Annotated in this window: 52 protein-coding genes (1 of these 52 running past the window's edge); 34 read left to right on the top strand and 18 right to left on the bottom strand. The window is 54.8% G+C overall.

Annotated elements, in window-relative coordinates:
• From ACLHIL_RS03085 to ACLHIL_RS03070, 4 genes are all read left to right on the top strand, one after another.
• Positions 1-215 carry the 3' portion of a helix-turn-helix domain-containing protein gene (locus ACLHIL_RS03085; RefSeq protein WP_411296483.1) on the top strand. Its footprint begins 1 nt before the window's first position, so the window shows 215 of its 216 coding nt (coding positions 2-216); its start codon straddles the left edge of the window (only 2 of its three bases are visible, at positions 1-2); its stop codon occupies positions 213-215.
• Between the two features lie 114 nt (positions 216-329).
• Positions 330-428, top strand: a complete 99-nt coding sequence (locus ACLHIL_RS03080) for a 30S ribosomal protein bS22 (protein ID WP_005504750.1) — start codon at positions 330-332, stop codon at positions 426-428.
• Between the two features lie 523 nt (positions 429-951).
• Complete coding sequence (locus ACLHIL_RS03075; RefSeq protein WP_411296482.1) at positions 952-1,401, top strand: MarR family winged helix-turn-helix transcriptional regulator; 450 nt, start codon at positions 952-954, stop codon at positions 1,399-1,401.
• A gap of 3 nt (positions 1,402-1,404) precedes the next feature.
• Positions 1,405-2,067: a histidine phosphatase family protein gene (locus ACLHIL_RS03070; RefSeq protein WP_411296481.1), complete on the top strand. Its 663-nt coding sequence runs from the start codon at positions 1,405-1,407 to the stop codon at positions 2,065-2,067.
• Positions 2,068-2,296: 229 nt separating this feature from the next.
• On the opposite strand, the gene ACLHIL_RS03065 is transcribed toward ACLHIL_RS03070, so the two are convergent.
• From ACLHIL_RS03065 to ACLHIL_RS03040, 6 genes are all read right to left on the bottom strand, one after another.
• Positions 2,297-2,599 carry a hypothetical protein gene (locus tag ACLHIL_RS03065; RefSeq protein ID WP_411296480.1) on the bottom strand — a complete coding sequence of 101 codons (303 nt, stop codon included), beginning with the start codon at positions 2,597-2,599 and terminating at the stop codon, positions 2,297-2,299.
• A 43-nt stretch (positions 2,600-2,642) separates the two neighbouring features.
• Positions 2,643-2,957: an ArsR/SmtB family transcription factor gene (locus ACLHIL_RS03060; RefSeq protein WP_411296479.1), complete on the bottom strand. Its 315-nt coding sequence runs from the start codon at positions 2,955-2,957 to the stop codon at positions 2,643-2,645.
• Between the two features lie 667 nt (positions 2,958-3,624).
• Positions 3,625-4,065, bottom strand: a complete 441-nt coding sequence (locus ACLHIL_RS03055; protein WP_411296478.1) for a PLD nuclease N-terminal domain-containing protein — start codon at positions 4,063-4,065, stop codon at positions 3,625-3,627.
• A gap of 51 nt (positions 4,066-4,116) precedes the next feature.
• Positions 4,117-4,989, bottom strand: a complete 873-nt coding sequence (locus tag ACLHIL_RS03050) for a 1,4-dihydroxy-2-naphthoate polyprenyltransferase (RefSeq protein ID WP_411296477.1) — start codon at positions 4,987-4,989, stop codon at positions 4,117-4,119.
• Between the two features lie 98 nt (positions 4,990-5,087).
• Positions 5,088-6,317 carry an AMP-binding protein gene (locus ACLHIL_RS03045; protein ID WP_411296476.1) on the bottom strand — a complete coding sequence of 410 codons (1,230 nt, stop codon included), beginning with the start codon at positions 6,315-6,317 and terminating at the stop codon, positions 5,088-5,090.
• Positions 6,310-7,416: a 1,4-dihydroxy-2-naphthoyl-CoA synthase gene (locus ACLHIL_RS03040; RefSeq protein ID WP_411296475.1), complete on the bottom strand. Its 1,107-nt coding sequence runs from the start codon at positions 7,414-7,416 to the stop codon at positions 6,310-6,312. Before ACLHIL_RS03040 ends, ACLHIL_RS03045 begins: the two co-directional genes overlap by 8 nt.
• 228 nt (positions 7,417-7,644) lie before the next feature.
• Between ACLHIL_RS03040 and ACLHIL_RS03035 the strand changes: the two genes are divergently transcribed.
• Entirely contained in the window at positions 7,645-9,753 is a 2,109-nt protein-coding gene (locus tag ACLHIL_RS03035; protein ID WP_411296474.1) for a trypsin-like peptidase domain-containing protein, read from the top strand.
• Here the strand turns inward: ACLHIL_RS03035 and ACLHIL_RS03030 are convergent.
• Positions 9,750-9,965: a hypothetical protein gene (locus tag ACLHIL_RS03030; protein WP_411296473.1), complete on the bottom strand. Its 216-nt coding sequence runs from the start codon at positions 9,963-9,965 to the stop codon at positions 9,750-9,752. The two genes, ACLHIL_RS03035 and ACLHIL_RS03030, sit on opposite strands and share 4 nt — an antisense overlap.
• 570 nt (positions 9,966-10,535) lie before the next feature.
• Positions 10,536-11,051, bottom strand: coding sequence for a hypothetical protein (locus ACLHIL_RS03025; protein ID WP_411296472.1), 516 nt, complete (start codon positions 11,049-11,051; stop codon positions 10,536-10,538).
• 39 nt (positions 11,052-11,090) lie between these two features.
• Here ACLHIL_RS03025 and ACLHIL_RS03020 point away from each other — a divergent pair, with 39 nt between their 5' ends.
• From ACLHIL_RS03020 to secA, 18 genes are all read left to right on the top strand, one after another.
• Positions 11,091-11,801, top strand: coding sequence for a class I SAM-dependent methyltransferase (locus ACLHIL_RS03020; protein WP_411296471.1), 711 nt, complete (start codon positions 11,091-11,093; stop codon positions 11,799-11,801).
• 267 nt (positions 11,802-12,068) lie between these two features.
• A complete protein-coding gene (locus tag ACLHIL_RS03015; protein ID WP_411296470.1) occupies positions 12,069-13,373 on the top strand; it encodes a geranylgeranyl reductase family protein in 1,305 nt (434 codons plus the stop codon).
• A gap of 110 nt (positions 13,374-13,483) precedes the next feature.
• A complete protein-coding gene (locus tag ACLHIL_RS03010; protein ID WP_411296469.1) occupies positions 13,484-13,843 on the top strand; it encodes an NADH-quinone oxidoreductase subunit A in 360 nt (119 codons plus the stop codon).
• A 5-nt stretch (positions 13,844-13,848) separates the two neighbouring features.
• Complete coding sequence (locus tag ACLHIL_RS03005; RefSeq protein WP_411296468.1) at positions 13,849-14,403, top strand: NADH-quinone oxidoreductase subunit B; 555 nt, start codon at positions 13,849-13,851, stop codon at positions 14,401-14,403.
• A complete protein-coding gene (locus tag ACLHIL_RS03000) occupies positions 14,400-15,107 on the top strand; it encodes an NADH-quinone oxidoreductase subunit C (protein WP_411296467.1) in 708 nt (235 codons plus the stop codon). The genes ACLHIL_RS03005 and ACLHIL_RS03000 overlap by 4 nt, the downstream gene beginning before the upstream one ends.
• Positions 15,107-16,453: an NADH-quinone oxidoreductase subunit D gene (locus ACLHIL_RS02995; protein WP_411296466.1), complete on the top strand. Its 1,347-nt coding sequence runs from the start codon at positions 15,107-15,109 to the stop codon at positions 16,451-16,453. Before ACLHIL_RS03000 ends, ACLHIL_RS02995 begins: the two co-directional genes overlap by 1 nt.
• The gene (gene nuoE, locus ACLHIL_RS02990; protein ID WP_411296465.1) at positions 16,453-17,136 is read left to right on the top strand and encodes an NADH-quinone oxidoreductase subunit NuoE; all 684 of its coding nucleotides are present in this window, start codon (positions 16,453-16,455) and stop codon (positions 17,134-17,136) included. The genes ACLHIL_RS02995 and nuoE overlap by 1 nt, the downstream gene beginning before the upstream one ends.
• Positions 17,133-18,473, top strand: coding sequence for an NADH-quinone oxidoreductase subunit NuoF (gene nuoF, locus ACLHIL_RS02985; RefSeq protein ID WP_411296464.1), 1,341 nt, complete (start codon positions 17,133-17,135; stop codon positions 18,471-18,473). The genes nuoE and nuoF overlap by 4 nt, the downstream gene beginning before the upstream one ends.
• On the top strand, positions 18,470-21,052 hold the full coding sequence (locus ACLHIL_RS02980) for an NADH-quinone oxidoreductase subunit G (RefSeq protein WP_411296463.1): 2,583 nt from the start codon (positions 18,470-18,472) through the stop codon (positions 21,050-21,052). Before nuoF ends, ACLHIL_RS02980 begins: the two co-directional genes overlap by 4 nt.
• Positions 21,049-22,383 carry an NADH-quinone oxidoreductase subunit NuoH gene (gene nuoH, locus ACLHIL_RS02975; RefSeq protein ID WP_411296462.1) on the top strand — a complete coding sequence of 445 codons (1,335 nt, stop codon included), beginning with the start codon at positions 21,049-21,051 and terminating at the stop codon, positions 22,381-22,383. Before ACLHIL_RS02980 ends, nuoH begins: the two co-directional genes overlap by 4 nt.
• Positions 22,376-23,065: an NADH-quinone oxidoreductase subunit NuoI gene (gene nuoI / locus ACLHIL_RS02970; RefSeq protein ID WP_411296461.1), complete on the top strand. Its 690-nt coding sequence runs from the start codon at positions 22,376-22,378 to the stop codon at positions 23,063-23,065. The genes nuoH and nuoI overlap by 8 nt, the downstream gene beginning before the upstream one ends.
• On the top strand, positions 23,062-24,096 hold the full coding sequence (locus ACLHIL_RS02965; RefSeq protein WP_411296460.1) for an NADH-quinone oxidoreductase subunit J: 1,035 nt from the start codon (positions 23,062-23,064) through the stop codon (positions 24,094-24,096). The genes nuoI and ACLHIL_RS02965 overlap by 4 nt, the downstream gene beginning before the upstream one ends.
• The gene (gene nuoK, locus ACLHIL_RS02960; protein ID WP_411296459.1) at positions 24,097-24,396 is read left to right on the top strand and encodes an NADH-quinone oxidoreductase subunit NuoK; all 300 of its coding nucleotides are present in this window, start codon (positions 24,097-24,099) and stop codon (positions 24,394-24,396) included.
• Between the two features lie 18 nt (positions 24,397-24,414).
• On the top strand, positions 24,415-26,364 hold the full coding sequence (gene nuoL, locus ACLHIL_RS02955) for an NADH-quinone oxidoreductase subunit L (protein WP_411296458.1): 1,950 nt from the start codon (positions 24,415-24,417) through the stop codon (positions 26,362-26,364).
• 17 nt (positions 26,365-26,381) lie between these two features.
• Positions 26,382-27,914, top strand: a complete 1,533-nt coding sequence (locus ACLHIL_RS02950) for an NADH-quinone oxidoreductase subunit M (protein ID WP_411296457.1) — start codon at positions 26,382-26,384, stop codon at positions 27,912-27,914.
• On the top strand, positions 27,911-29,503 hold the full coding sequence (gene nuoN / locus ACLHIL_RS02945; protein WP_411296456.1) for an NADH-quinone oxidoreductase subunit NuoN: 1,593 nt from the start codon (positions 27,911-27,913) through the stop codon (positions 29,501-29,503). Before ACLHIL_RS02950 ends, nuoN begins: the two co-directional genes overlap by 4 nt.
• Complete coding sequence (locus ACLHIL_RS02940) at positions 29,500-30,510, top strand: polyprenyl synthetase family protein (RefSeq protein WP_411296455.1); 1,011 nt, start codon at positions 29,500-29,502, stop codon at positions 30,508-30,510. Before nuoN ends, ACLHIL_RS02940 begins: the two co-directional genes overlap by 4 nt.
• Before the next feature lie 151 nt (positions 30,511-30,661).
• Entirely contained in the window at positions 30,662-33,487 is a 2,826-nt protein-coding gene (gene secA, locus ACLHIL_RS02935; RefSeq protein WP_411296454.1) for a preprotein translocase subunit SecA, read from the top strand.
• Between the two features lie 141 nt (positions 33,488-33,628).
• On the opposite strand, the gene ACLHIL_RS02930 is transcribed toward secA, so the two are convergent.
• On the bottom strand, positions 33,629-34,819 hold the full coding sequence (locus ACLHIL_RS02930; protein WP_411296453.1) for an Rv3235 family protein: 1,191 nt from the start codon (positions 34,817-34,819) through the stop codon (positions 33,629-33,631).
• Positions 34,820-35,190: 371 nt separating this feature from the next.
• On the opposite strand from ACLHIL_RS02930, the gene ACLHIL_RS02925 reads away from it, so the two are divergent.
• A complete protein-coding gene (locus tag ACLHIL_RS02925; RefSeq protein WP_411296452.1) occupies positions 35,191-35,658 on the top strand; it encodes a DUF6912 family protein in 468 nt (155 codons plus the stop codon).
• 41 nt (positions 35,659-35,699) lie between these two features.
• On the opposite strand, the gene ACLHIL_RS02920 is transcribed toward ACLHIL_RS02925, so the two are convergent.
• From ACLHIL_RS02920 to ACLHIL_RS02880, 9 genes are all read right to left on the bottom strand, one after another.
• On the bottom strand, positions 35,700-38,846 hold the full coding sequence (locus ACLHIL_RS02920) for an AAA family ATPase (protein ID WP_411296451.1): 3,147 nt from the start codon (positions 38,844-38,846) through the stop codon (positions 35,700-35,702).
• On the bottom strand, positions 38,828-40,018 hold the full coding sequence (locus ACLHIL_RS02915) for an exonuclease SbcCD subunit D (protein WP_411296450.1): 1,191 nt from the start codon (positions 40,016-40,018) through the stop codon (positions 38,828-38,830). The genes ACLHIL_RS02920 and ACLHIL_RS02915 overlap by 19 nt, the downstream gene beginning before the upstream one ends.
• A 431-nt stretch (positions 40,019-40,449) precedes the next feature.
• Complete coding sequence (locus ACLHIL_RS02910; RefSeq protein ID WP_411296449.1) at positions 40,450-41,268, bottom strand: inositol monophosphatase family protein; 819 nt, start codon at positions 41,266-41,268, stop codon at positions 40,450-40,452.
• A gap of 485 nt (positions 41,269-41,753) precedes the next feature.
• A complete protein-coding gene (locus ACLHIL_RS02905; RefSeq protein WP_411296448.1) occupies positions 41,754-41,909 on the bottom strand; it encodes a hypothetical protein in 156 nt (51 codons plus the stop codon).
• A 56-nt stretch (positions 41,910-41,965) separates the two neighbouring features.
• Positions 41,966-43,024, bottom strand: a complete 1,059-nt coding sequence (gene rsgA / locus ACLHIL_RS02900) for a ribosome small subunit-dependent GTPase A (protein WP_411296447.1) — start codon at positions 43,022-43,024, stop codon at positions 41,966-41,968.
• The gene (gene aroA, locus ACLHIL_RS02895) at positions 43,017-44,360 is read right to left on the bottom strand and encodes a 3-phosphoshikimate 1-carboxyvinyltransferase (protein WP_411296446.1); all 1,344 of its coding nucleotides are present in this window, start codon (positions 44,358-44,360) and stop codon (positions 43,017-43,019) included. Before aroA ends, rsgA begins: the two co-directional genes overlap by 8 nt.
• Positions 44,361-44,393: 33 nt before the next feature.
• Positions 44,394-44,897, bottom strand: a complete 504-nt coding sequence (locus tag ACLHIL_RS02890) for a DoxX family protein (RefSeq protein ID WP_411296445.1) — start codon at positions 44,895-44,897, stop codon at positions 44,394-44,396.
• 47 nt (positions 44,898-44,944) lie between these two features.
• Positions 44,945-45,739: an alpha/beta fold hydrolase gene (locus tag ACLHIL_RS02885; RefSeq protein ID WP_411296444.1), complete on the bottom strand. Its 795-nt coding sequence runs from the start codon at positions 45,737-45,739 to the stop codon at positions 44,945-44,947.
• Between the two features lie 23 nt (positions 45,740-45,762).
• Positions 45,763-46,563, bottom strand: coding sequence for a FadR/GntR family transcriptional regulator (locus ACLHIL_RS02880; RefSeq protein WP_411296443.1), 801 nt, complete (start codon positions 46,561-46,563; stop codon positions 45,763-45,765).
• 58 nt (positions 46,564-46,621) lie between these two features.
• Here ACLHIL_RS02880 and ACLHIL_RS02875 point away from each other — a divergent pair, with 58 nt between their 5' ends.
• From ACLHIL_RS02875 to ACLHIL_RS02830, 10 genes are all read left to right on the top strand, one after another.
• Complete coding sequence (locus tag ACLHIL_RS02875) at positions 46,622-48,196, top strand: ABC transporter substrate-binding protein (RefSeq protein WP_411296442.1); 1,575 nt, start codon at positions 46,622-46,624, stop codon at positions 48,194-48,196.
• Positions 48,197-48,377: 181 nt separating this feature from the next.
• Positions 48,378-49,331: an ABC transporter permease gene (locus ACLHIL_RS02870; protein WP_411296441.1), complete on the top strand. Its 954-nt coding sequence runs from the start codon at positions 48,378-48,380 to the stop codon at positions 49,329-49,331.
• 8 nt (positions 49,332-49,339) lie between these two features.
• Positions 49,340-51,427, top strand: a complete 2,088-nt coding sequence (locus ACLHIL_RS02865) for a dipeptide/oligopeptide/nickel ABC transporter permease/ATP-binding protein (protein ID WP_411296584.1) — start codon at positions 49,340-49,342, stop codon at positions 51,425-51,427.
• Complete coding sequence (locus ACLHIL_RS02860) at positions 51,424-52,278, top strand: ABC transporter ATP-binding protein (protein WP_411296440.1); 855 nt, start codon at positions 51,424-51,426, stop codon at positions 52,276-52,278. The genes ACLHIL_RS02865 and ACLHIL_RS02860 overlap by 4 nt, the downstream gene beginning before the upstream one ends.
• Positions 52,279-52,282: 4 nt before the next feature.
• Positions 52,283-53,197, top strand: coding sequence for a dihydrodipicolinate synthase family protein (locus ACLHIL_RS02855; protein WP_411296439.1), 915 nt, complete (start codon positions 52,283-52,285; stop codon positions 53,195-53,197).
• Positions 53,198-53,269: 72 nt separating this feature from the next.
• On the top strand, positions 53,270-54,286 hold the full coding sequence (locus tag ACLHIL_RS02850; protein ID WP_411296438.1) for an ROK family protein: 1,017 nt from the start codon (positions 53,270-53,272) through the stop codon (positions 54,284-54,286).
• 89 nt (positions 54,287-54,375) lie between these two features.
• The gene (locus ACLHIL_RS02845) at positions 54,376-55,080 is read left to right on the top strand and encodes an N-acetylmannosamine-6-phosphate 2-epimerase (protein WP_411296437.1); all 705 of its coding nucleotides are present in this window, start codon (positions 54,376-54,378) and stop codon (positions 55,078-55,080) included.
• 89 nt (positions 55,081-55,169) lie between these two features.
• Positions 55,170-55,946, top strand: coding sequence for a glucosamine-6-phosphate deaminase (locus ACLHIL_RS02840; RefSeq protein ID WP_411296436.1), 777 nt, complete (start codon positions 55,170-55,172; stop codon positions 55,944-55,946).
• Positions 55,943-57,112, top strand: coding sequence for an N-acetylglucosamine-6-phosphate deacetylase (locus tag ACLHIL_RS02835; protein WP_411296435.1), 1,170 nt, complete (start codon positions 55,943-55,945; stop codon positions 57,110-57,112). Before ACLHIL_RS02840 ends, ACLHIL_RS02835 begins: the two co-directional genes overlap by 4 nt.
• Before the next feature lie 110 nt (positions 57,113-57,222).
• Positions 57,223-57,297 carry a 50S ribosomal protein bL37 gene (locus tag ACLHIL_RS02830; protein ID WP_411296583.1) on the top strand — a complete coding sequence of 25 codons (75 nt, stop codon included), beginning with the start codon at positions 57,223-57,225 and terminating at the stop codon, positions 57,295-57,297.
• The last annotated feature ends 374 nt before the right edge of the window (positions 57,298-57,671 follow it).

Below are 57,671 nucleotides of genomic sequence, written 5' to 3'. Positions count from 1 at the left end.
TGGCGCAGCTTCCCCCATCAGCACCGCGATTTTTCACTGTCGCTGAGGTTGCTGAATTAACGCGCGTTTCGCGCATGACGGTTTACCGGATGGTCCATTCGGGCGAGCTGCCAGCAGTGCGTATTAGTAATTCCTATCGCGTTCCACGATCGGCTGTAGAACAGCTTCTCGCGCAGGCCGATATGGATATCCAGTTGGGGATCGCAGAAGCGTAGTATTCCTAACGTTTCACCAATTGGCTTGTTGATTCACTGCTTAGGTGCGGTAGGATCTTTCTCGTTCAATCGCGTGATAACACGACGAACATCACAAGCATCGGAGGCCACCTTATGGGTTCGGTAATCAAGAAGCGCCGCAAGCGTATGTCGAAGAAGAAGCATCGTAAGCTGCTTCGTAAGACGCGTCACCAGCGCCGCAATAAGAAGTAATTGCGGTAGGCGTGTAAGAACCGGTTTCCTTTGGGAAGCCGGTTCATTGTTTTACTGCGCGTTAATGCGGCTATGGGTTTGTGTGTTCATAGAGTGAGGCAGACTTCAGGCCGGTAATGGAGGCTGCGTAGAGCTGTGGCGGTATGCGTCTCGTTGTGAGATGTCCACCGACGTGGAGAGCTGCATATTCTGTGGGTGAATCTACGATAAGTGGTGAGATGAGATTACTGAGATGTGTGGATAATTTGACGAAGAATCTTTGAATGGAGACTGACGAGTAAGCTATCGCAAAGGCGTGCGTAGCTATGGCTTGTTGCGTTCTCAAATTCTCGATCGCTTGAGGTGCGCGTGTCACGTCTGCCGTCCCCTGACTGGGGACATTTCTCCCTATATGTGTCGCAAAAGTTGTCGGAAAAGCGCGGTAACATCGGGAAACACCGTAGCGCAGGGGAACACAGCCTCTCGCGTTTTTTGTCAGACGTCTTATACTGGAGAGTATCTCAGAGGGGAAGGATGAGAGAAAGTGGTTAATTGGCTCAGCGACGAAGAGCAGCTATCGTGGCGGCGGTTTCTCCGCGGATACGCTCTCGTGCTTGAAGGCGTGAACCAGGATCTCCTAAATCAGTCTGATTTGTCGATCAACGAATACGAAGTACTTGTGCGTCTATCGGAATCTCCTGATTTTCAATTGCGGATGTCCTGCTTGGCACGAGATTTAGTCCATTCGCGCTCGCGGTTAACGCACGCGATCAAGCGTATGGAAGATCGGGGCTTAGTGCGCAGGCATCCGTGTAGCGAGGATCGTCGGGGAATCGTATGTCAGCTCACTCAGGAGGGGTACCGTACGTTAGTGCGCGCTGCTCCGGGGCATGTGGAATCTGTTCGTCAGCATCTCCTCGATCATCTCACTAGCGAGGAGTTTGCAACGTTGGGAGAGATCTTCGGCAAGCTGATTGAAAAAGAAGAAAAGTAGTTCATGGAGATAACGACAATACATCTCGTCCGGCATGGAGAGGTCCATAACCCGGAGGCGGTGCTTTATGGGCGGCGCCCTGGCTACCATCTGTCCGAGCTTGGGCGGCGTATGGCTGACGGTTTAGGGCAGGCCTTTGCCTCGCATGATATTCGTTTAGTCCTCGCCTCGCCGCTAGAGCGCGCAGTGGAAACGGCAACGCCAACGGCCCAGGCGTTTGGGCTCCCCGTCGGGCAAGATGTGCGCCTGATTGAGGCGGATAATAAATTCGAGGGAGTTCCCGTCAATAAAAACCGCTGGGTGTTGGCTCATCCGCGATATTGGTCGTGGTATCTCAATCCGCTGACTCCATCATGGGGGGAACCGTACGTTGAGGTTGTGGCGCGGATGTCTGCGGCGATTGCCGAAGCGCTTGAACAGGCTCGCGGTGGTGAAGCGGTGTTAGTCTCGCATCAGTTACCGATTTGGACTATGCGACGTTTTATTGAGCGTAAGCCTTTTGCTCACGACCCGCGTAAACGAGAGTGCTCTTTGGCGTCGGTTACGTCGTTGACCTTCGCAGATAAGCAACTGTTGGCTTTGGATTATTGGGAGCCCGTAGGGGAACTGCTGACGCAGGCGGCAGATATGGTTCCGGGAACCTCGCAGGCAGCGGCACACGCCTGAAGCGGGCGATGGTGTTGGCGTGCTGGTATTGGTGTAGGGCTACTCGGAAGAGCTACGTAGAGGTTTTGTGATCTGAGAGCAGGAGAAGTGTAGTGGTCTTGCCTCGGCTAGCTGACGCATTGGAGAGATAGTCTTTCGATAGTCATGTGGCTGGGGTGGGATCGGGTCAATCCGATCCCACCCCAGCCACATGTATGTTTTCTGCGTATATACCTACTGCGGTTTACTCTCAGTGCTCGTCGTAGTGGTCGCCGTGTTCGTGGTGCAGATGACCATCGTGGAGGTAGTCAATGTGCCCATCGTGTTCCACGGCTTCATGCCCGCACTGTGGTGCGTGGGTGTGACCGCCGTGATCTTCGCTTTCGCGGTGCTCTGAGGTGGTGTGCTCATCGTAGTGGTCGCCATGTTCGTGGTGTAGATGACCATCGTGTAAATAATCGACGTGATCGGCGCGTTCAATTGCGGGATGGCCGCAATCCTTAGCGTGATGATGGTCGCCGTGATCTTCTGCGACAGTATGCTTATCGGTCATGATTACTCCTTGTGGTTAGACATTGATTATGTGGAGGGTGCGGTTAATCGTCGGTGTTAGCTGAGTGGGCGTGCGGCTCTTCGGCAACGTGCTTGAGAGCATCGCCGACGATATGTGCGACGTGTTGATCGCGTAGTCGGTAGATTATTTCGCGCCCGTGCCGCTCAAAATCAACTAATTGTGCAGCTCGTAAGACGCGCAGGTGTTGCGAAACGGCGGGCTGGCTCAAGGCTAGTTGATCTACCAGATCGCCGACTCGCGCAGGGGAGTGAGCGAGTGTTTCGAGGATGGCTAAGCGGTGTGCATTGCCGAGCACGGAGAAAATCTCCGCGGCTTGTTCCCAACGATTTATGCTCATATAAATATATAAGCATAAATGAATGTATTGGTCAAGTGTATATGAGATGAAAACGATTGGATGTTTAAAGATTTGCGGGCAGAAATACGAAGAAAGGCGAACGAGGATCGAAAATAAGGAACCTGAAATGAAGAGCTAGCGGCCAGTAAATAAAAGGGTTGTCACATATCTGCCTCGTAACCGGCAGTGCTAATAGGTGTCGCGAGAGCACGTCAGGCAAACCTGAGCTACAAGCCAAATAAGGTGATTTACTCCGTGAGTGCCACCGAGTATCTGCCGATACCCTCCGGCAAGTAGTACGGCTAGCAGGCTCATATAGCTGCTCAGAACGCAATAGCGTAAATAGTAGAACGACGTATCAAAACTCGGTGCTAGTTGCGTGCCCGCGAAAGGAGATAGCGGCTGGTTAGCGCCCATACGGCAATCTACCCCAATACGTTCCCGCCAACGACGGTTACCTGGTTAGCAGTTGCTACCCATTCAACACTGGTTTCCCGTTCAACAGAACTACCTGCACAATAGTGGTTTTTGTGCCACTCGACAGTAGTTGCATATCGGGAATGCTGGCTACGGCTGCCCGCTAGCGGCACATACTGACCCGCCGCCACACCGAGTCGCAGTCAACTTTAGAGGGTATCTAAGGATTCCTCGTACGGATCAATGAGCTCTACCTGCGATATAACCCTGGAGAATCGTCATCCTCGTCGGTACGCCGCGGCGGTTGAGACGGTCTAGGCGCAGAGGAATCTGGGGGAGAAGCAGGTGCCTCGTCGGCGTTCTCCGATTCTTCCTCGCGTAGCCGCTGCTCGTATGCCTTACGGCGATTGCGGGCTTCAAGACGGGCAAGAAACTCCGGATCGTCATCTGGAGCGACAGGACCACTCGGAGCAGCAGGCCGCCCAAATCCGACAGAGCGATAACCCGAGTTGAACACATTTTGGTACTTAAAGTACAGCCAGATCAGCGCACCTATCCCGGGGACGAGAATAATCAGAAGAAGCCAGGCAAGTTTAGAGATACGGGCCGGCATTACTGGTGTGCGCACGCAATCCATAACGGCATAGATAACCAGCGCTATCAGAAAAATAATCGGTAGTATTCGTCCCACGTCTCTAGCCTAATTGACAACTGTGTTTTTCTTAAGTTAAGTCTCATACAGCTACACTAGGAGCGCAACAGCCAGGGTGAGGGCATAGCCTAATTCGATGAGCCCGGTATCGCGCAGCACGACGATGAGATCACGCCCACGGGCGCCAGCTAATACATAGCGCCGAGCAAGTACCCCGCTCCACGCCATAACGATTATGACTACCCATCCCACTGGATAGCGCACAGCAATACCGCAGCCACAGATCAGCGCCACAAGCATGAGACCGCACCAGCTATAGCGCGCCCACTGATCCCCGAGGCGAACAGCTAAAGTTCGTTTTCCAGCCTGAATATCGGTGGGAATATCGCGAATATTGTTAATCATAAGCAGGGCACAGGCAATTAACCCCACTCCGGTTGCCCCGACCCATGCAGTCCACGGCGCATGAGAGCTTTGCGTGTAGGTTGTTCCGACGGTGGCGACATAGCCGAAGAACACCATCACGAAGAGTTCTCCTAAACCAATATAGCCATACGGATGTGTGCCTCCAGTGTAGAACCAGGCAGCAGCAACAGCTCCCGCCCCAAGGGCAAGTAGCCAATATTGCCCGGACCACATCACCAAGAGCAGGCCACATATACAGGCAGCAGCAAAATGGGCAAAAGCGAGTAGCTTTACGGTGCGGGGCGGTACTTTCCCGCCGCCGGTTAGACGGGGTGGGCCAGAGCGAAATTCATCTGTCCCGCGAATCCCGTCAGAATAATCATTGGCAAAGTTGACCCCGATTTGAAAGAAGATTGCGACGAGGGCTGCGAGGATAGCTCTGCCTGCATGAAAACCACCGATGCTACCGGCTGCGCCCGTGCCTAAAATAACCGGCGCAACAGAAGCGGGCAGTGTCCGAATACGGGCACCTTCGCACCAGTCGGTCAAGGTTGCCATAGTGTTCCTTTCTTTGCCTACGTAGCCGTGCTCGCACCCGTCAGAGAGACGCAAAGCATTTATCGTTCTAGCGGGCGCTAAAAATGCTTTCTCGATTGTTAGATATGAGCGGCGAGATACTCCTGTGCGAGCTGCTGCACGTGACGCCGATTGATTTTACCGGAATCCGTCATCGGCCAATGCGTGGCAAGACTGTGCAATGTGAGCACATAGCGTGGTGACCAGCCGATACCCAACTCCGATTTAACCCAGGAGCGAATGACGGTAATATCGCAGGACTGGGCCGGGCGGTCAGTATCGTCAATAACCGCCACAACAGCTTCTCCCCATGTTTCGTCCGGTACCCCGACCACAATGCTCGTCCATCCAGTGCGGGTGATAGCGGATTCGATGAGCTGTGGATGGACGGTTAATCCCCCAGTGGTAATGGCATCGTCAGCCCGCCCTAAAATGCGCAGGTACTCGCCGTCAAATACGCCGACGTCATTAGTGATATGTACCCGCGGGCTCCTATCCGCCAGCACATGCGGATCGTGCCCACCACAATATCCCAATGCGACGCTAGATGAGGCCAGGTGAACCCGTCCGTCTGCTTCGTCGATATGGATTGCTGTATCGCCAATCGGCAGACCGTCATATACGCAACCGCCGCACGTCTCCGTCATGCCATACGAGGTGTGAATCTGCAGCCCGCGCTGTTTCGCAGCCTCCAGCAGAGTTTCCTGGGTAAATGCGCCACCGACAAGAAAACAAGCAGAACTTAGCATGGCACATAGCTGCGGATCGGCGAGGATTCGAGCTAGCTGGGTGGGAACAACGGAGAGATAGAACTTCGTTAAATCCGCTATCTGATTGGCTACCGCCTCGGGGTTAGCCAAAGACAATGCGCGAGCATATAACGGGCTTTTGCCGGATGAGTTATCAAGGGTTTGCAGTTCGCCGCTCAGATCTACAAGCACGGTGCGCACAATGGTTTGGAATCCGGCGATGTGATGATAGGGCAGCTCGCAGGCCCATACCTGTGGTCCATCTAGCGCCTGATGTGTGGCGTGCGCGGAGGCGATTAACGAATCCCAACTCAGTGCCACAATTTTTCCGGTTCCACTGGTCGAACCAGAGGTGCGCATAAGGACTCCCGTATGCGGTGGATAGCCTAAGGCACGCACTTCCTCGCGAACAGCATCCGGGGTGTTATTCGGGGCGATCAGGCACAACGGGGCCGGTTCTGCACCGGCCAGATACTGGGTTAACGCCCGACGTACGGCAGCCTCAACCCGAGTACATGCAGCTATCCCGCTTCCGCCGGAGATGATCTCAAGTTCAGGCATAGTAGGGGAAATCCTCCCAATGAGGAGCGCGCTTTTCCAAGAATGCATCCCGCCCCTCTTGAGCTTCGGCGGTCATGTAGGCCAGTCGGGTTGCTTCACCAGCAAATACCTGCTGACCAGCTAGCCCGTCATCGGCGAGATTGAAGGCGAATTTCAACATGCGCAGGGCTTGTGGTGATTTCGTGGCCAGAATACGGGCATATTCACAGGCCGCCTCTTCGAGCTGGGCGTGTGCGACGGCTTCATTGATGACGCCCCAACGTTCTGCCTGCTCAGCAGAGTATTCGCGAGCCAGGAAAAAGATCTCGCGCGCACGTTTATCGCCTACTTGTCGGGCGAGCAGAGCCGAACCGTAGCCCGCATCAAAGGAGCCAACATTGGCGTCAACCTGCATAAAGCGTGCATGCTCCCGCGAAGCGACGGACAAATCGCAGACGACATTCAGGGAATGACCGCCACCTGTGGCCCAACCGGAGACGGCGGCAATGAAAATCATCCCGCTGGTGCGCATGAGCCGTTGAACTTCGAGAATATGGAGTCGGCCTGCGCCACCGGCACCAGCGCGCAAAGCGGCATGCGCTGCCGATACATTCTCCGGTAGGCAAGCAGCAAGAGGGCTAGTGCTATTAGACGATCTATTAGGTGATGTTTCGGCCTCAGGATGGGGAGCGGCTACGCCTGCCTCTGTATGTGCTGATTGTGGCGATAGCGTGCTCGCGTTGTCGTAGCAGTATCCGTCTTTTCCTCGGATTCGCTGATCTCCTCCGGAACAAAACGCCCATCCGCCGTCGCGCGGTGAGGGACCATTTCCGGTGAGGATGACGGCACCAATTTCTCCACTCAATCGCGCATGATCGATAGCTCGATATAGCGCGTCAACTGTTTCAGGTCGGAAAGCATTGCGCACTTCCGGGCGATTAAACGCGATGCGCACTAACGGCAGGTCGCGCTCGTGGACGCAGCGATCGCCGTCATATAGCCGTTCTACTCCGCGGTGGTAGGTAATATCCCCGTCGGGAAAACCAGGAATTGACCGCCATTTGCGCGGGTCGAAGATGTCGGATACTGGTTCAGGTAGAGGATGGACATGATCGTTCATAGCGTCATTGTGCCAGGACGGCACGGGTTTTGCTGTGGGACGAACATTTTCAGGCAACATTCAGGTGAAGCTCACGAAATGGGAAGATAATGGTGTGACGCTAATTTCTGTAGCCAGTACCGCTCGGGATACGTCCCGAAATGTGGTGAAGATGACCGCGACACTGCGCTAGGAGGAAAATCTTAGTGTGTGTGAGTGCGCGCAGCGGCCTGAGAAAGGACACAGGTAATGAACGACGAGGAGTGGCAGCCAGTGACCGGTAATGGTGCGGAGTATCAGCCAGGCGCAGATCCGCAAACAGGGCAAGCTCAAATGGGGCAAACTCAGTTTGGGTTTGGACCGACGCAGGACGCAGAACACGGCGCCCATCAAGGCGCTGAACCGGCAGAGATACCTTCGGCACATGTTTCGGATTCGGCGGGCACCTCCTCCCACGGTGGCGATACTGCCTCTGCACTTATGCCGACGCACCCTGGGCAAGCAGCGGTAACGCTCGATCCGGCATCTTGGGATCAGGGCAATGAAAGCCAACTGCAGAATGGATGTTCAGATGGCGACGCCGTGGCTCAGCCTGATTTTTCTGCGCCGCCTGTTGCTCCAGACGTGGCGGCGGTGCCGCAAGCACATTCACATTCGCCGCTGTTTTCTGATGGAGAATCTGCGCCGTCATCGCATGTGGATGGGCAGAGTGCGGCATCTCGTCAGGTAACGGCGGAATACTCAGTGGGTCATTCTTCTAGCTGGGGCTCAGAGCAGGTGGCGGGCGGTACGTCGGCGATTAATCAGGGTAGCGAGAGCGTACAACACAATGCTGCGTTTACTGCCTCCTCGGAATTTTCCTCCTGGGATTCTTTACCGACGCAGGAGGTGCCGTTCTTGGGTTCTCATACGGCGAGGTCGGCGTCTGCTGCCCCCGTATGTGATACCTCGGTGGCGAGCACGTCAGAGCAAAAGAACGGAGCGCCCGAGCAGCCGTTCGCTTCGCAACAGCCGGTCATCTCGCAACCGTCGGTCGCGTCAGGAGAATTCGATCAGCCTGGGCAGTTCGCCGGATCCGCGTCAACTATGCCTGATCCGAATCCGATTCACACGCCTCACGATGAGCAGATGAGCTATCCGCCAGCAGCAACGATGCCGCTGCCCCAGTACTCGAATGAACGCCCTGAGCAACAAATGCCGTGGAGTGGTTGGGAAGAAAAACAGGCCGGTAAAGCCTCGCGGTCTAAGCGCCGTCCTGGTTGGGCGGCACTGATTGCGGTCGGTCTGGTTGCTTCATTAGTCGGAGCAATGATTGGGGTCGGAGTGATGTCGTGGCGGTGGGGGCAGGCCCGCCCAGCTTCCATGCCGCAGCCGACAGCTACCGGAACGACTCAACTCGTCAGCTCGGTTGGTTCTACCCCAGATTGGCATGCCGTCTCAGAAGCAGTTAGCGGTGCGGTGGTTTCCATTGATGTCGAAACAGGATCTGAAGCGGCAGCAGGATCTGGCTTTATTATTGACGCCGATGGGCATGTACTCACCAACGATCACGTCGTTGATGGGGCACAGAAGATTGCGGTCAAACTTTCCGATGGTCGGATCTATGAGGCAAGCGTGGTTGGCACAGATGAATCAACAGATTTAGCGGTGCTGGCGCTCAAGTCCCCTCCGAAAGATCTGAGCGTCGCCCAGTTAGGATCCTCTGCAGATCTTAAGGTTGGTCAAGCGGTTGCCGCTATCGGTAATCCGTTGGGATTGTCAACGACGATGACGACAGGCATTATCTCGGCGCTTGATCGTCCAGTCCAGACTTTTAAGACGGGTCAGAATTTGCGGGATGCGACGCGGGTGGTCACGAATGCGATTCAGATTGACGCTGCGGTTAATCCGGGTAATTCTGGCGGACCGGTATTTGATTCCAGTGGGCGCGTGATTGGGATTGCTTCCTCGATTGCGTCACTATCTGAAACGCGGGAATCACAAAGCGGATCAATCGGTTTAGGTTTTGCCATTCCTATTGATTTGGCGCAGCGAATTGCAAAAGAACTTATTGAACATGGGGTCGCACAACACGCCTATATCGGTGTGCAAATTAAAGACGGAATTGGCACTGCACAGGGAACGTCCTGGACTGGGGCAGAGATCCAGAAGGTGGAAGCGGGAACGCCGGCAGAAAAAGCGGGCCTGCGTGCAGGTGATGTGGTTTTGAAGGTAAATGGCCACGATGTTTCGTCAGCGATTTCTCTGACGGGTTATGCTCGGCAGTTTGCAGCCGGGGATATCCTCACTTTGCTCGTCGAGCGTAACGGCGAACTCCTCAACGTCGATGTCACGCTCGCAACGCGCGCAGATTCCTAAATCATCGTCGTGGATGTTTCCAATAAAGGAAACAGCGATGAAGTGGTAGCTGTGCCGTTATCCGCCGGAGGTTGGCGTTCATATCTGACCTTGGGCAACACATAATTCACCGGACTGACGTGTGTCGGGTCGATTCCATAGGGAGTAGGCTCGACACACGTCATATTGTGCGGAGATTGTTGTGCTGAAAACGTCGTAAAACGATAATCCATCAAGTCAGTATCAGTGAGTTAACGGCTCATAAGCTCTAGCTGGAACACGTCAGGTGACGTGTAACGCGAGAGGAGCTTCTGCTTTTATACGCCATGAAAAGGGCAGACGAAAACGGTAGGGAATAACGGAATACTGTACGGGCTAAGAATGGCAAGGGATCTAAGATTGGCCCAGGCTGGGAGCTGCAAGCTATGTGAAGGCATGCGCGGATTGGCAAGGAATCCAGGATCGCCACTAATGCGGGAAGTCGGTATATGACACGACCAGTCGGCATGTAACACGGTCGAAGCGTGGTACATGCAAAGGGTAAGCGGTGCGCCTCTACGCCGTCAGCAGTGTGTGGACGGCAAAAGCGAAGAAAGAATCCGGCAAATTAATAACGGAGAATACCGCTATCTTCCCCAAAAGTACTGTTTGCGGCGCTAAAGGTAGTTAACACGCGCGCGGTATGACTAGCAAAGATGAACACAATAAAACGACGGGGATGTTTGTTGGGATGTGTATTAGGGCAGGCGGTATTCGACCTCCCAAAAATCTCGAAAAACAGGGCGTTACCTTATCGCTGCGGATTACGCTGGTGGGCGGACGGCATGATCGAGCACCTGACGCGCGAGTGGATCGAGGGTATCGAATACGTCCTGCCCGATCGGGCCAATTAACGTCAGCCACGCAGCGTCATCGTCGTAGCCGACAACAACCTGTGGAATGACGAGTGATCCGCTGTGGATACCGCGATTAACAGTAAATATATGCTCGCTATAGTGATCGGCAAAGACTGCGGGTTCGTCTGGCTCAGGGAAAGTAGTGGCACACAGGGCAATCAGGCCGGTGCCGGCACGGGTATAGGTATTGCGAATTTCCGCAGTGTCGTAGAGCTGTTGCCACCAGGAGCGGAAATCGTGGTACTGCTTTGAGCTGCCAGGGGGAGCATCGCTGCTTATGCTTGCCGCATGCCCACAGCATATTAGGGCCGGTGCGGGCGCACCTGAGAAGCTGACCACGCCAGGAAGCGAAACGAAAGTAGCAATGTTCGGGCGATGTGGCAGCGGTGTCGTCTGCGCGCGCAGTTGTGGAATCGTCAACACGAATAATGATGTTACGCGGCTATCTGGTTAAATGCAGGTATGAAACGTGCGACCTTGGCAAAGAATCCGGATGACGTCTCGTCGATGTTCGACGAGGTATCGAGCAAATATGACATCACCAATGCGGCACTGACGGGCGGCATGGTCTACGTTTGGCGTCATGCTACTCGGGATGCGATTAATCCACAGCCGGGGATGCGAATTTTGGATATTGCGGCTGGAACGGGAACGTCAGCAGCCTCGTATGCTGCTTGTGGTGCACAGGTTGTAGCGAGTGATTTTTCGGAAGGCATGATGCGCGAAGGACGTCGGCGCTATCCCGATATGGAGTTTGTGCGGGCAGATGCGATGGATCTACCTTTCGCGGATAATAGCTTTGACGTAACCACGATTTCCTACGGCTTGCGCAATATTCATGATCCGTTGGTGGCCTTAGCGCAGATGTTACGGGTAACTAAACCGGGTGGGCGGGTTGTTATTACTGAATTTTCCCGTCCGACGTGCCCCGTCTTTCGGGGATTGTATGAATTCTATCTGGGGGCGATTATGCCGCGGATTGCTTCAGTCGTCTCCTCCGATCAGGCGGCGTACCACTATCTTGTTGAATCGATCATGGATTGGCCGGCGCAGCAGGAACTAGGGCAGATGATTGCCAGTGTGGGCTGGCAGGATGTGGAGTATTGCAACCTGACAAATGGGATTGTTGCTATTCATCGGGCCCGTAAACCCTTAGCTGAGAAAGCGGCGTGATCCTCGGATTTGGCAGCGCGGTATTCTTTTGGGTAGCCGACGCGAGTATGCCCCTGACGGTAGTGGAACGCTGAGCTAGCTTGAGATTTTTGGATAGAACCGCATGGAGCGTGGCTGAGCGCTATAGCTATTTTCTTCTGCCGAGATACTATTTTGGCAACTGAACTGTGCTGTTAATATCGGGCAAAAATTTTCCTAATGTTTCCTGGAGTGCGTAGACTTATTCACGGTATAGCGGGGAATAATTTTGCGTGAAAGGCGGCGAGTATGGCACAAGATGCTGACGTTATCGTCGTCGGCGCAGGCCCCGCAGGAAGTGCCACCGCCTACTATTTAGCCTTGCATGGGTTGCACGTCATTCTTTTGGAAAAAGCGACGTTTCCGCGGGATAAAACCTGTGGTGACGGTCTGACTCCGCGCGCTGTGGGTGAGCTGATTCGCATGGGAATTTCCCTGCGCGAGGAAGATGGCTGGGTGCGTAACTACGGAGTGCGTGCCTACGGCGGCGGGCACTGTATTGAAGTTCCGTGGCCAGAATTGTGCTCAATGCCTTCCTGGGGAACGGCACGCCGACGAATCGATCTGGACCATATGCTTGCTCAGCATGCGGTGGCGGCTGGAGCGCACCTGCGAGAAGGTGTGCATGTTTGTGCTCCGCTCTACGATGAGCGTTCTGGTCGGGTCATTGGGGTCGAAGCGCAGGAGCGCAATTCCTTAGCTGAGGTGCCCGTAGCGGGATCTCGTCAGGATGTTCCTCGTAGCCAATATCGCGCTCGTTTTGTTGTTGACGCTGGCGGTGTAGCTGCTCGGTTAGCGACGTCATGTGGGCGCACCAAGAAAATGAATCGTCCGATGGGCGTCGCAGTACGCACGTATTTTGAGTCGCCGCTCGCCCAAACGGACATGATGGAGTCCCAGCTAGAGTTGTGGGCAGGAGAGCCGGGGCGTTCCGAACAGTTACCGGGATATGCCTGGATGTTTGCGGTTGGCGATGGTCTGGTCAATGTCGGTTTGGGTTCGCTGTCGGCGACGGCGAAAGCCTCCGGGATTAACCATAAAAACGTTTTGCAACAGTGGCTGGCCCATACGCCGGAAGAATGGGGTCTTACTGCGGAAAATCAGCGTGGGCCGATTCAGGGGGCGGCTTTGCCGATGGCCTTTAATCGCACCCCGCATTACGCCAATGGGTTAGCGCTGGTCGGTGATGCTGGCGGCATGGTTTCCCCGTTCAATGGCGAGGGGATTGCCTACGCGCTTGTTAGCGGTCGGTTGCTTGCTGATTCGATTGTGCAGGCGATGTCGCGTCCGTCGGTGCGCGAACAAGATCGGGCTATGGAGCAATATCCCATGCTGATGCGCGATGAACTAGGCGGATACTACACATTGGGGCGCATTTTTGCGAAACTTATCGAAAATCCCGCTGTTATGCATATATGTGTTAAATACGGTTTGCCGCGTCCCGCGCTCATGAAACTTGTCATGAAATTGCTTTCTGATTCGTATGATCGTCATGGTGGTGATTGGATGGATAGGTTCATTACCACGCTAACGAAGGTGGTGCCGCGAGCATGACGAACTGGCTAGAGAATACGTGCCCGCGCCTTTCGGGCTGTAGGGTGGAAGGTGAACTGCGCATTGGCGCGAGAATGCCTTCGATGAAGAACGGACATGTGGAGGACTAAATGTATTCGTATGTTCCCTTGTTAGTGATGATCATTGCCGCTGGCGTGGTCGCGGTCGCTGGTCTGTTAATGAGTGCCATCCTGGGCCCCAAGCGGTACAACCGCATTAAGGTTGCCAACTATGAATGTGGCCTAGAAGCAACTCCGAGTGCTGGTCACGACGGGCGATTCCCAGTGAAGTATTTTTTGACGGCAATGACCTTCATTATCTTTGATATCGAAGTGGTTTTCCTGTACCCGTGGGCGGTTAATGCCAATCGCCTGGGGTTGTTTGGCGTCGTTGCGATTGCGACCTTTGTATTCCTTATCACCGTCCCATTCATGTATGAGTGGCGTCGTGGCGGATTGGAATGGGAGTGAAATAAATGGGAATTGAAGAGAAAGCCGGAGGAAAGCTCCTCACTGGAATTGAGGCGGTGGCTGGCTGGTCGCAGGCTCGCTCTCCATGGCCAGTAACGATGGGCTTGGCGTGTTGCGCTATCGAGATGATGGCCTTCGGTGCGGTGCGTTTCGACGCCGCTCGTATCGGCATGGAAGTGTTCCGCGCTTCGCCTCGTCACGCCGATCTCATGATTATTTCAGGGCGAGTTAGCCAAAAGATGGCCCCGGTAGTTCGCAATGTCTACGATCAGCTCATGGAGCCCAAATGGGTTATCTCCATGGGCGCATGCGCATCTTCTGGCGGCATGTTCAATAATTACGCGATTTTGCAGGGCATCGATCACCTCGTGCCGGTTGATGTGTACTTGCCAGGTTGCCCGCCGCGTCCAGAAATGCTGATAAACGCTATTTTTGAACTGCGTAAGAATCATATGGAAGGTCGCCCGATCGGCGAGCACCGAAAGGAAATCGCTCGCCGCGCCGAGCAGGCGGCATTGGCTGCGGTTCCGCTTGAAGAACAGAAGGGATTGCTGGCGTGAGTGAAAAAACTGACGGGACGATAGTGCCCGACGGCGCGTTCGGTGCTTCCGTTGTCGCGCAACGCTCGGGGATGTGGGGCGTGACGGATACCGGCGATACCACGGGATTCACCGGCCATAAAGAGACTTTTGTGGTGGCACGTCCGGCTCACCGGCCGTTTGGCGGATGGTTCGACGAAGTTGTCGATATTATCGTCGAATTGGCACAGGCAGATGGGTACCGCGAATACGAGGTTATCGAAAAAGTATCAATTGACAACGGTCAGTTGGTTATCTTTGTGCCGCGTGAGCGCCTGCTTGATGTTGCTCGGTATGTGCGCGACGATCAAGATTTGCGTTTTGAGATGTGCTTGGGCGTGTCAGCCGTCCACTATCCCATGGATAACGGGCGCGAGCTACATGCGTATTTCCCGCTTTTCTCCATTACCCATAACCGCGTGATCGCCTTGGAAGTGACGTGCCCGGAAGATGATCCGCATATGCCGTCGCTGTGCTCGGTTTATCCAGGCGATGACTGGTCAGAGCGTGAAGCATTTGATCTTATGGGCATCATTTTTGACGGGCACCCGGGCTTAACCCGCTCGGCGATGCCTGATGATTGGGTGGGGCACCCCCAGCGCAAGGATTACCCATTGGGCGGTATTCCAGTGGAGTACAAGGGTGCCATCGTGCCACCGCCGGATGCACGGAGGGAGTACAACTAATGACGACTATTCCACGCGCTACCGCAAGCGCGACAGATGAATCCACCGCCGGAGCGAAGGTATATGAGGCAGTCGGTGGCGATTGGGGCGATATTGCTAAGGACGCCGAAGAACTGGGCGAGGAGCATATCGTTATCAACCTTGGTCCAGTCCATCCCTCTACCCACGGTGTGCTGCGTGTTCAGGTAGAACTTGACGGTGAACGGGTAAATGAAGTGCGGGCGGCAACCGGCTTCTTACACACCGGCATTGAGAAAAACATGGAGTTCCGTACCTGGACCCAGGGCGTTGCGTTCTGTACTCGAATGGATTACGTCGCTCCGATTTTCCAGGAAGTAGCCTATTGCCAGGCGATAGAGAAACTGTTAGGGATTGAGGATCGCATCCCGCAGCGAGCACAGGCAATTCGCGTGCTCCTCATGGAGTTGACCCGTATCTCGTCCCATATCGTTGGTATTGGCTCAGGCGGTAACGAACTTGGCGCCACCACCATGCTGACCTTAACCTTCCGACTGCGCGAAGATATTTTGCGTATCCTTGAGGATATTACAGGTCTGCGAATGAACCACGAGTTCATCCGCCCAGGTGGTGTTCTTGATGATATTCCGGCGGGAGGCACCGATTATATTCGTGAGCTACTGCCCGGAGTACGCAATACGATTTCGGAAATGCAAGACCTGACGATGGATAACCCCATCTTCAAGAAGCGTCATGTCGATGTGGCGGTTTCGCCATTATCCTCGCTCATGGCCTTGTCGATGACGGGTCCGTCTATCCGCGCTGCTGGTCTGCCGTGGGATTTGCGTAAGACTCAACCGAATTCCGGCTATGAGAAGTACGAATTTGACGTGCCGGTTGCGGATAAATGCGATGCGTACAACCGCATTAAGATCAAGTTCGAAGAGTGCTACCAGTCTCTGCGTATTATCTACCAGGTTCTTGATGAGCTGGATCGGACGGCTGGGCAGCCAGTGATGATCGAGGATAAGAAGATCGCATGGCCGGCGCAGCTATCCATCTCGACCGATGGGCAGGGAAATAGCCCGGAGCACGTTCGCCAGATCATGACCGAATCGATGGAATCCCTGATTCATCACTTCAAGCTGGTCACGGAGGGGTTCCGCGTTCCGGCGGGTCAGGTGTACCACATGGTTGAGCACCCCAAGGGGATCTTTGGCGTTCACCTCGTCTCTGACGGCGGTACGCGCCCATATCGGGCACACTTCCGAGATCCTGGTTTTAATAACTTGCAGTCTCTGGCGCTGATGAGTGAGGGTGGCCTCTTGGCGGATCTCATCATTGCGCTTGCCGCTGTTGATCCGGTGATGGGAGGAGTGGACCGATAATGACACCGAACTACACGCCAGAAGTCGAACAGCGTTTGCGTGCTGACGCTGAGCAGATTATTGCGCGCTACCCGAACTCACGCTCTGCCATCATGCCGATGTTGCATCTGATCCAGTCAGAAGATGGTTTTTGTTCACCGCGGGGAATTACCCTGGTGGCAGATATTCTCGGTTTGACTCGGGCGCAAGTCTCAGCGGTAGCAACGTTCTATTCGCAATATCGTCGTCATCCCAATGGCGAATACAACGTGGGGGTATGCACTAACGCGCTATGTGCCGTGATGGGCGGCGATATTATCTGGGAGGAACTGAGCCAGTACGTCGGTGTTGGTCATGATGAAACGACGGAAGATGGCAAGATTACCCTGGAACGGCTCGAATGTAATGCCGGTTGTGATTACGCTCCGGTGATTATGGTCAACTGGGAATTCTTCGATAACCAGACGCCGCAGTCAGCGAAAGCAATTGTTGACGATATTCGAGCCGGGCGAGATATTCACCCTACGCGAGGTCCAGAAAAGGTCCACACGTTCAAGGAAATTTCTCGTGTGCTGGCCGGATTTGAAGACGGGCATGTGAATGAAGGTCCCGGAGCTGGTGAAGCTTCACTGCGTGGCCTGCGATTAGCTCGGCAAAATGGGTGGACATCCCCGCGACCTGTCGGTGAGGAGGGAACAAAGTGACCGCATATTCCGAACCTGGCACGCTTTCGCCAGTACTGAGTGACATCTGGGATAAAGAGCGCTCATGGACGATTGATACCTACCGTGCCAATGGCGGTTATGCCGCTATTGAACGCGCATGGGAACTCGCTCAAGACGCTGGAGCCCTAACCAATCTCATCAAAGACTCCGGTCTGCGTGGGCGCGGTGGCGCTGGCTTCCCGACGGGTCTTAAATGGTCCTTTTTGCCTGCCCCCGACGGCGGCCCGCGTTACCTCGTCGTCAATGCTGATGAATCAGAACCGGGAACCTGTAAGGATATTCCGGTTCTCATGGCGAATCCGCACCTGCTATTGGAAGGCATGATGATTTGTATGCTCGCTATCGGCGGGCATCACGGCTTCGTCTACCTGCGTGGCGAGGTTGTGCATGTATATCGTCGTCTCCTTAATGCAGTTCGCGAAGCTCGGGAAGCAGGTCTGCTGGGAACTGGCCGCGGGCCGAATGGGGATTACGATCTCGACATCACCGTTCACGCTGGAGCAGGCGCCTACATCTGTGGTGAAGAAACAGCACTGCTCGATTCCTTGGAAGGCTACCGCGGTCAACCGCGCTTGAAGCCGCCATTCCCGGCAGTTGCGGGTCTTTATGCGCGACCGACTGTTGTCAACAATGTTGAATCCATCTGCTCTGTGCCCGGCATCGTTAACAACGGTGTCGAGTGGTTCCAAGCAATGGGTGCGAATACGAAGAATTCGCGTGGGCACGGCATTTTCTCGCTCTCGGGGCACGTGAAGTACCCGGGGCAGTATGAGGCCCCATTCGGTATTACTATGCGGGAACTGCTAGAGATGGCGGGCGGTATCCGTGAAGGTCACCAGCTCAAGTTCTTCGCTATCGGCGGTTCATCTGCTCCGCTGTGGACGCCCGATCACCTGGATATTCCGCTCGGTTACGAGGAAGTCGTCGAAGGCAAATCCATGTTGGCGACCCGCGCTATTCAGATCTTCGATGAGACAGTATCAGTTGTGCGGGTGGTATCTCGGTGGACGGATTTCTACCAGCATGAATCCTGCGGTAAATGTACGCCATGCCGAGAAGGCACGTTCTGGATGCGCCAATTAATGCAGCGATTCGAGCAAGGCTGTGCGCGTGAGGGCGAGATCGAACTGCTATACGAGATTGCCGGAAATATCCTTGGACGCTCCTTCTGCGCCCTGGGTGATGCGGCAGCTACGCCAGTTCGCTCAGCTATTGAGCTGTTCCGCTCGGAGTTCGAAGCCGGATATACCACGCCAGCCGCCGAGCTATTCCCGATTGAAAAGTCGGTTCTTTTCAGCGAAGTAGGTGTTCAATGACAACGCAAGAAACAGCACCTGTCAATATGGTGACGCTGAAGGTAGACGGCAAAGAAGTCTCCGTTCCGCAGGGAACGTTGATTATCCGTGCTGCCGAGCAAGTCGGCGTTCATATCCCGCGCTTTTGTGACCACCCGCTATTGAAGCCAGCGGCAGCGTGCCGTCAGTGCCTCGTGGAAGTGGCCTCACCGAATCGCGATGGCGTCGTTCAAAAAATGCCGAAGCCGCAGCCAGCTTGTGCGGTGACGGTTTCGCCAGGCATGGAAGTTTATACGGCGAGTACCTCCGAGGTAGCGAAGAAGGCCCAGCATGGGGTGATGGAGTTCCTCCTGATTAATCACCCGATGGACTGCCCAGTGTGCGACAAAGGCGGGGAGTGCCCACTACAGAACCAGGCGATGACCGACGGGCGTACACAGTCTCGTTTTATTGATGTCAAGCGCACCTATCCAAAGCCAATCTCGGTGTCACCGCAGATTTTGTTGGATCGCGACCGCTGTATTCTGTGCCAGCGCTGTACGCGTTTTTCCACACAGATTGCTGGAGATCCTTTCATTCAGCTACAAGGCCGAGGGGGAGGCACGCCTGGTCGTGGTGTTCACGGGCTGCACGGATCGCAAATTGGAAACTTCGATGCGTCGGTTCTTGATTTTGCGCAATCAGATGGTAGCCACGTGGAGATCATCGACAACGACTATTCTGGGCCTGACGGATGCGCAGGTCGGGTGGAAGGTTTCGCAGCTGGGCCAGTTGAGCCAGCCGAAATGGATGTGACGGGTAAGCCTTTTGCGTCCTACTTCTCCGGCAACGTTATTCAGATCTGCCCGGTTGGTGCGCTTACCTCTAGCTCTTACCGTTTCCGGGCGCGGCCGTTCGATCTCGTTTCGGTGCCGTCCGTTACGGAGCACGATGCCTCTGGTTCAGCGATCCGCGTGGATTACCGCCGTGGTACGCTCGTGCGCCGACTCGCTCAAGAGGATATGGACGTCAACGAATCCTGGATCACGGATAAGGATCGTTTCGCTTTCCATTGGCAGCAGGGGGCTGATCGCCTGACGTATCCGCGTATCGCTGCTAATCCGGGGCCGACCTCATGGTTTGAGGCCATTGAAGCAGCAGGTAAAGGGTTGAAGTCTGCAAAGAGAGTGGGCGTGCTGGTTGGCGGTCGGCTAACTATTGAAGATGCCTACGCATACGGCAAATTTGCGCGTACCGTTCTCAAGACAAACGATATTGATTTCCGCACGCGCCGAGGCACCGATGAAGAGGATGCTTTCTTGGCTGCGCGCGTGGCCGGAAGCGGCTTGGGCGTGACCTACGCTGATATTGAGCACGCTGGTCATGTCTTGACAGTGAGCTTGGAAGCCGAGGATGAAATTGGCTCGGTGTTCCTGCGTCTGCGCAAAGCCGCCTTGGCAGGCACGACGAAAGTATCTGTCATCTCTGCGTATCCGACCTTAGGCACAGTTAAAATGAATGCGCGCTTTGTGCCAGCGACGCCTGGTACGGAAGCTGAAGTCCTGGACGCAATTGTTGCTGACGGACGAGGAATGTTCGCAGACGTCTTTGCTGATATGACGAATAGCGGGGCCGTCATCCTCGTCGGTGAACGAGCAGCAGATTCCGCCGGCACGCTCTCTGCTGTTATCCGCTTGGCGCAGCGCACCGGAGCACGAATCGCCTGGATCCCACGGCGAGCTGGTGATCGCGGTGCTGTGGACGCTGGCGCAGTGGGGCATTTGCTTCCCGGTGCTCGGTTAGTTGCTGACACCCAGGCACGCATTGATACCGCAGCAGTGTGGGGAGTGGATTCCTTGCCGGAAGAGCCGGGCTTGCGCACTGAGGATATTTTGCAGGCTGCGGCTGCCGGGCACATTGATGCCCTGCTGCTTGCCGGTGTAGAACTGGCAGATCTTCCGCCGATTGCGACCCAGGCATTAGAGCGCGCGTTCGTCGTTCAGCTTGAAGCCCGTGATACCGAGACGACGCAGTACGCCGATGTTCTTCTGCCAGTTGCACCGACGGCGGAAAAGGGCGGTACTTTTGTCAACTGGGAAGGCCGGTTGCGCCCCTTCGGGCAAACGCTTGTCTCAACGAATCTGCCTGATCGTCGAGTCCTGCATGATCTTGCTGAGGAACTTGGCGTTGATCTTGGGCTGCGCACCCTTGCTGAGGCGGTAACCGAAATGGCGGAGTTGCGTCGTTGGGATGGCACGCGGGGAACAGATCCGCAGGATCCTGCCTCGCCGGCTCCTACGGTGGCTCGTGGGCAAGCGGTACTTGCTTCCTGGAAACAGATGATTGACGCGGGCACTTTGCTCGCATGTGAATCGAACCTGGCTAAGACGGCTCGCAAGCCGGTGGCGGTCATGTCGGAAAGAACTGCAGCAGATGCAGGTATCGGGCATGCTGTCACGATTACTGGCCCGTCCGGTTCGCTGACCTTGGACGCTGTTGTCCTCGATATGCCTGACGCAGTGGTGTGGGTGCCGCAAAATGCGGTTGGCTGCGCAATCTCCACGTTGGGCTGCCGAGCCGGCGACGTCGTAACCATTGCTCCTTCGGAGGTGACCAAGTGACCCCTGCGATCTTTGCTCTCGACGGTGTTGCCGTCGATTTCTCTCAGGACACCTGGTGGATCTGGGTAATCAAAGCGGTTGCGATCGTGATGTTCCTGATCTTCTCGGTGATCTTCGCGCTGTGGTTTGAACGCAGGTTGCTGGCTCGGATGCAAAACCGATTGGGTCCTAATACGGTTGGTCCTTTCGGTTTGCTCCAGTCTTTCCCTGACGCTATCAAGCTCATGCTGAAAGAAGATTTTTGGCTTGCTGGCGCGGATAAAGTGATTTACTTTATTGCTCCGATCATCTCGGCGCTGTGTGCCTTTGTGGTGATGGCGGTGATTCCGCTGGCACCGAACGTCTCGATCTTCGGTATCTCCACCCCCATCCAGCTCGCGGATTCGCCGGTTGCGATGCTGTTCGTATTGGCGACGGCAGCTCTCGGCGAATATGGTTTGGTTCTTGGTGGCTGGTCGGCAAAGTCCACCTTGCCGCTCTATGGCTCGGTGCGTGCTGCAACGCAAATGATTTCTTATGAACTCGCGCAAGGGTTGTCGTTAGTGACGGTGTTCCTCGCAGCGGCGACGATGTCCACGTCAGGAATCGTCTCGGCTCAGACGGATGTGTGGAACATTATCTTGCTCATGCCAGCATTCTTAATCTATTTCGTCTGTATGTTTGGTGGCACGAACCGTCTGCCATTCGATTTGCCAGAAGCAGAAGGCGAAATTGTGGCTGGCCCGCACGTGGAGTACTCGTCGATGAAATTCGCCTGGTACTACCTGTCGGAGTACATCAACATGCTGAATATGTCGATGCTGGCGACGACGCTGTTCCTTGGCGGATGGCGCTCAGGCCCGATCATCACGCGACTGTTCTCCCTGTGGCATGGTGATCCGAACCAGGGATGGTTCCCGATCTTGGTATTCGTTGCTAAGACCTGGTTCTTCATGGGAATCTTCGTGTGGGTGCGCGGTACGCTGTTGCGCTTCCGCTATGACCAGTTCATGCACTTAGGCTGGAAGGGGCTGATCCCTGCCGGATTAGGCTGGTTGGCTATCACGATGATCGTCATCGGGGTCAACGCAGTGACGCCAATCAACGCCCGTAACGTCATGATTATCCTGTCGATCGGCTACTCGCTGATCCTGTTGATCTGGGCATTTGGCGATGACACGATCAAGCCTACTCAGCAAGAAATTATTGAAGAGCGCGAATCCACCGAATTTGACGGATTTGAAAATGGCTATCCGGTGCCGCCGTTGCCGGGTCAGCATTTGCCACCGTCGCCGCGTGCTGCGCGTAAAGAAGCAGTCAGCTCAAATGTTGAGGAGGCTGAGAATGTCTGAGGAAATGACGAATAGCTCTGCTGGGCAATTCGCTCAACCAGATGAGGTCCTATATAGCCCGACGAAGAAAGGCCCAATTGGTCGTTTCTTTTCGCCGGTTGCTGGATTCGGCGTCACATTTTCCACTATTTTCCGTCCGACGGTAACTGAGCAGTACCCCTTCAAAAAGGTTCCAACACGCCCGCGCTATCACGGGATTCATCGCCTAAATAGATATGCCGATGGGTTGGAAAAATGCATTGGTTGTGAGTTGTGCGCGTGGGCGTGTCCGGCAGATGCTATCTATGTTGAGGCTGCTGCGAATACGCCACAAGCACAGTATTCTCCGGGTGAGCGATACGGGCGGGTGTACCAAGTTAATTATTTGCGGTGCATCTTCTGCTCATACTGTATTCAAGCCTGCCCGACGCGGGCCCTGACGATGAGCAATGAGTACGAGATTGTTGGTCCAACCCGAGAGAGCATGATCTACGAAAAGCAGGACTTGCTCGTTCCGTTGGCGCAAGGAATGCTCAACCCGCCACACCCGATGGTAGCGGGCACGACCGATTCTGATTATTACCGTGGTTCGGTGACCGGCCCGACGCCAGAGCAGATCGCCTGGGTTCGGGAAAACCGACCGGATGATCCATCCTTGGCTTCGGTTCGCCAGAACGCACCAACTGAGGGGGCGAAGCAATGAACTCGGCATATCAACCGATTACGCTCTCACTAGGAGAGACGATCGTTTTTGCTGTTACCGCATTCGCGATGATCGCTTTGGCTATATTTGGTCTGCTGATCGCCCGTCGTGCGGTGTACACCGTAGTGAGCGTCATCTTCATCATGGTGGGCTTGGCTGTTATTTATACAGTGCTGGAGGCGCCGTTCCTGGGGGTTGCTCAGGTGGTGGTTTACACCGGAGCAATTTTGATGATGTTCTTGTTCGTGCTCATGCTGATCGGTATTGATTCGGCTGATTCACGGCACGAGACGCTGAAGGGGCAGCGATTGGTCGCCGCATTGGGTGGTTTGGGGATTGCCGCCATTATGATCGCGGTTATCCTCAACGTTGCCAATCCGGAGGCAGTTGGTTTGGAAAGCGCCAATACGGGAGGGAATCCTGCCGCTGTGGCGAAAGTGATTTTCTCCAGCAATGTGCTAACTCTGGAATTGACGGGCACGCTCTTGATCGTTGCGGCTCTTGGAGCGATGACTTTGACGCACCGCGACCGCTTGCGTGATCCGATTACCCAAGAAGATCGGGCACATCAGGCAGTACGTGATTTCGTTACCAGCGGGCGCCACATCGGCCACAAGCCGAATCCAGGTGTCTACGCGGAATCGAACTCTTCAGCGAATCCCGCGCTGACAGCCTTTGGCGAGCCGGTGCGAGGTTCGACCAACCGCGTGCTGCAGGTGCGTGGGCAGGTACGAACCGTTGGCGAGATCTCGCCGGCAACGGTAGAGCGTATTGCGCGTGGTACGGGAATCTCCGGTCCGAGCACATACGGCACGGTTGGGCGCTCCACACTTATGGGTATGCCCGGCGATGCTGCTCCCGATCACGATGCCGCGCTGCGCAAGTTGGAGGAACTTGAATCTGGATCCGCTGGAAGCGGCGAAGCGCTATCCCAGCCAGCAGGCTCTGAATTGCCCTCCGCTAAAAAGGTACGTGACGAGCACGAAGTCACTGCCGAGCTGACGGCAAAAGCAGATGAGGAGGAACGGTAAATGAACCTGTGGTGGTATGTCATCCTTGGCGTCGTCCTCTTCGTTATCGGTGGCGCAACAGTTTTAACCCGACGCAATGGCGTAGTAGCAGTTCTTGGTGTGGAAATCATGCTGAACTCCTGCAACCTTGTTTTGGTGGCTTTCTCCCGCATGTGGGGCAACCTGGACGGTCAGGTATTTGCGTTTTTCGTGATGGTCGTCGCGGCAGCAGAAGTTGTCGTTGGGCTAGCCATCATCGTCTCTATTTTCCGAACCCGCAGAACCGCATCGCTAGATGGTGCGAATCTGATGAAGAACTGACGGAAGCAGGTGTGATCCTTGACTGATGCATTTTTCTCAGTAAGTGCTGCGAATACGGTCGCGAGTAGCACGGGTCCAGCGTCGCTGGTGTGGCTTGCTGTTGCGATCCCGCTGCTTAGCTGCGCTTTCCTGCTTGTTTCCGGTAAAACGGCTGATAAATGGGGGCACTGGCTGGCAATCCTGGCCTCGGCTGCGTCTTTCGTTATCGGATTATTGGCGACGTTGCAGTTAATTGGGCTTGACGCGGGTCAGCGTGTTGTGGAATCCACCTTATTTACCTGGATTCCCGTCGTTGACGGATTTAGCGTCGACTTTGGAACGCGAGCTGATCCACTATCAATGACCTTCGTTTTGCTGGTGACTTTCGTCGGCACATTAATCCATATCTATTCTGTGTCGTACATGGAGCACGATCCGGCTCGCCGTCGATTCTTTGCGTATCTCAACCTGTTCGTCGCTGCCATGTTGCTCCTTGTTCTTGGCAACTCTTATGCAGTGTTGTTCTTCGGTTGGGAAGGTGTGGGCCTGGCCTCCTACCTGCTGATCTCCTTCTGGAATCACGTTCCCGAATATGCCACTGCCGGTAAGAAAGCCTTTGTGATGAACCGTGTCGGCGATCTAGGAATGTTGATTGCCATGATGGCTATGGTGGCTTCGGTCGGCTCGGTTCGTTTCAGCGATGTCTCTACCGCGGCTGCCACTTTGCCAACTGCTACGGCAACCCTCATCGGGCTATTCCTGCTGGTGGCTGCCTGTGGTAAGTCTGCACAGTTCCCGTTGCAGGCCTGGTTGGGAGACGCAATGGCTGGTCCGACGCCGGTGTCAGCCTTGATCCATGCGGCGACGATGGTTACCGCCGGTGTCTACTTGATGGTTCGTTCCGGCGCGATCTACCTGGCCGCCCCGAATGCGGCGCTCGTGGTTGGGATCGTCGGTCTGATTACTTTGACGTTCGGTGCCATTGTGGGTGCGGCGAAAGACGACATGAAGAAAGTCCTCGCTGCGTCAACGATGTCGCAAATCGGCTACATGATGTTAGCTGCTGGATTAGGGCCGGTCGGGGCTGGATTTGCGATCTTCCATCTGGTCACCCACGGTTTCTTCAAAGCCAATATGTTCTTGGGTGCCGGCGCTGTCATGCACGCGATGGGAGATGAGGTCAATATCCGCGGTTTCGGCGGGCTAGGCAAGCGTATGAAGATCACCTTCTGGACTTTCCTCGCAGGCTATGTGGCTATTATTGGCGTCCCGTTCCTATCCGGTTTCTATTCCAAGGATAAGATCATTGAGGCAGCCTTTACCGGGCAGGGTGCTCGCCCGTGGGTCTTTGGCGTGGTGACGGTATTGGTCGCCGGCTTGACGGCCTTTTACATGTCGCGCCTTGTTTTTGGAATTTTCTTGGGCGCTCCGCGGTGGTCCTCATCCGGCTCGAATGCGAAACATCCGCATGATCCCTCGCCGCTTATGTGGGTGCCGATGGCTATTTTGGCAGTTGGCTCCTTGGCGTTGGGTGCGATCTTGAATTACACCGGATTCTTGACCTGGCTTGAACCGGCAATTGGTCATGCCGAGCACGGTGAGCCGGTATTGCCTGTCATAGCTATCACTGCCATTACCTTGGTCGTAGTTGCCGTTGGGGTCGGCGTGGCGTGGAAGATGTACGTGGCAGATCCGATGCCGAAGGCAGCGCCGATTGGTTCTGGGTTGACGCGTGCAGCACGTAATGATCTGTACCAGGATCTTGTTAATGAGACGATCTTTATGCGTCCAGGAATGACCTTAGCTGCCGGTACGGAGATTGCCGATCGCGCCATGGTTGACGGCGTGGTAGAAGGTTGCGGAAAACTTGGTCCCGCTGTGGGGCGTCTCATCGGAAAGTTGCAAACCGGATATGTGCGCAACTACGCCAGCTATATCACCATCGGTCTGGTTATCGCACTCATCGTCGTCGTTGCGACGGCGCTATAGGACGAGGAGGACACTAGATGCATTTGCAAACTGTTTCTGAGGCTGGCTTCCCGTGGTTGTCAGCGATGATCCTCCTGGCGCTGCTCGGCGCACTGGTGCTATGGCTGGTTAAGCCACTAGCGCGAGTTGCTCGTCCGATTGCATTGGCATGTTCGGGGATTATTCTCGTATTGTTCGTGGTCGCTATGGTCCAGCATTTCTCCATTAAAGATGCGGCGACCATTCAGCTCACAGAGTCCTACACATGGATCCCGCAGATCGGAGTATCACTCACCTGGGGGCTTAACGGCATGGGCGCGGTTATGGTCGCTCTCGCTGTATTCCTTGTGCCGGTGGTTGTGCTGGCCTCCTGGGACGATATGGGTGGGCAGCGTGGCACTGGCTACTTCGCCTGGGTCCTATTCCTTGAAGCCATTATGATCGGGCTCTTCGCCGCACGGGATGTATTCGTTTTCTACATCTTGTTCGAGCTGATGATTCTGCCAATCTTCTTCATGATTGGGCGTTACGGTTCGGGGCAAAATCGTCAGCATGCAGCGATGAAGTTCCTGATTTACTCCCTTTTGGGTGGGCTGGTTATGCTGATCGGCGTCATCGCGGTGTACCGTAGCGGTCCAGGCGGATCGCGCGGTTTCGTGATCGACAATATGGCCAATGGCTTGCAGCTATCCGGTGGGGCACAGTTGGCTGTCTTTGCCACTTTCTTCATTGCCTTTGCGATCAAAGCACCGATGTGGCCGGTCCACACCTGGTTGCCTGACGCGGCACAGGACGCTCCGGCTGGTACCTCGACATTGCTTGTTGGCGTACTCGATAAGCTCGGCACCTACGGCATGATTGCTATTTGTTTGCCGTTATTCCCGCAAGCCTGCAAGGAAGTAGCTCCTATTGTTATTACCTTGGCGATTATCTCGATTCTGTGGGGCGCGCTCGTTGCTATCGCTTCGAAGGACCTCATGCGTTTGATCGCCTATACCTCGGTATCGCATTTCGGTTTTATGATTCTCGGTATTTTCTCGGGATCTAGCCTTGCTATGACGGGCGCCATCGTCTATATGGTGGCTCATGGCGTGGGCACTGCTGCGCTCTTCCTCGTTGTCGGGTTCTTAGGTCGCCGCCAATCTGGCTCACACAAGATCGCTGACTTCGGGGGCTGGCAGCGAGTTACTCCCTGGATTGCTGGCACATTCTTGGTTGCTGGTTTGGCTACGATCGCCCTTCCGGGTTTATCCGGTTTTATTCCGGAATACATGGTTCTGATGGGGACGTATCGGATGTTGCCGGCCGCCGCTATCTGCGCTGTTATTGGCGTCGTTTTAGCTGCCCTATACATCCTGTTGCCATATCAGAGAGTCTTTACTGGGCCGAAGCCGGATGTGCATGTGGCTGATCTCAATGGTCGGGAAAAGACCGTCATGGGATTGTTGATTGCCGCAATGCTTTTCCTTGGTTTCTATCCAGCTCCAGTGATCGATGCAGTTACACCAGTTGCTCACCAGGTCACGAGCGCAACGTTCGTGCCGGTCGCAGATGAAGGGAGCACGAAGTGAACGTCCAAATCTCATGGCTAGCAATTCTGCCGATACTGGTTGTCCTAGGGGCGGCAGTTGCGGGAACGCTCGTTGAGGCGTTTTTGCCCTATCGTGTTCGTCGTGGTGTGCAGGTGACGCTATCCTTGCTGGCTCTTGCCGTCGCGCTAGTGGCGATTGTGTGGCGCTGGACGGAAATGCAGACGGGCAATACGATGACCCCGCTGGCATTCCACGAGTCTCAAACAGGCATGGTCTATCCTTTCGCTGAAGATGCCATCTCCCTTATCTCACAATCAATTATTGTTGGTTGCGCGTTACTGGCATTCCTCGTGATTGCCGATCGGACGCAAACTCGGGAAGGTGCATTTGCCGCCAGCGCGGCAACCCGCCCGGGGTCATCCGCAGAGCGGGAGATGACCCGAGCTGGTCGTCAGCAAACGGAAATTTTCCCCTTAGCGCTATTCGCCACCGGCGGAATGATGGCTTTTGTATCAAGCTTCAATCTGCTCTCGCTATTCATCGCATTAGAAGTGATTTCACTGCCGCTCTATGTTCTGTGCGCGACTGCCCGTCGTAAGCGGTTGCTCTCGCAAGAAGCGGCTCTGAAGTACTTTGTATTGGGAGCGTTCTCGTCGGCGATCTTCTTGATGGGCTCGGCCTTCATCTATGGTTCGACTGGTTCCTTGGATTTCGCCGTCATCTTCACCTATGAATATCGCGCTGGTTTATCAACGGCCTTGTTGACAATGGGCGTCATTATGCTGGTAATTGGCCTGCTCTTCAAGGTTGGTGCAGCGCCATTCCATGCGTGGACGCCGGATGTCTATCAAGGTGCGCCTACTCCGATCACCGGATTCATGGCAGCGGGAACAAAGACGGCGGCTTTCGTGGTTTTGGGTCGGGTATTCCTGCTGTTGGTGGGGCATGCTTATTCCACGATCAGCATTTTCATGTGGATCGTTATCATTGCCACGATTGTCATCGGAACATTTGCCGGTCTGGCGCAAACCGATGTCAAGCGGATGCTGGCCTACTCTTCGATTGCCCATGCGGGATTTATCTTGATCGCTATTAACGCGATTAGCTGGACGGGCTCGGCGCATCCTGGCAAGGCTCTCGCGGCAGTTCTGTTCTATCTATTGGCTTATGGAGTGGCAACTGTCGGGGCGTTCGGGGTAGTGACTCTAGTGAAAGAGCGCGACGCTGCCGGCAATATTCTCGGTGAGGCCACTAAACTCGCTAGCTGGGCAGGCTTAGGCCAGCGCAGCCCGATGTTGGCCGCTGCGATGACGATTTTCTTACTATCCTTTGCCGGAATCCCGTTTACTGGCGGATTCATTGGTAAGTTCCAAGTGTTCGTCACTGGTTTGGACGCGCATATGGTACCGCTAGTGATCGTGGCGGTATTGGCCTCAGTGGTAACGGGCGTGTTCTACTTCCGGTTGATTCAGCTCATGTTCTTCCGTGCTCCGCAAGCCCAATCGGTTGCTGTGGTTGAGTCTGAAGGAATGTCAGTGGTTGCGATTGTGCTTGCCGTTATCGGCACGATTGCCCTCGGCGTATTCCCTGGTCCGGTATTCGACTTTATCCTCGGGTCGTTCGTGTGAGCGTGACCGAGTTCCTCGCCAGCGACGACGCCTTTGCTCAACGCATTGCGCGTCGTCTTGGCGATGTCGAAGATCTCCTGCACGCACAGGTGAGAGTCGATGACGTTGTTGTCGATAGCACCACCGCGCATCTAGCCGATGCGGGCGGGAAGCGATTGCGTCCCCTACTCACCTTGCTTACCTCGGAGCTGGGCCCCAACCCCGACGCTCCGGCCGTCCTAGACGCCGCCGTTGTTATTGAGCTGACTCATCTGGCCTCGCTGTACCACGATGATGTCATGGATCAGGCTCCGCGCCGGCGGGGTGTGCCGTCGGCCCAATATATCTTCGGTAATTCGTCGGCGATTATGGCTGGTGATGTGCTGTTCTCTCGCGCGTCAAAGATCGTAGCGGGATTAGGGGAAAAAGCGATCTATATGCACGCTGCCTCCTTTGAACGCCTGTGCATGGGGCAGTTGCATGAAACGGTTGGCCCCTTAGAAAATGAGGACCACATCGCGCATCATCTGCAAGTTTTAGCCGATAAAACGGGATCGTTGATTGCTGCGGCAGCGCATCATGGCGTCTTGGCCTCTGGAGGAAGTGATGAGGTCGGTGAGGCTCTTGCACGTTTCGGTGAACGGATCGGGGTTGCCTTCCAAGTTGCTGATGACGTCATTGATTTATCGGCTGATCCGGCGCTGACGGGTAAGACTCCCGGAACGGATCTCTTAGAGGGCGTACCGACGATGCCGACGCTTCTGTTGGAGAAATACCGGCAGGAGGGCAAACTTGACGCCGCTGGCGCACAGATCCTCGCTATGCTCAACGAAGGGCACCTGGAGGAAGACGGCCGCTTGGAGCGGGTTGTCCAGATGTTGCGCGAGCATCCGGTTCTTGCCCAGACGCAAGAGATCGCACAGTCCTGGGTTGATGAGGCACTGGAGTTTTTAGCGCCAATTCACGGGCATCATGTCTATGACTATTTGGTGATGTTTGCTCATGCAATGGTTGATCGAATGGCATAGCGCGGTGTGAATAGCAGATACGCCTTCGTCGGTGCTGGCAGTAAGCTAACCGATGGAGGCGTTTCTTGTGCTCTGGGAGAGAAGTGGCGCGAGAATTCTTCGTTAGGTATCTGACGCGGTAGAATAGCGGCAGCCGTGAACAGGAGTAATTGTGCGTAAAATACTCAACAAGATCCTTCGTGCTGGCGAAGGTCGTACTTTGAAGAAGCTCAAGGGTATTACCGAGCAGGTAAACGAGTTCGAGAGCGTCGTGCAGGCCATGACGGACGAGGAGCTCAAAGCTCAGACTCAGGAGTTCCGTGAGCGGTATGCTGCGGGCGAGTCTTTGGATGATTTATTGCCGGAAGCCTTCGCGACGGTGCGAGAGGCCTCAGTGCGCACCCTCGGGCAACGCCACTTCGACGTCCAGATTATGGGTGGCGCTGCGCTGCACCTGGGCAATATTGCGGAAATGAAGACGGGTGAAGGAAAGACCTTAGTAGCCACCTTAGCTTCCTATCTCAATGCAATTCCAGGCAAAGGCGTCCACGTTGTAACGGTTAACGACTATCTCGCCTCATATCAATCAGAACTGATGGGGCGCGTGTATCGTTTCTTGGGGATGACGACGGGCTGTGTAACCACCGAGTTGAGTGCGGAGCAGCGTCGGCGTGCCTATGCCTGCGATATTACTTACGGGACGGCCAACCAGTTTGGTTTTGATTATTTGCGTGACAATATGGCGATGTCCCCAGAGGGGCTAGTACAGCGCGATCACTATTACGCTATCGTCGATGAGGTTGATTCGATCTTGATTGACGAGGCGCGTACTCCGTTGATTATTTCTGGTCCGGCTGAGGGCGACGCAAATAAGTGGTACGCCATGTTCTCTCAGGCAGTCAATGATCTTAAGCGGGATATTGACTATGAGGTTGATGAGAAGAAGCGCAATGTAGGTATCTTAGAGCCGGGTATTGATAAGATCGAGGATCTTATTGGAATAGATAATCTGTACGAGTCAGTAAATACTCCGCTTATCGGCTACTTGAATAATGCGATCAAAGCCAAGGAATTATTCCATCGCGATAAGGATTATATTGTCGCTGAGGGAGAAGTGCTGATCGTTGATGAGCACACCGGGCGTGTTTTGCCGGGGCGTCGGTACAACGAGGGTATGCACCAGGCGATTGAAGCCAAAGAGGGTGTGGAAATTAAGGCCGAGAATCAGACCTTAGCTTCAGTTACTTTGCAAAACTATTTCCGCTTGTACGACAAGCTCTCCGGTATGACGGGTACTGCAGAAACAGAAGCTGAAGAGTTTGCCTCGACGTACAACATCGGTGTTGTTCCGATTCCGACGAATTTGCCGATGATCCGCGAAGATCATGTGGATATTGTTTACCCCACCGAGCGGGGAAAGCTGAACGCTATTGTGGCTGATATTCAGGAGCGTTTCCGCGTCGGTCAGCCGGTTCTGGTAGGTACTGCGTCGGTGGAAAACTCTGAGAAGCTATCGGCGTTGTTGAAGAAAGCTCATGTTCCGCATGCTGTGCTCAATGCGAAGCAGCATCAGCGCGAAGCAGCCGTGGTGGCAATGGCAGGGCGGAAACATGCCGTGACGGTGGCGACCAATATGGCTGGTCGTGGTACCGATATTATGCTCGGCGGCAATGCGGAATACATCGCTGTGGAGATGATGGAAAAGCGGGGGCTTGATCCGCAAGAGAATCCGGAAGAGTATGAGGCAGCCTGGCCTGAGGTTTTAGCGGAAGCAAAGGCAGCGGTGCAGGCAGAACATGACGAAGTAGTTGAGCTCGGTGGTCTGTACGTATTAGGTTCGGAACGCCACGAGTCACGCCGAATTGATAATCAGCTACGCGGTCGTTCTGGGCGTCAAGGTGATCCGGGCGAATCGCGGTTCTACTTGTCCTTAGATGATGAGCTGTTGGTTCATTTTGGTAATTTCCGGATGCTTGCTCCGTTCAAGAATGGTCCGGAAGATGAAGCCTTGGATCTGAAGGTATTGGCGAACTACATCGAACGTTCGCAAGGGGCAAAGGAATCCCGCAATGCGCAGATCCGTAAGGACGTGCTGAAGTACGACGATGTTATGAACGAGCAGCGCACTGTGGTTTACGGTGAACGTCGTCGTATTTTGGATGGTGAGGACGTCGCTGAGCAGATCGAATCCTTCATGGATTTCGTCATTGAAGATGTTGTTGCTGGCCACACGGAAGGCGATTCGCGGGATTGGGATTTGGACGCCATGTGGACGGACGCCCGCAATATCTATAAGCCGTCTTTTTCGCCTGAGGAACTAGCCGATGAGCATGGTGGGCAGCGGGCACTGACGGCTGATGTTATCCAACGCGAACTGCGCGAGGACGTTCAAGCGCTTTACGAGGAGCGGGAAGAAGAGCTTGGTGCGGAACAGATGCGTGCCGTTGAGCGGCAGATCCTCCTAAACGTTTTGGATCGTAAGTGGCGGGAACATCTGTATGAGATGGACTACCTGAAAGAAGGCATTGGTCTGCGTGCGATGGCGCAGCGCAATCCGCTAGTGGAGTACAAGCAGGAAGGTTTCCAGCTCTTCCAGCAGATGAATGACGCGATCCGAGAAGAAACGGTGCGGCATTTGATGAATTTCGAGCTGCCCTCTGAGCGGGCTGCTCGGGAGGCGATGGAGCAGGCGCAGAACGATCAAGCTGCGATGATGGCCAATAATGTGGCGGCTGCACGCAAGATGAGCACAGAACAATTGCTGGGCATTAAGCGTCCAGAGCCGCAAGCCCAGCGCAAATTAGCCTACTCTTCGGCAGAAACTCAGCAGGATCAACGCCCTGTTAGCTCAAGCCGCGGTGGTGGTGCTGCCTTTGGCGTGAGCGCAGCGAGAAGCGAATCTGGTGATGAGGCAAGCGATACCGCGGTGGCGAATCCGGCGCAGGGGATGAATCGTGCGCAGCGTCGTGCCGCTCAGAAGCGTAATAAGAAGCGCTGATTGAGTATCAAGCCAATGTAGTGGGCGATAGGTGGGCGGGCTTGCCATAGCTCGGTTACCGCCCACTATCAATAACGCATAGCGGTGGGGAGCACCGGGTATTATGCCTGGCGCTCCCCACCGATACATATCGGCAGATTATTAAATAATCTCCAACGCGGTGACGTGCCAGCGTTCACGTCGGATTTCTAGCCGGACGGCGGCAGCACGTATGCGCAGGCCGTCAAAGACGACAAGTGATACTTCTGCTACTCGTGGGCGCGGCTCACATACGACGATGCGCCGGATACGCGGTGATTGCCGTGGGGCAGCTCGACCAGCAATGCGTAATGCGAGGCCAGCGCGTCGCACGAGTGCGTCATAGACCTCTGGATGAAGCCAGGATTGCAGGTGACGTGGTGGCCGATGCCCAAGAAGTACTTCGATCGCCTGAGTGACGAGAGCCGCGGCGAAATGAGCTGGCGAGGTGAGCTTAGTGCCCGCATAACGGGCGGAGCGGGTTCGCAAGTGGATTCCGTCAGCGTCATCTGGTGCGTATATCGGGCTGTTTAGTGGTGGAGAATGGAAAGACGTTCGATCGAAGCTGTGCTGGTTTTGCGCGGAGCTCTGGTTAGCTGCTGAGTTCTCACTCGTGAGTGATTGTTGCTTAGCGATTAATCTTTGGCTGGCTAGCGATCTCTGGTCTGCTGCTACCTGGCTGGCTACTAATTCCTGCCTGGGTGTCGATCCCCGCTCGGCTGTTAATCTCCGGTTAGGTAGGGATCTCCGGTTAGGTAGGGATTTTGTGGCGACCAGCGAATCGTTACTGCCCGTTGATTTCTGGGGATCCGTTGATTTTTGGGGAGCCGATGAATCACGAGTAACCGGAGAATCGCGAATAGCTAGTGAATCGTGGGCAGCCAAGGTGTAGGCAGCCAGCGATTTCTGAGTTGGTATCGCGCCTCGCCCCGATGGCACATCGTGGGATACGGAGGGTGCTTGATCCGTCACTAGGCTATGGGATGGTGGCAGGGTTGGTTTTCGCAGTGTGCCAGAATCGGGCGGATACCGTCGGGCCACAAGCTGAGTCGGTGGTATCCGTGGGGTATAGGGGAGCGACTCCAATGGCGGCATAATTCTGCGTTTGGGCAGGATACGCGGCGCGCTGGAACTGGCAGGAGATGGCGGAGGGGATTGCGTGCTTTGCGACGGATCGTTTGCGGTGTAACGCGGCGCCTGGTACGAGGTATCGCCTGAGAGTTCATCAGTTGATCCAGCTTCGAGTGATTCTAGAGCTGGGTTGGGCTCAACGGCTGTGGATTGTTTCGGCGCGAGAGACGGAGGAACAATCATGATATTTCCTTGAATAGATTAATAAGAATGAACGTGCGTTGCGGCACCTGAAACACAGCGGTGAGGCATCTGTGGATGGCCATATATGCCGAGAAAGCTGGCAGTCACGGCGGGAACGGTGTTGCCAACAGATACCTAAGGCAGGTATGCCTGTTGGCGGCGAAGCGTGGTGGCTGACGAGGAGTGGTTGCACGCCATGGCAACCAGGATTCTCAGCGAAGAAACATGCGCATCTAATATAGATATTTAAGCTAAAAGCTATGAACTCTGAATATCAGATGTAAGAGTATTATGCGGCATGAGATAAAGTGGCGCGAGGGGGAATACCCCGCATTATTCGTGTGATGTCATTCAGGCAGTAAACTACAAATATGCGTTTATATATCCCGCTTATTGCCAGTGAATTAGCTGCCCCCGTGAGTGCTCGTATCGCTCATGGAGTGACTGCGAGGCTGCGTCAGGCGATCCCGAATGAAGATGACGAGGGCTGGGAAATGATTGCGACGTTGGCGGCTGCCGACGATTCACTTCGGCTCATGAGCAATGCCCCGCACGAGCAGTGCCGACGTCGGCTGGTAGCTATCGCAGAAACGGATGTGCCCTGTAGTGATGATCCCCAATTGCCGACGGCGCTTCAAATGTCAGCCTCGGTGAGCTGGGATCAGGTCGTGTCAATTTTGGTAGATGAGCCAGGGCAACACGCGCTGATTTCTCAGGCAATTGCCGGCGATGAAGCGGCATTCCTTGCCTGTGGAGATATTGAATTACTGTGGTATGACGTATGCGAACGTGCGGACCTGATGCGCGAACTCGGAGTATCTGGAGAATTGGAGAACTGAGTAACGCGAGTAAACCAGGTAGTAGCGTGAGTAGTGCGCGGTTAGCTGCTCGGTATATGGGGGACGCGCAGGGTAGAGCCGCCGCTTGCCAAGGGCTCGACGCTCACTCGATCCATAATTGCCTGTTTTAACTCGTCAACGTGTGAGATGATCCCGACGGTGCGCCCATGCGCGCGCAGGGTGCTTAAGGTATCCATAACAGCCGAGAGGTATGCGTCGGACAACGTGCCAAATCCCTCGTCGATGAGTAAAGTTTCAATGCGGATCCCGCCGTTTTCCGCCTGGACAACCTCTGAAAGTGCCAGCGCTAATGCGAGTGAGGTGTAGAACGTCTCGCCACCCGACAGTGAGCGGGCCGGACGTTCGTAGCTCTCTTCACCGTTGTTGTTATGTTGGATAATCGTCAGCCCTAAACCGCTCTTGCGTTCCCCACTGACCTCATCGCTGCGGCGCAGTTCGTATTTTCCGTAGGAGAAAGCCAAAAGGTGCTCATTGGCTCGTTCGACGATTTGCTCGAAGCGGCGCAGTAGTACCCATACGTTGAGTCGTACTCGATTACCTGTTTGCAATTCGGCGGCGGCTAAGGAGGCAAGCCGGACGATTGGGCCGGCATCGCGTTCTGCCTGCTGCCAGTGAGCTATTGCGTTGGTGACGTCTTGGGCGAGTCGTTGGGAATCCGCGGCGCGTTGCTCGTAACGCACGGCGTTACGCTGGGCAGATTCATCATGCTGTTGAGCGGTATCGCGCTCTTTGGTGCACTGTTCCAGATCGAGATCTTCGCCGTCATCAAGGTTGCGCAATCTTTCGCTAGTGAGTTGTGCGGTGACGGCGGCAAGTTCTTCATAATGGCGACGGATGGCATTTTGGTACTCGCGGGCGGTTTCTGGAGCGAGCCGTGCGCGCCGCACCTGCTCAGCAGTGAGCTCTGCGTCAGCGAGGGCTATTTGAGCGTCGGCTTGAGCTGGTATGAGCTGCTTGCAGCCAGTGTTGAGCGCGGAAACACAGCGCAGTAACTCGCGGGTGTCGTGGGTTAGCGCCTGGAGGTGATTGGCATATTCTTCCAGGGATTGAGCGGCGCCGAGAGCTGCGTCAATCTGTTGTTGGCCAGAAGCGATGGCTTCTTGTAAGGAGGCAATGCGGGCTTCCCACGTGGATCGTTCTTCGCGGGCCGCGTGTGCCTGTTCGCGAGCCTTATCCAGCGCTTCGGTATATTCGGTGAGCTGGGTATTCAGCTCGGTTATTTCTGATTTAGCCTGTTGGGCACTGGTAATTTGTTCGGCAATCGCTTGTTGCTGGGAGCGAAGTTCATCTTGATTGACCTCTCCCAGCTGTTCTTTTAGGCTTTCCCAGCGGGTGTGAGCGTTTTGATGTTGTAGCTGCGCTGTCGTCACTGCCTGCTGATAGTTTTCGAGACGTTCTTGGGCCTGACGTACTTCCTCGCGTGTGACGCTCTGATCAGTCGGTGTGGCTGGCTGAGGGTGGTCAGTTGAACCGCAAACCGGGCAGGGCGATCCCTCATGTAACTCAAGTGCCAATTCGCAGGCAATGCTGCGAGTCCAGTTACGGGTTAGTTCTGTGACCTGCTCGTGATACTCATTGTGTTGTTCCAAGGCTGCGGCGAGAGCGTCGCGCATTTCAGCGGTAGTTTGTTGCGCATTCTCGCATTGGGTAAAAAGTTCTAGCCGCTCCTTTCCGGCTTTCTCCTGTAAGAGGAGCTGGTCGAGCTGCGCGGCAGTTGCTCGGGCGTGGTCGAGCCGGTTCTGTACATCTGCTATTTTCGTTGGCAGTTGGGAGAGGCGTTCTTCTTCGTACTCAATCTGTTTTTGGCACTCGGATAATTTCTCGTTTAGTTGTGCAACATCTGTGTGCAGTTTGGCGATTTCTGATTCGCGATGGCATAGTTCCTGCACCTGTGCCAGGCGGGCATTAACCGTCTGGGAATATTCCTCGGTTAAGTCGTGTAGCTCTTTGGTTTGCGTTCTAAGGGGCTTTGGTGGGGCGGAAGTAACGGTAATATCCGCCATATCTTGCCCAGCTATCTCACTTGCCAGCTGTGTTAGTGCTGAGGGCAGGGGCAGATCTGCGAGAACTGTGGCGCTATGGCGCAGATCGTCGTAGGCACTATGAAATTGATCGAATGTTGCGGTGAGGTTGCTATGGGCGCTATTAAAGACGCGCAACCGTTCATCAGCGAGGGCGGCGTGCTCGTGGCGTGACAGCGCAGTTTCATATTCTGCAATCTGATCCTTGTGAGCGGTTAAGTTAGCGTGGGATGCCTGCAACTGTTCTCGCTCGCGTAGTGCGGCATCGCGTTCAACTGCGGATTGGTAGCGGGTAGTTGCGGCAGTTAACAGTGCACGCTGCCGGTTTGCTTCCTGGCGAGCAGTGCTCGCGCGTTCTTGGATGTGACGATGAGCCTCCTCGATAGCCTCGCTCGCTCGGTGGTCCTGGGAATCAATGAGCTCGATGCTGGCGATCTCAGGAAAATCCTCGCTCATTCCGTCAATTCCACACCAGGCATGGATAGCGCTATGCACTGCGTGAGCGGCGCGCTCAATCTCGCCTCGGGCGTGTTTTGACTGTTCTTCGAGACGTTTAGTGAAAGCAGAATATGCCGAGGTGTCGAAGAGGGTTTCCAAGAGTTTGGAGCGGTCCGTTGATGATAGCCGTAAAAATTCGGCGAATTGCCCTTGCGGGAGAATGACGGTTTGAACGAACTGATGGCGATTTAATCCGATTTCCTCGCTGATTGCGATATTGACGCTCTTGACGCTGGTGGCAATGGGATTATCGGCGTCCCATTTTTCTGCAGGGGTATTGGCATTGCCAAGACGCCATAGGGTAGCTTTCTCATTGCGTTGGATTGTGCCTTCGCCGCGTTTCTTTTGTGCGATCCATTTGGGGCTGCGACGCACTCGATAGGTTCCAGAAGCGATGGTGAAGATGAGATCGACATACGATTCGGTTCCTAGATCGGCGTAGATTGATCGGATGCGTGAGGGATCTGATTCATTGCCAGCTACTGTGCCGTATAGGGCAAAGACTAGCGCGTCAATAATTGAGGATTTGCCTGATCCGGTAGGTCCGTCGAAGAGGAAAATTCGCGAGGCGGTTAGGACGTCGAAGTCAATCGTATGAGTGCCAGGGAATGGCCCGATGGCACTGAGCGTCAGCGAACGAAATCGCATTGTTCCTCCTTGATGACTTCGCGCCAGGTGCGATCAATGATTTCCTGTTCTGCCGTATCTAGTTCTCGCCCGCCAGTTGACGTAAAGAATTGGGTGAGGACGGTCAACGGATCACTACGAATTTGTGTCATTTCGGCGACCGCTAATTCGCTGCGCTCGCATAAGTGCTGATAGGTGAGCAGCTGTGGAAAACGTGCAAGGAGTTTTTCGTGTAGATGTTGTGGGCGTTCTGGATCGGTGATGTAGATTCGGAGAAAATGATCCTGGTAATCGCAGTAACGTGGCGATAATAGTTCGTCGAGGGTGCCGGTTAAGGTCGCTAAGGGGCGGTAGACCGGAGCCGGGATATATTCAATCGGATCGACCGCAGTAGTGTCATAAATAATGGACGTCTTTTGCTGCTGTTCCTCTGAGAAAGAGAAGGCGATGGGCGATCCGCTATAGCGCATGAGCGGCCCATGTTGTGGATCGCCGACGCGTTGGGGGCGGTGTAGATGCCCTAATGCAACGTAGTCGATAAGCCCCTCACAGTGAAAGACGGATGCGGCCACTGCTTCTGCGCCGCCGATACTGATGGATCGCTCTGATTCGCTGGGCTCTGCGCCAGAGATAAAAGCATGAGCGAGAATGATACGGGCTTCGGCGTCGGCGGCGCGGCGATGGTGCAGGTCTGCGGTGATACGGTGTGATACCTCAGTGAGGACGGCAGTGTGGCTGCGTTCCAGGGGTGGGCGATCTTCGTCGGTACTGACGAGTTTGACGTTTTCTATATCTGGATTGAGATACGGGATGGGGTAGATCAGGGCGTATTCGTCGTGCCGTCCAGGTATCACGATGGGGATGTGCGCGTTGCGCGAATCAGTACGGATATAGATCCCTTCGCGCATGAGCCCGGCCCCGAATCCGAGGCGTTTGGCGGAATCGTGGTTGCCGGAGGTGATGATGACCCGCGTATGTTCGGCAATTTGCTCAAGCGTCTCGGCAAGCAGATCGACCATGACGACGGGAGGGACGCCTTGGTCAAAGACGTCACCACTGATGAAGAGCGCATCGATATCTTCACTTGCCGATACGTCAATGACGTGTTGACACCACTGTTCGAAAGCAGGTGTGAGGCTGGCGCCATGGAGGCAGCGGCCTAAATGCCAATCGGCCGTATGAAGAAAACGCATATCTCTAGTGTAATGATCTCTGGGCGGGGAACGCGGTGGAATTCTATGGGATAAGTGTGGGTAACTCTATTGGCTAGGTGTGTGGAATACGGAAGATCAAGAAACAGGGAAGGGATATTAGGTGGATGCGGGTGCCTGAGGAAGGCAATCGAGGACAGTCGGTGGGGGGGGAGGGAAGAGGAGAAGCGAGCGGAAAACTGGGAGCGGCAGAAACTAGGCAGAAAGTAGGCGGAAATGGGTGGACGGGAGTGGTGGAAGCGGAACGGAAAACGGAACGGAACGGGGTGAAGGAAACGGGGCGAAGGAAACGGGGGAGGCTAGTGAAACCGGCAGAAAAAGAGGGAGTACACGCGGGTATAGCGTGCAACGAGCCAGAGCTTAACTGGCAAAGGATATAACTGTACCTGTGGCAGTATTGGGCTGATTGCCTTTCACTCGGGGGACTGCGTGGGCGTATTGAGGATGGCGCGCGCAGCTTCATGGAGTATCCCGTTGGTAGCAAGCGCTCCTGGTCCACCGGCCCCGTCAATACCGGATAATGAGGTGAAACGCCCGCCCGCTTCTGTGACGATGGGAACGAGGGCAGCCATGTCGTGGAGTTCGAGCTTTGGCTCTGTAGCAATATCGCATACCCCTTCGGCCACGAGCATATATGACCAAAAATCGCCAAATCCGCGAGTTCGCCAGCACTGACGGCACAACTCGATAAAAGCTGGTAGCTGGTTGCGAGGTTCCCAGCCATCCAAAGATGAATATGACAGGGAGGCGTCAGCGATGTGTTGCACGCCAGAAACAGATATTGCACGGGCTTGCCCGATACGTTCCCCGCAGTAGGCGCCCATATTTTCCGCGGCAAACCAGCGGCGTGATAAGGCAGGTGCGGAAACAACTCCGAGCACGATTCGCTCATTTTCCGATAGTGCAATGAGGGTCGCCCACACGGGCACGCCGCGAACGAAGTTCTTCGTCCCGTCAATGGGATCAATAATCCAGGTACGTGCGCTGTGCCCAGTATGCCCGTGCTCTTCGCCCACAATGGCGTCGTATGGGCGCTCTTGATGTAGTATGCGGCGGGCGATGTTCTCTGCCTCTCGGTCAGCGTCGGTCACTGGGCTGAGATCCGGTTTTGTTTCGACGTGAAGATCACTTGCCATAAAGCGGCGCATGGTAAAAGCGTCTACCTCGTCGGCAATCTGTAAAGCCAAAACAAGGTCGTCATAGTATGCGCTGTGTGCAGTGATAGTTTCCATGAATCCACCATACGCTACCGGCTAGTACGTGGGGTACTTAAGTCGCAGAGGGAAGCTGAAGAAGCGCACGAATAGACGTGTGGATAAAGATATGCCAGTTCTATACAGAACGGATACGCATGATGATTGGGGATATAGGGGCAGAATGTGTTGCTCTGGCCACGGTTTTTCCTTGTATCGGTGCGGGAAAGCCGTGGGGGGGAGAGAGAAAAAAGAAAGAGAAAAGAGAGGGAGAGATAAAGAAAGAGAGATAAAGAAAGAGAGATAAAGAAAGAGAGATAAAGAAAGAGAGATAAAGAAAGAGAGATAAAGAAAGAGAGATAAAGAAAGAGAGATAAAGAAAGAGAGATAAAGAAAGAGAGATAAAGAAGAGGAAAGGAGCGCGTGGAGTAGCTTTGAGGGCAGGCGGAATATGCCGTTCTGAGTCCGTATTTTCGTTGTGCGGGTAGGGAAACACGGCGTGAAACGTAGTTTGGCAGTCTATGTTAGGTGAGAACCATGAAATGCCGGTACTCCGGCGCATGTGCGGATATATGAAGAAAAACGAAAATACGCAAAGACGAGGGCGGCGAGCTGGTGACGGTCTGCTCGGTATCCACTAACCTACCGCCGTACATATATCTGCCGAAAACCGTATTCAACAGCGCCTATCCTATAGCGGCAAACGAAAATGCTATATCGCGTTTCTGCTCAGCTTTTACCAAATCCAGGACGGATCGTTCTTCATCCGTGAGGCAACAAGACGGCGATATGACGCCACCCGAGCGCGTGTGCGAGCATCTGCTGCTGTATCGAATGCACAGCCAACGCCACCATCCTCATGTAAACAGCCGCGTGGGCATTGAACCGCTAGCTCGTGAAGATCCTCGAACGCCCGCAAAAGATCCAGAGGTTCGACGTGGGCTAAGCCAAAACTGCGTACCCCCGGGGTGTCAATAACCAGACCGTCAGCACCAAACGGGAAAGCCACAACCGATGTAGAGGTGTGCCGCCCTCGGCCGGTCACAGTATTTACCTCGCCAGTTGTCCGCTCGGCTTGAGGAATAAGGGCATTAATGAGAGTAGATTTCCCTACACCAGAATGGCCAACTAGCACAGAACTATGCCCACGAAGAGCCGCTTTGATCTCGTGCAGATCAGCGAGCGCAGCGCTTGAGGATTCGGCAGATTCTGCATGGGCGGGCTGAGTCTCGTCAAGTCGGGAGACGTACATATCAATATCGAGTGGCTGATAGATCTGTATCAATTCATCGGCATCCGCTAAGTCTGCCTTAGTGAAAATGAGGATAGGGCGCATGTGCGCGTCGTAGGCGGCGACCAGGCAGCGGTCGATCATCCCGGGGCGTGGCTGCGGGCGGGCAAGTGCTGTGACGATGATGAGCTGGTCGGCGTTTGCGACGATAACCCGTTCCGAACCGGCACTTTCTCCTTCTTCGGCGGTGCGTCGCAGGGCAGTGCGCCGCTCGTCAATATCGACTATGCGAGCCAGAGTATCTTTTTTGCCAGATAGATCGCCAACAACGGCGACGATATCACCGACGACGATAGCGCCGCGCGGAAGTTCTTTAGCTTTGACTGCGCTGACGTGCGTTCCGTCATCGCTCATGATGATGTGATAGCGCCCGCGGTCCACTCGATACACTTGCCCGCGACGGGCAGTGGAATAGTCTGGGCGGATTTTTGTGCGTGGGCGCGAGCCTTTGCCAGGGCGAACCCGAACACGAGGATCATCGGTTCCGGTATCGCGTCTACCCATGATCTACTCCGAACCCTTCACGCCACATCTGGGCGAAGGTGGGGAAGGTTTTTGCAGTCGTTTCGATATTGCGCACGCGCGAACCTGGCAAACGCAGGGCGCAAATAGCGCCAAACATTGCCATACGGTGATCGTCATAGGTATCGAAGATTGCTGCTCGGCTTGGGTATCCGCCATGAATAACGAGGTCGTTGCCACATTCCGTGGCGCTGATACCGATTTTATCTAGCTCGGTAACGAGGGCGGCGAGACGGTTTGTTTCATGACCGCGCAGTTGCCCGATATTGCGCAGTCGGGAGGTCCCCTCGGCAAAAGCTGCCACGGCAGCAAGCGTCGGGACGAGTTCGCCAAAGTCGCTCATATCCACATCAATGGGAGCAAGTTGCTGTGGACCGTGTATCTCAAGAATCCCGTTGTGGATCTGTGTGTGTGCCCCCATACGTTCAAAGAGGTCAATGAATTTTGCCCCGGGCTGCCTGGTGTGTTCGGGCCAGTGGTGAATTCGCGTCGTTCCACCAGTAACCATAGCTGCGGCAAGGAAAGGGCCAGCATTCGTGGTATCAGCCTCAACAGTGACGTCCGGTAAGGCGGGAACGTTCGGGCTGACCACCCAGCGCTCCACGCGCCCGGATTCGTCGGCATATTCCTGCACCTCAATACCGGCTTGTCGCAGGACGTCAATCGTCATGGCAATATGCGGTTGAGAGGGCAGGCGCGCGCCGCGATGTCGGATCTCCAATCCGCTATCCATCAGGGCGCCGGTCATCAGTAGAGCGGAAATGAATTGCGAGGAGGAGGACGCATCAATTTCAACGTACCCGCCAGCAATAGAGCCGCTGCCGTGTATGGTCAACGGAAGTACGGCTTGACCAGCGATATCTGTGCTGGCTTCGATATGGACTCCGAGATCAGTTAAGGCGCGAACGATAGCGTCCATTGGGCGGCGGCGGGCGGCCGGATCGCCATCAAGTTGGACTGCGCCAGCGGCAAGAGCAGCTACTGGCGCAATAAAACGCATAACCGTCCCCGCTAATCCACAATCAATTGTGCCTCCGTGCAGGGGAGCGGGGATGATCGTCCACGCCTCATCGCTCCGCTCAATCTCTACCCCTAGTTCTTCGAGGGCGTGCGCCATCAGTTCAGTATCGCGCGCGACGAGGGGATGTGCGATTGTGACGATCCGAGAGCCTAATGCGGCCATGATGAGATAGCGGTTTGTTAAAGATTTTGAGGCCGGCACGTCAAAGTCGGCGTTAACGGGTCCGGACGTCGGAGCAGGCCAGGTTTCGGAAAAGTCAGGCGCAAGCCCGTAAGCGCTAGAAATACTAGCGCTCATCGTGGAAGCGTCATCTGCCAATTCCATCTGCAATCACCGGGTAGGTAGCCGATCTTGTGCGGTCTGCCGCGCATTTTCAGCCCATTTGCCGACGCGATACGTCATAGAGGGTTTACCGCCCCGATCTTGCGCAGCGATTAATGCGCCGCCGACGAGCCCCAGACTGCTGAGCAATCCGGTCAGGGATTCGCTACGTTGCGTGCCTCGCTGGGACCAGAAAGGATAGCGAGCTATTGCAATGGGAAGCTGTAATGAACCGAGAAGGAATGCGGCAGAGCGTGGCGTGCGCCCGCGGGCGAGGGATAAACCAGCAATCGTGAAAACCGCGCCAGATGCTCGGGTGGCAAGATCCAAGGTTCCGGCAGATGGGGCGGGCACTCCAAAGCGTTCCAGCATCTCGAAACCCCGCTCAGCAGCTTCGCGATGGCGCGCAGGGTGGATAAGAGCATCGACACCAGAAGCGACGAAAGGCGCGGCGAGCAGGGGGCGAGCAAGTCGAGTAAACATGAGAACTCCGTTCGTTGGTTGCTTATGCATTGTAATCCACCTTTGCCTTATCGGCGGAGTGGATCTCGGCCTGCGCGCTATGGGTGAACGCGGGCCAGGAATTCGTCAAGAATTCGATGGAACTCTTCTGGGTTGTGTCGCCGCACGCAATGTGGCGCTTCAGGAATCACAACCGTTTCGATCTGCGGATTATTCAGCGCGTGAATCTGCTCAACTCCGGCTCTTCCGATGACGACCCCAGGTGCGTCACCAGTGATAATGAGAGTGGGAATACGTAGGTTAGTGGCCCAGAGTTGCCAATCAGGATAACCAACATTTCCTGCGGCGAGATAGGTTAGATCAACCGCGAGTTTCCCATCTAGCCAGCCACATCGATCGCGTTGGGGCCAGGAGGGAAATTCCTGGTAGTTGGTAGCGAGAGTCTGCGCTGGATTTTGTCGAACTTGCTGATGGTATGCCACAGAGTCCGGCAGATTCTCTTGATATTGCTGGGCGCGTTCAGCGCTGAGCCACGCCGGATCTTCGCCGACGACTCCGACAAACCATTGAGGGTGATCGGCGGCGAGCCGTGTGATGAGCCCGCCACCCATAGAGTGACCAATACCTACGGCTGGTCCGTATTCTGCGACCAAAAGTTCAACTGATTCGCTTAAGGCGCGCAGCGCGGCCGGTAGGGGATTGCGACATTCCTCCGGCGTTGCCTCCCGTGATAAACCGTGGCCAAGGGTGTCGAGCGCAACGACGTGATAGCGGTCGTGCAGGCGATAGATGAGGTCGCCTAGCGCGCTTGCGGTATCGGTAACGCCGTGGCAGGCAATGACCAGTGGCCCCCGACCAGAGTGGATACTTGCTAACGGAAGATGAAGGGGCATTTTTCACCTCGTGGTAGAAAAGATCAGTGATCCAATTGGAGGAGATCAACTAGCGGCTGGTAATGATCGTATATGGCTTGGCGGTATCCGTCAGTATCGCCAGCTTCAGCGGCACGCAACATATTGCCGTGGGCTCGAGCAGTATCCAGGAGGCTGTCAGAGTTTTGCTGGCTGTTGAGTTCCGGAATGAAAGCCTGGTGAACGAGCCATACTGCGCCGGTGAGCTGGGTGAGGAGTTCGTTGTTGACGTAGGCATTCATCCCATTATGGAAAGCAATATCTTCGTCGAGATAGGTGTGCCCAGCTTCGGCTTTGGCAATCATGGTGGCGACGAGTTCGTCGAGGTGGGGATTGCTGGTGCCGGCCATAGCAGTGACGAGAGAATCGGCAGCGCCGAGATCAATATATCTGCGCATGGATACGACGTTACGCAGGGAATCTCGGCCGGTTGCACTGGTGAGCCCGTAGCGCAAGACCAGGGTTTCAACCATTGGAACGAGTGACATTTCCCCGACGAATGACCCACGCCCCTGGTAGACGCGAATAATATCGAGGGCTTCGAGTTTGCGCAGAGCTTCCCGGACGGATGATCGTGACACGCCGAGATCGTCGCAGAGCCGTGCTTCGGTTGGGAGGGGATCGCCGGGTTTTAATCCACGGTTCAAGATATATGCCTTGATGGCATTCATTGTGGCTGATGAGCGATTTACGGCAGAGATCGGCTCGACGGGGACCTCAGCTCCGCCGTTGGGGAGGGCTCCCGTCGTTGGGATTTGGTTGCGCAAAAACGCTTGCGCGAAGTTGTCTGACATCTTACGATTCATTCTAACGAGTATGAAGCAATAATGCATCATACTTCACTCAAAGGAGAGGAAATAATATATGCGTTCGTCAAAGCGTTGGGCAACAGTGAGCGCCGTTGCAACGGCTGCAATGCTTGCTCTCGCCGCCTGTGGAGGCGGTGGTTCTGAGCCTAACGGATCATCGGGCGGATCGGCGTCGGGCAATGGTGCTCCCAGCGGAGTGCTGAACCTAGGTGTTGCCTACGAGACAACCAACTATGATCCATCAACAACCTCCTCAGCTCTGGCACTCGGAGCTAACTGGCAGGTCATGGAGGGCTTGTACGAATTCGACATGTCCAACTATGAGGTGTATCCGGCACTAGCAGCCGGTGAGCCAAAGAAAATATCCGATACGGAGTATGAGATTACGCTACGTGAAGGAGCGAAATTCTCTGACGGTACGCCAGTTACCTCTGCGGATGTAGCAGAGTCCTACAAGCGCACCACCGCAGATACGTCGATCTATAAGCAGTTCTTCACTTTCGTTGATTCCGTGGCTGCCAAAGACGATAAGACCGTCACGGTCAAACTGAAGTACCCGTTTGCTAACTTGTCAGCTCGGCTGGTTGACGTAAAAATCATCCCAGCAGCAAAATCGCAAGACGAGATGAAAGCCAAGCCGATCGGAACTGGCCCGTACAAGTTTGACACCATCACCAGCACTGCAATTGAAGCGTCCCCGAACGAGTTTTATAACGGTTCCAAACCGGCAACCGTCTCAAAGATTCACTGGGACGTCCTCAAAGACGATTCAGCGCGTCTATCGGCAGCTCTAGGCGGAACGATTGACGTCATGGAAGCAGTCCCGTCGGCGACGAAGAAACAATTGGAAGCAGGCGGCTGGAAACTCGATGAAGTTGGCGGCTACAACAACGCCTTCCTGATGTTCAACACCTCCAAGGCGCCATTTAATGATCCGGCAGTGCGCCAAGCATTCCACCATGCCATTGACCGGCAGAAGCTCGTCGATCAGGCAATGGAAGGAGATGCAAAGGTAGCCACCTCATTCCTCCCAGAATCCAACCCAATGTATAAGAAAGCGACCACCCAGTTCGATTTCAATACCGATCTGGCAAAGCAAGCATTCAGCAAGGCAGGATTGAAAGAGGTTACCCTGATTACTACCGATCACCCCTGGATTGCGAACCTCGCTCCGCTGATCCGTCAAGATCTCGAAGCTGCCGGTTTGAAAGTGAATGTGCAGTCCATGGCCTCCGGCGATCTGTACTCCAACTTCGCTGATATTGCTAACCCGACCTATGATGTGGCACTCGCCCCAGGCGATCCCTCCGTCTTTGGTAACGATCCGGGCATCATTATCGACTGGTGGTACGGCGATAATGTGTGGACTAAGCAGCGTGATTCCTGGCAGAAGAGTGCTCCTGAGGCATTCGCCCAGTTGCGCGAGCTATCGACGCAAGCCTCTAAGGCTCAAGGTGAGGAAGCGAAGCAGTTATGGGGTCAGGCCCAAGATCTCATCGCTCAGGAAGCCCCGATCTATCCGCTCTTCCATCGCACAATCATCACGGGATACAACCCCAACAAAGTGGAAAACGTTAAGGGAGTAGGAACAACTGGTCTCTTAGTCCTTGGCGCAAAAGCTAAGCAGTAGTAAGCACGGAGGGGAGGGGCATAGCAGTTCCTCCCCTCCACTATTGCCTCGGTATAAAGCGGAGAGTATCGGCGTTTCGTACTATCGCCTACCAGCGACGTGATCGGAATATATCTGATTCCCTGCTGAGACTCCGCAAAACATCAACACGTCCTAGATCGCAGAAGAGGAATGAAGAACTGTGAGTAATCTAGTGCGGCTGCTCGGACGGCGATTAATTGCCTTGCCGATCATGATTGTTGGGGTGACGATCCTGGTGTTCTTCGTCATGGCATTGTCTCCCATTGATCCGGCATATACCGCCCTCGGGGAATTTGCCACCCCGCAAGCCCTGCAAGAATTTCGGATACAACACGGGTTAACTGATCCACTTGTTATCCAGTATTGGCACTATTTATGTGGAATGACGCATGGCGATCTTGGAATCTACGGCGTCGGTGAAACAAATAAGGTCGCTGATATGGTCAGCCAGGCCCTTCCGGTGACCCTATCGTTGACATTCTTTGGTCTATTTATTGCAGTTCTTATCGCGTTCCCGCTCGGCATTATCGCCGCTATTTATCGTGATCGCTGGGTAGATCAGCTCATCCGCGTGCTGTCGGTTATTTGTATCGGCACGCCATCGTTTTGGCTCGCCAGCTTGCTAGTGCTGGCCTTTATCGGATCGGGAATACCAGTTTCTGGTGAATTACCGCCCCTCACTGAGGATTTTGTCGGGTGGTTTAACCGCATGTTACTACCTGCTATTTCCCTGGCAATTCCAGTTATCGGCCAGATGACTCGGGTGGTGCGAACTTCAATGGTTGAAGAGCTCGATCGGGATTACGTTCGGACGGCCCTTGGCGCAGGCGTGCCACGTAGCGTCGTGATCGGGCGCAATGTGCTGCGCAATGCCCTTATTACTCCGGTAACGGTACTCGGTCTTCGCGTTGGTTATCTTATGGGCGGTGCCGTCGTTATCGAGATTATCTTCGCCATTCAAGGCATGGGGCAGGTGCTCATCAAAGGTATCCAAAACAATTGGGTGAACCTGGTACAAGGCGGAGCTTTGGTGGTTGCGGTGTCCTTTATCGTCGTCAACATCATCGTTGACATGCTGTATTTGCTTATCAATCCACGGATTAGGTCGGTGTGATGGCGATGATGTCAAAAAGAGAAAAACTGACGAAAGCTACCGCGCCGAACGTGCGCTTTGCTCGTCTGCGAAATATGACGATAGGAGCGCGTATTGCGTTAGCTGTCCTGGTGGCAGTGGTTGCTATCTCCGTTATCGCTCCTATGGTTGTCTCGATCTCTCCAGATGCGATTGACACCAAATGGGCGCCGCCAAGTGCGAAACATATCTTTGGGACGGACCACGTCGGTCGCGATATTTTTGCTCGTATCTTGTACGGCGGGCGATTCTCGCTGACGATTGGGCTATGTGCCACGGTAATTGCATTGTTTTTTGGGGCGATCATCGGTTCGGTTGCGGCTGTAGCGCGCAAGAGTATCGGTGAAGTCATTATGCGTGTGCTGGACGTTATTATGGCTGTTCCGGGAATCGCGATGGCTGCCGTCATGGTGCTGGTCTTTTCGCGTCGGCTCGCTGCTGATAACGTCATCGGGATTTTAGCGGTCATTATTGCTGCTATTGCCTTCGTCTATATCCCGCAATTAGCGCGAATCGTGCGGGCAAATGTTATGAGTGCGTACGGGGAAGATTATGTGCGGGCAGTTATCGTTTCTGGCGCTCGCGCCCCGTGGATTCTCATTCGGCATGTGGTGCGCAATACGGCAGCGCCGGTTTTAGTTTTCGCCACCGTCTTGGTCGCTGACGCGATTATTTTGGAAGCCTCTTTGACCTTTATCGGTTCCGGCTTGCAATCTTCAATGGTGCCGACCTGGGGCAATGTGCTCTCTGACGCTTCAAGCAATATGTCAGTATTGCTCGGGCAATGGTGGACGGCCTTCTTCCCTGGAATCTTTATTATGCTGACGGTGCTATGCCTGAATATCCTCTCAGAAGGAGTCACGGACGCGATGGTGGTTGCCTCCCGTGGGGAACAGCCTGTAGCTGCTGTGGCGGCAAACCGTGAGCAAGATAAACTCCTGCTTGATCCGCGGTTGGCCTATGCGCAACAAGCACAAGCGCTGCAAGAGCGGATCAGTGAGTTGGCTCGCGTGGAATCCCAGCGTCATGATCGCTTCCTTGCTCAGGCGACCGGCACGCCGCTATTAGAGGTACGCAACCTCTCGATTCGTTTCCCGCGTCACGGCGATGTCAATGTGGTAGATAACGTCTCGTTCACTGTGCATAGTGGGCAGACGATGGGGCTTGTTGGTGAGTCGGGATGCGGTAAATCCATCACTGCCTTGACAATCATGGGGTTAATCGACCCGCAGGCGCAGATCAGTGGGCAGATTTTCTATAATGGTCGCGATCTGCTGACGATGACAGCCAAAGAACGGCAGGGGCTGTTAGGCCATGAGTTGGCAATGGTGTATCAAGACGCCTTATCGTCGCTCAATCCGGCGATGCTTATTCGATCCCAGATGAAGCAATTGACTAAGCGCGGGGGTACTCGCACGGCGGAAGAGCTACTCGAATTAGTCGGGCTTGATCCGGTGCGAACGCTCGGTTCGTATCCGCATGAGCTTTCCGGCGGGCAACGCCAGCGTGTGCTCATTGCCATGGCTTTAACTCGTGATCCAAAGCTAATTATTGCCGACGAGCCAACGACCGCTTTGGACGTCACAGTACAAAAACAGGTCATTGATCTATTGAACTCGCTGCGGGAAAAGCTGGGCTTTGCGATGGTGTTTGTGTCTCATGACTTGGCATTGGTCGCCGAGGTGGCGCATCGCATCACCGTGATGTATGCCGGTCAAGTTGTCGAGCAAGCTCCGACGAGCGAACTGCTATCGAATCCTATCCATGAATATACGCGCGGATTACTTGGTTCGGTGCTCTCTATCGAGGCCGGTGCAGGGCGCCTCCATCAAGTGCCGGGAACAGTGCCCTCTCCGAAGGATTTCCCCGCTGGTGACAGATTTGCCCCGCGTTCTTCGCATCCAGACGTCGGCTTAGATACTCCGCCAATTCGAATGGGAATTGCCGATAAGGAGCACTATTACGCCGCCGTTCCGGATTCTGCGTGGAAGCAGGCCGGCTATGAACCGCCAATCCAGCCAGGTAAAGCGCTACCGATTGCCGCGCAGGCTTCCCATGATCCGCAGGAGGAGTTATGAGCACAATGACGACAAAGTCAGCCACATCGGCTGCCCAATCCTCGCCTAATGCGATCATTGAGTTGCGCGATGTTTATGTAACGTTCAAATCGCGAACCGGATCGCTGTTCAAACCGCATCTCGTTCATGCCGTCAATGGGGTATCCATGACGGTGAAGCCAGGGGAAGTTCTCGGTATCGTCGGAGAATCCGGATGCGGGAAATCCACTACAGCAAATGTGATGTGTGGCTTGCAGGCTCCTACCGCTGGGCATGTGTATTTCAAAGGGGAAGAAGTAACCAAACGTTCCGCGGCAGATCGTCGAGCTATTGGGCGGGTTGTTTCTGTGGTGTTCCAAGATCCGGCAACAGCGTTAAATGCGCGCATGGCGGTACGCGATCAGTTGATGGACCCCCTGCGAGTACACAAAATCGGAACAGAAACAGAGCGAGAACGGCGGGTGGCTGAACTTATCCAGATGGTAGGTCTGCCCTCGTCAGCACTGGGGGCTTTGCCCTCTCAGCTTTCTGGCGGGCAGCGGCAGCGGGTGGCCATTGCGCGGGCCCTCTCGCTGAGCCCGGATGCCATCATTGCTGATGAGCCAACGTCTGCTTTAGATGTGTCGGTGCGAGCTCAGATTTTGAATCTGCTTATGGACCTCAAAAATGATTTGGGGCTGGCGATGGTTTTCATTTCGCACGATATTCAGACTGTCCGGTATATATCCGACACGATTGCGGTAATGAATGGTGGGCGAGTGGTTGAAGAAGGCCCAGCTCGGCAAATTCTAGAAAATCCGCAAGATCCCTATACTCGCACGCTGTTAGGCGCTGCGCCTTCGCTACTTCATCCCAACTTAGGACAAGGTTAAGATAATGAATTTTCGTGGTGTTATTCCTCCGGTTGTTACCCCGTTGACGGCAGATGGACAACTGGATATTCCCTCTTTGGAATGCTCACTGAACCGGATGATTGAGGCCGGAGTTGATGGGCTGTTTATCCTCGGTTCGTCAGGAGAAGTTGTTTTCTGCACTGACGAGCGCCGACGCCAGATCATCGAAGCGACAATGCGGATCGTGAATAAGCGCGTTCCGGTATTGGTGGGCGCGATTGATATGACGACGCCGAGGGTCATTGCGCATGCGAAAGTGGCATGCGAGCTGGGAGCGGATGCGATTGTGGCAACGGCTCCGTTCTATGCGATTCTCGGGGAAAAGGAAGTAAATCGTCATTTCCGGCTCATTCGGCAGGCAATTGACGTGCCGTTGTTTGCCTACGATATTCCGGTGTGCGTACACAAAAAACTCAGCCCTGCATTGATTATCGAGCTGGCGCGTGATGGGGTGCTGGCTGGAGTGAAAGATTCTTCGGGCGATGATGTTTCTTTCCGTAACCTCGCGTTATTGCGTGATGAGCAGCAGCTTGATTTGTGTTTGCTCTCTGGGCATGAGGTAGTTGTCGATGGGGCGTATTTATCCCATGCAGACGGGTGTGTGCCGGGATTGGCTAATGTTGACCCGCGTGTTTATGTTGAGCAATGGCGAGCGGCAGAGAATCGAGATTGGGAGCGGGTTCGTCAGTTGCAAGATGAGGCCACCCGACTCATGCGTATTACCTCGGCAAGTGGCGAGATGGGTTATGCGGCTGGCGTGGGGTCATTTAAGACGGCTCTGATGCTCCTCGGTGTTTTTGACACCAATACCATGCCGGAGCCGGTGCAAGCGCTATCAGGCGATGACGTTGAGGCGGTCGCTGAGGTTTTGCGTTCGGTAGGCCTGCTCGCCGAATAATCCCAGATCGCATAGGGCCAAACGGCGTATTTGCTTTTGCGGTGCGCTGTCACATTGAGAGAAGGTGCGGTGATGAGCAAAAGAGTTGAAGAATCGGCGGATGCCCTCGGATTGCGGTCAGGTATGGCGGGCTCTGAGCAGGCTATATCTGGCATGGGCAAGATCCTCACAATGGATATTGGGGGGACGAAGATCGGTTCTGCTATCACCCAGCTTCCAGATCTGCATATTGGCACCTACAGCGAAATGCCGACGAACGCCGAGGAGGGAGGGGAGGCGGTTGTGCAGCGTGTGCTCCAAATGGTGCGCCAGCAACTGCAATCCCATCCCGATGTTGTGGGCGTGGCAATCGCTAGTGCCGGGGTTATTGATCCCAACACTGGGGCCGTGCTGTCAGCAACGAACACTATGCCGGGCTGGTCGGGCACGCCATTAGGGGATCTGGTTGCACAGGCTGCCGCAGTGCCGGTGGCAGTGATTAATGACGTTCATGCGCATGGTCTAGGGGAGGCCGTGTGCGGTGCTGGGCGGGGGTATCGCTCGGTATTGGCGATCGCTGTGGGCACCGGCATTGGTGGAGCGCTGGTTGTTGGTGGGGATGTCGTATTAGGTGAGCATTTTCTTGCTGGGCACGTCGGGCATATCCATCACCACGAGGCCCGTCACATGCGGTGCTCATGTGGGCGTTACGGGCATATTGAAGGTATTTGTTCTGGTCACGGAATAACGAATTGGTTTAACGCCGAGTTTTGCGCGGATGGCGAAGTGGTCGCGAACGGGAAAGAGCTGTATGATCGGGCGAATGCTGGTGATCCGGCAGTAAAACGTTGTTTCACCCGCTCTGCTTTTGCCCTTGGGGAAGCTGTTGGTTCCTTGGTTAATAGTGTTGATCCGGCGATTGTGGTGTTGTCAGGGTCCATGACGAAATCTGGGGATACCTGGTGGCGAGCGCTTCGAGATGGATATGGCGGGTGCGTGATGGATCCGGTAGCGAAGGTTGCGCTGGTTCATGGGGCATGTGGCTCGCGCGCGCCATTGTTGGGTGCGGCGATTGCTTTTAGCCGCCGGTATATGCGTCGGAAAATTTGATGAATCTGAACATATAGATAGCAGGGTGGCGCATAGTGCAAGTGAGCCGATGGTGGCATTACACGTTTTGATCTACACGAGGAGAGAAGATGTCTGAGGCAGCGACAGCACGTCGTCTTATTGAATCCTTGCGCGGGGCGTTAATCGTTTCGTGCCAGGCCTATGTTGGTGAGCCGTTGCGGCATCCGGAAACGATGGCGCAGATGGCCTTGGCCGCTGAACGAGGTGGTGCGCGAGCAATCCGTTGCCAGGGGTTGGCTGATATTTCAGCTATTAAGGGGCAGGTGAAAGTGCCGGTAATCGGGTTGTGGAAAGAGGGTGATGAGGGTGTGTATATCACTCCGACGTTGCGTCATGCGCGGGCATGCGTGATGGCTGGGGCAGATATTGTTGCTATTGACGCAACTCGTCGGCCTCGTCCGGATGGGTTGAGTTATGCCCAGACGGTAGCTGCCTTGCATAGCGAGGGCGCTATTGTGATGGCAGATTGCGGATCCTTGGCTGACGCGCGGATGGCGGCTGAAGCGGGAACGGATATTTTGTCCACAACGTTGGCTGGATATACCGGCGAGCGTGAGAAAACCTCTGGTCCGGATATGGATTTATTGCGTCAGATGGTGGCTGAATTTTCTGATATTCCGGTGATTTGCGAGGGGCGCGTTCATACCCCGCAACAGGCGCAGGAAGTGATGGCTGCCGGGGCATATGCGGTGGTTGTTGGAACGGCTATTACCCATCCGACCTCTATCACCTCCTGGTTTGCGGATGCGTTATGCGCAGGCGAGGGGAAGTAGGGCGGATGTATGCTGGGAAGTGTCCCCCATCATGGTGCGAGGGTGATGTGTTCATGGTGTTCATCGTGGAACGGAAAGGGTGCTAAGGGATGAAAGTCGGAATTTACGCGGACGAGCAGGCGGTTGGAGCGGCGGCTGCACAGTATTTCATGAATGTCATGAAAGCAGCAGATCGTCAGGTTGTCGGTGTGGCAACGGGGTCAACGCCTTTGCCGTTATATGAGCGTTTGCGGCAAGCACATGCGGCTGGATCGTTCTCATTGACGGGCGCTCACGCTTTTGCTTTGGATGAATATATTGGGATTCCGCAGGATCATCCGGAAGCCTATCGCAATGTTTTGCGCGCCGAACTAGTTGGTGACGATAAGACGGGACTGAGCGAAGAAGGCTTACATACCCCTGACGGCCGTGCAGAAGATCCGCAGGTAGCTGCTGCTGATTATGACCGTGCTATCCGGGAATCCGGTGGTATCGTACTGCAGATTCTTGGTATCGGGGCGAACGGCCATATCGGTTTTAATGAGCCAGGTGGATCGCTGGTATCGCGCACCCATGTTGATGCGCTGACGGAGCGCACTCGCAAGGATAATGCGCGTTTCTTCGATAATGATATTTCCCAGGTGCCAACGATGTGCGTCACTCAGGGCTTGGGGACGATCATGGAGGCCAAGCATCTTTTGTTGATTGCGACGGGAGCGGCGAAAGCAGACGCGGTTGCTGCGATGGTTGAAGGTGGCGTGAGTGCCGTCTGCCCGGCATCGATTTTGCAGATGCATCCGTCTGTCGTGGTTTTTGTCGATGAAGCGGCGGCAAGCAAGTTGCAGTATGCAGATCTGTACCGTAACCGCTGGGAGGTACTGTCATGAGTGAATTGCGTGGTCGGCTCCTCAATGCAGCAGGGGAACTCGTCGGTTCTGGTCTGCGCCTAGAAGATGGCCGCATTGCCGAGATCTTTCCTCCTGACGAGAACGTGTCAGGATGGGTAACTCCAGGTTTTGTGGATGTGCACTGTCATGGGGGTGGCGGCTCGTCTTTCCCGGATAATCCGTCGCCAGAAGGGGTGGATACCGCAGTTGGTGCCCATCGCGCCTTGGGAACGACGGTGATGCTGGCATCGACGGTGTCACTCGTTGATCCAATTCCTGCTATTAAGGATTTGGTTCGTGCGTGCCGAGCTGGGAAATTAGCTGGTATTCATCTGGAAGGCCCGTATATTTCTCCGCATAAGTGCGGAGCGCAGAATCCGGCTGCAGTGCGGATGCCTGATATGGCGGAGCTGCGTTCCTGGCTGGAAGCTGGCGAGGGATACATCAAGACGATGACTATTGCCCCTGAGGTTGAGGGGGCAATGGAGGCTGCTCGAATGTTGCTGGATTATGGTGCTGTACCTTCGTGGGGGCATACCAGTGCGAGTGGAGAGCAGACTCGGGCAGTTTTGGAAGCGACGGCTGAGTACGCGCAAGAGATCGGGTTTACGCGCCCACCGCAGATGGCGACGCACTTGTTTAATGCTATGCCGCCGATTGGGCATCGTGCGCCAGGGCCGGTTAGAGAGCTGATTGCTGCGGCAAAGAAGGGGATCTGCGTGGTCGAATTGGTTGCGGACGCAGTTCATCTTCATCCTGATTTGGTTCATGACGTTCTTGAATATGTTGGTACGGATAATCCGCTGGGCGTGGTGTTCGTAACCGACGCGATGGAAGGCGCGGGTATGCCTGATGGGCGCTACACCTTAGGGGGATTGGACGTCGATATTGTTGACGGTGTGGCTCGGTTATCGCGTGGCGGAGCTATTGCTGGTGGTACTGCTCGAATCGCGCAAGAGATTGAGCGAATGGTCGGTGGCGGATACGTGCCGATGGATGTGGCAGTGCGGGCCTGTGTGCAAACACCGGCGATGACCTTAGGTTTTGACGCAGATACCCCCGGTTTGACCTTAGAGTGGGAGATCGGGGCGCCCTGTAATGCTGTGGTGTTTGATGAGGATTTGACCGTGACGCAAGTGTGGCGTGAAGGTGAAACGTATATGTAGGTAGTGGCGCTGTATGGTGTGGTGGGTCTGCGCACAAAGCTCATCCCTAATTGAAAGCATGGTGGGTAGACCGTTACACTAGGAGCGTTTCGAGATTGAGGAGTTGACACATGTCTAAGCGTGGAAGAAAGCGTCGTGAACGCCGTAAGAAGGGCGCAAATCACGGCAAGCGCCCCAACGCATAAGTAACAGAAATGCGTGTGATGAATGGCTGGAGCAAATGCTTCAGCCATTTTTCTTTGTGTTTTTATGAGCTGACGGTGTGACTGGGCAGAGGGCCTCGGTAGAAATGTTTTCTGCCTGTTGCCGGACGCTCGAGGTAGGGGGTTTTGCGGGTTATAGGACAAAATGTGTTGCTATTTTTCGGGTTTTTCGTTGTGTTGATGCGCGAAAGTGGGGGTTTTAGTTGGTTGTAGTCAACTAATTGGTCGGACAAATTGTGTTGCTTTTGTCGGGATTTTTTGGCGTTATTGCGGGGGAAACTGGGTGTTGTAGTTGGTGTGTTTTAGGGGTTTGGCACTCTGTTATGAATGACGAGTGTTAAGTGCCCGGGGTGCGG

The sequence above is a fragment of the Trueperella sp. LYQ143 genome, from assembly GCF_046599595.1.
Lineage (GTDB): Bacteria > Actinomycetota > Actinomycetes > Actinomycetales > Actinomycetaceae > Trueperella.
The sequence above is the reverse complement of the archived record's forward strand: the minus strand, read 5'-3'. Positions and strand labels throughout refer to the sequence as shown.

Bases quoted from the DNA above. Each gene is read 5' to 3' on its own strand.
- ACLHIL_RS03080 (WP_005504750.1), top strand. From the start codon at position 330: ATGGGTTCGGTAATCAAGAAGCGCCGCAAGCGTATGTCGAAGAAGAAG.
- ACLHIL_RS03070 (WP_411296481.1), top strand. From the start codon at position 1,405: ATGGAGATAACGACAATACATCTCGTCCGGCATGGAGAGGTCCATAAC.
- ACLHIL_RS03065 (WP_411296480.1), bottom strand. From the start codon at position 2,599: ATGACCGATAAGCATACTGTCGCAGAAGATCACGGCGACCATCATCAC.
- ACLHIL_RS03060 (WP_411296479.1), bottom strand. From the start codon at position 2,957: ATGAGCATAAATCGTTGGGAACAAGCCGCGGAGATTTTCTCCGTGCTC.
- ACLHIL_RS03050 (WP_411296477.1), bottom strand. From the start codon at position 4,989: ATGGCAACCTTGACCGACTGGTGCGAAGGTGCCCGTATTCGGACACTG.
- ACLHIL_RS03045 (WP_411296476.1), bottom strand. From the start codon at position 6,317: ATGCCTGAACTTGAGATCATCTCCGGCGGAAGCGGGATAGCTGCATGT.
- ACLHIL_RS03040 (WP_411296475.1), bottom strand. From the start codon at position 7,416: ATGAACGATCATGTCCATCCTCTACCTGAACCAGTATCCGACATCTTC.
- ACLHIL_RS03035 (WP_411296474.1), top strand. From the start codon at position 7,645: ATGAACGACGAGGAGTGGCAGCCAGTGACCGGTAATGGTGCGGAGTAT.
- ACLHIL_RS03030 (WP_411296473.1), bottom strand. From the start codon at position 9,965: ATGGATTATCGTTTTACGACGTTTTCAGCACAACAATCTCCGCACAAT.
- ACLHIL_RS03020 (WP_411296471.1), top strand. From the start codon at position 11,091: ATGAAACGTGCGACCTTGGCAAAGAATCCGGATGACGTCTCGTCGATG.
- ACLHIL_RS03015 (WP_411296470.1), top strand. From the start codon at position 12,069: ATGGCACAAGATGCTGACGTTATCGTCGTCGGCGCAGGCCCCGCAGGA.
- ACLHIL_RS03010 (WP_411296469.1), top strand. From the start codon at position 13,484: ATGTATTCGTATGTTCCCTTGTTAGTGATGATCATTGCCGCTGGCGTG.
- ACLHIL_RS03005 (WP_411296468.1), top strand. From the start codon at position 13,849: ATGGGAATTGAAGAGAAAGCCGGAGGAAAGCTCCTCACTGGAATTGAG.
- ACLHIL_RS02995 (WP_411296466.1), top strand. From the start codon at position 15,107: ATGACGACTATTCCACGCGCTACCGCAAGCGCGACAGATGAATCCACC.
- nuoE (WP_411296465.1), top strand. From the start codon at position 16,453: ATGACACCGAACTACACGCCAGAAGTCGAACAGCGTTTGCGTGCTGAC.
- ACLHIL_RS02980 (WP_411296463.1), top strand. From the start codon at position 18,470: ATGACAACGCAAGAAACAGCACCTGTCAATATGGTGACGCTGAAGGTA.
- nuoI (WP_411296461.1), top strand. From the start codon at position 22,376: ATGTCTGAGGAAATGACGAATAGCTCTGCTGGGCAATTCGCTCAACCA.
- ACLHIL_RS02965 (WP_411296460.1), top strand. From the start codon at position 23,062: ATGAACTCGGCATATCAACCGATTACGCTCTCACTAGGAGAGACGATC.
- nuoK (WP_411296459.1), top strand. From the start codon at position 24,097: ATGAACCTGTGGTGGTATGTCATCCTTGGCGTCGTCCTCTTCGTTATC.
- ACLHIL_RS02950 (WP_411296457.1), top strand. From the start codon at position 26,382: ATGCATTTGCAAACTGTTTCTGAGGCTGGCTTCCCGTGGTTGTCAGCG.
- ACLHIL_RS02930 (WP_411296453.1), bottom strand. From the start codon at position 34,819: ATGATTGTTCCTCCGTCTCTCGCGCCGAAACAATCCACAGCCGTTGAG.
- ACLHIL_RS02925 (WP_411296452.1), top strand. From the start codon at position 35,191: ATGCGTTTATATATCCCGCTTATTGCCAGTGAATTAGCTGCCCCCGTG.
- ACLHIL_RS02920 (WP_411296451.1), bottom strand. From the start codon at position 38,846: ATGCGATTTCGTTCGCTGACGCTCAGTGCCATCGGGCCATTCCCTGGC.
- ACLHIL_RS02915 (WP_411296450.1), bottom strand. From the start codon at position 40,018: ATGCGTTTTCTTCATACGGCCGATTGGCATTTAGGCCGCTGCCTCCAT.
- ACLHIL_RS02910 (WP_411296449.1), bottom strand. From the start codon at position 41,268: ATGGAAACTATCACTGCACACAGCGCATACTATGACGACCTTGTTTTG.
- rsgA (WP_411296447.1), bottom strand. From the start codon at position 43,024: ATGGGTAGACGCGATACCGGAACCGATGATCCTCGTGTTCGGGTTCGC.
- aroA (WP_411296446.1), bottom strand. From the start codon at position 44,360: ATGAGCGCTAGTATTTCTAGCGCTTACGGGCTTGCGCCTGACTTTTCC.
- ACLHIL_RS02890 (WP_411296445.1), bottom strand. From the start codon at position 44,897: ATGCATAAGCAACCAACGAACGGAGTTCTCATGTTTACTCGACTTGCT.
- ACLHIL_RS02885 (WP_411296444.1), bottom strand. From the start codon at position 45,739: ATGCCCCTTCATCTTCCGTTAGCAAGTATCCACTCTGGTCGGGGGCCA.
- ACLHIL_RS02880 (WP_411296443.1), bottom strand. From the start codon at position 46,563: ATGAATCGTAAGATGTCAGACAACTTCGCGCAAGCGTTTTTGCGCAAC.
- ACLHIL_RS02875 (WP_411296442.1), top strand. From the start codon at position 46,622: ATGCGTTCGTCAAAGCGTTGGGCAACAGTGAGCGCCGTTGCAACGGCT.
- ACLHIL_RS02865 (WP_411296584.1), top strand. From the start codon at position 49,340: ATGTCAAAAAGAGAAAAACTGACGAAAGCTACCGCGCCGAACGTGCGC.
- ACLHIL_RS02860 (WP_411296440.1), top strand. From the start codon at position 51,424: ATGAGCACAATGACGACAAAGTCAGCCACATCGGCTGCCCAATCCTCG.
- ACLHIL_RS02855 (WP_411296439.1), top strand. From the start codon at position 52,283: ATGAATTTTCGTGGTGTTATTCCTCCGGTTGTTACCCCGTTGACGGCA.
- ACLHIL_RS02850 (WP_411296438.1), top strand. From the start codon at position 53,270: ATGAGCAAAAGAGTTGAAGAATCGGCGGATGCCCTCGGATTGCGGTCA.
- ACLHIL_RS02845 (WP_411296437.1), top strand. From the start codon at position 54,376: ATGTCTGAGGCAGCGACAGCACGTCGTCTTATTGAATCCTTGCGCGGG.
- ACLHIL_RS02840 (WP_411296436.1), top strand. From the start codon at position 55,170: ATGAAAGTCGGAATTTACGCGGACGAGCAGGCGGTTGGAGCGGCGGCT.
- ACLHIL_RS02835 (WP_411296435.1), top strand. From the start codon at position 55,943: ATGAGTGAATTGCGTGGTCGGCTCCTCAATGCAGCAGGGGAACTCGTC.